This is a genomic window from Hydrogenophaga sp. (genome assembly GCF_018780385.1).
GTDB lineage: Bacteria > Pseudomonadota > Gammaproteobacteria > Burkholderiales > Burkholderiaceae_C > Hydrogenophaga.
In genome coordinates, this window is record NZ_JADMJO010000001.1 from 56,473 (window position 1) to 103,385 (window position 46,913).

Sequence of the window (46,913 nt, forward strand, 5' to 3'; positions counted from 1 at the left end):
GCGTGGTCGCCCACGGCGCGCACGACCGATTGACCTTTCGCGTCCGGCCCCACGACCAGCAGGCCATCGGCCTCGAACACGGGGGACTGGTCATCGGCAAAACGCAAGACGGCGGATCGGTAGGCTTTCATGGGAATGAGCTTAGTGCCTGAAACAGAATTCGGCATACCGAAACGCGCATGGGATTCATCGCTCCATCTTCGCCAACACACCCTCGGCCAGCCATTTCATGCCCAGGATCTCGGAATCGGTGAGCGACTGCCCGGCGGCAATTGCCACGCGGCCTTCGTTGTCGCGCACGCCGGCCTTGCTGGCAAACACCTGCAGCCGGCCAGCAGCCATGTCGGCCTGTTGCGCCAGCACCTCGTCGCGCACGGCGGTCGGCACCTTGCTGCCGAAACCGTCGACGCGGATCATGCCGTCCTTCACGCCACCCCACACGCTGCCGCTCTCCCACTTGCCGTCGAGCAGCGCCTGCACGCGTCGGGTGTAGTAGTCGCCCCACAGGTGGGTGACGGCGACGATCTGCGCATCCGGCCCGAACTGGCGCATGTCGGAGTGGTAGGCCACAGCCAGCTTGCCGCGCTCCTGCGCGGCGGTCATTACGGCGGTGGAGCCGGTGTGGAAAGCCAACACCTCGGCGCCCTGGTTCATGAGTGACATGGCCGCGTCGCGCTCGCGCGGCGGGTTGAACCACTCACCCAGGAACACCACGCGCACCGTGGCCTTGGGGTTGACCGAACGCATGCCCAGCGTGAACGCATTGATGCCCTGGATCACCTCGGGGATGGGAAAGCCGGCCACATAACCGGCCTGGGTGGCCATGCGCCCCGCGGCCACACCAGCCAGGTAACGGCCTTCGTAGTAGCGCGCATTCGCCGTGGCCACGTTGAGCGCGGTCTTGTAGCCGGTGATGGACTCGAACTTCACATCGGGAAACTCGCGCGCCACCTTCAGCGTGGGCTCCATGTAACCAAAGCTCGGCGTGAAGATGATGCGATGGCCCTGCTGCGCCAGGTCGCGAATCACGCGCTCGGCGTCCGCCCCTTCGGGCACGTTCTCGACAAAGCGGGTCTCCACGCGGTTGCCCAGCGCGGCCTGCACCGCCAGACGCCCCTGCTCGTGCTGGCGCACCCAGCCTGCGGGAGTGAGGGGTGCGACATAGACGAACGCGGCCTTCAGCGGCGTGGGTGCCGGGGCCTGTGCATGGGTGGAAAAGGGAATGGAAAAACTGGCAGCCGCCAGTGCGCAGGCGCACCGGGCCACGAGGTTTTTGTACATGGTGGTCCTCTACATGGCTTCCGTGAATGAAAACGCGAGCCGGGGAAGCACCGGGCTCGCGAGGGAAGAATTTTAGCCCGCCCTCAATGAACCAGCTCGTAGGCGGTGCTGCGACCACCCGCTGCCGTCTTGCGCAACACCCCCGTTGCCAGCAGTTGCTGCAAATCACGCAGCGCTGTGTCGGGCGAACACTTTGCCAGCTTCGCCCACTTTCCACTGGTGAGTTGACCTTCGAACCCGTCCAGCACGCGGTTGAGCATGGCCACTTGCCGCTCGTTCATCGGGGTCTGCGCCCAGCACTGCCAGAAACGTGCCTTGAACAACACCGAGTCAAGCGTGTGGTGGGCGCTCTCCACCGCGCGCAGCAAGGTCGATAGAAACCAGGTCAGCCACTCGGTGGCGTCCAGGTCGCCGCGCTGCGTGCGCTCCAGCACCTCGTAGTAGCGCTTGCGCTCGCGCTGGATCTGGGCCGACAGGCTGTAGAAGCGCTGCGGGCTGCCGTCACCCCGCGCCAGGAAAAGATCACCGACCGCTCGCGCGATGCGGCCGTTGCCATCGTCGAACGGGTGTACCGTCACCAGCCACAGGTGGGCCAGCCCGGCCTTGATCACCGCCGGTTCTCCCGTGGCGGCATTGGCCCACGCAAGAAAGTCGTCCATCTCCGCACACAGGCTTTCGGTTGGCGGAGCCTCGAAGTGCACACGTTGCCGCTGCACGGGTCCGGAGACCACCTGCATCGGACCCGACGCATCGTTGCGCCAGGCGCCCACACGGATGCGGGTGAGGCTGCCGAAGCCGGTGGGAAACAGTGCGGCATGCCAGCCGAAAAGCCGCTCGGCCGTCAACGGTTCCTGGTTGCGCTGCGTGGCATCCAGCACCATGTCGACCACACCATCCACATGGCGGTTCGCCGGCAACAGCGCGCCGATGTCCACACCCAGGCGGCGGGCCACCGACGAGCGCACGGACAACACGTCTAGCTGCTCTCCTTCGATGGCGCTGGTCTTGACGACGTCGTCGGTCAGAGCGACCAGGCTGGCACGCTCCTGCAGGGCCATGCCCACGTCGGACAGGCGGCCCAGCAAAACGCCCTGAGCACGGCTGACCTCTGCCAGCGGCGCAGCCAGCGCCGACAGGTCGTAGTGCAGGGCCGGCCACTCGGGGGCCTGCCAGATGTAGCGCGGGGCGCGCCGGTATTCACCGCTGTTCATGCGGCGATTTTGCCTGCCTTGCGGCAAATGCTCAAGTCATTCAACGCATAAAATGCGGCGAATATCGGCCGTATTCGCCGCATGCCTCTTCAGGCGGCGATGGCAGCGTCCAGCAAGGCCATCAGCTCAGCACGGCGAGCATCGCTCACAAAGCTGGCCTCGAAACTGTTGCGTGCGAGCGTGATCACGTCGTCCCGCGACAGATCGAGTGCCTGCACCGTCTGCACGAAGTTCGCGTTCATGTAGCCGCCGAAGTAGGCCGGGTCGTCGCTGTTGACGGTGGCGCACAGGCCGGCGTCGAGCAGGCGTTTCATCGGGTGGTCCTTCAGGTCGTTGACCACGCAGAGCTTGAGGTTGGACAACGGGCACACCGTGAGCGGCGTGCGGCGCTTCGCCAGTTCGGCCACCAGCGCCGGGTCCTCGAGCGAGCGCACGCCGTGGTCGATGCGTTCGGTCTTCAGATCGTTGAGCGCTTCCCAGATGTAGGCCGGCGGACCTTCTTCGCCCGCGTGGGCGACGATGCGCAGCCCCAGTTCCCGACAGCGCGCGAACACGCGCGAGAACTTCGCTGGCGGGTGGCCGACCTCGCTCGAATCCAGCCCCACACCAATGAAGTGCTTGCGGTAAGGCAGCGCGGCTTCGAGCGTGGCAAACGCCTCTTCTTCACTGAGGTGGCGCAGGAAACACAGGATCAACGAAGCACTGATGCCCAGCTCCGCCTGCGCGCGATCGCAGGCGCTGGACAGGCCCTGGATCACGGTGGCCATGGGCACGCCGCGCGCGGTGTGGGTCTGGGGGTCGAAGAAGAGTTCGGCGTGCACCACGTTGTCTGCCTTGGCATGCAGGAAGTAAGCCCAGGCCATGTCGTGGAAATCGGCCTCGTGCAGCAGCACGCTGGCACCCGCGTAGTAGATGTCCAGAAAACTCTGCAGGTTGGTGAAGGCATAGGCCTCGCGCAGCGCTTCCACGCTCGAGTACGGCAGGCTCAGGCCGTTGCGCTGCGCCAGCGCGAAGATCAGCTCGGGCTCCAGCGAGCCCTCGATGTGGATGTGCAGCTCAGCCTTGGGGATGGCGGCGGCGAGTTCGGCGGCGGTCGTGGTCATGTCAATGCTTTCAACAAGTCCCCAAGGAGATCTCAAGGCGTTTCAGATAGCGGCGGTAGGCGCTCGACACCCGGTCGGCGGGCCCGTGCACCTCGGTGACTGGCGCGGTGCGGCCGATGGGCAGGGTGCGCGGCGTCTGCGATTCCACCACGGGGCGGTCCTGCGCAAACACCGTGTCCTGGAAATCGACCAATTCCTTGTCGCTCGACGTGTCGCCCTGGGTGGCCATCACGAACCAGGCGGTGCACGCCGTGTCGCTGTTCGGGCGGATGAAGAGCGCGATCGCATTGCTCACCGGGTCGCCTGCGCTGGCGTCCTTGCGCAGGATGGCGCCGAAAGGATGTGGCACGTCGTAGCGGTAGTCGATCCACGCGCCCTCGTCGGCGCCGGCGTAGGCGCGGGGTTGCCAGGCGCGCGCACCCGCCACCAGCAGCCCGTCAGCACCCTCCTCCACGCGGCCGATCTCCACCTGCGCGTGGCTGCGTTCGCCCAACCAGCCTTCGTGCACGAAGCCGAAATGGCTGAGGTCCAGGAAGTTTTCCACCAGGCGTGGCGCGCTGGTGTTGAGTTCGTAGGGGCCGCAGACGACGCGTCGCCATGCGGGGTCTTCCCCAACGGCGAACACGGGTGGTTCATCGAGCGCGCCGCGCGAGGGTTGCGGCACCTCAAGCCGCACCCACACGAGCCCGAAACGCTCACGCGCCTCGAACACCGTCGCCACATGGCCGGCGGGCGGCGTGAAATCGGGCGCTGAGGGGATGTGCAGGCACCGGCCGTTGTGACCGAACTGCCAGCCGTGGTACGGGCACTCCAGGCGGGCGCCGTGCAGACCGATCAACACGCGGCCCATCGAGAGCCGTGCGCCGCGGTGCGGGCATTGGTCAACCCAGGCGTGCACCCGGTCTGCGTCATGCGTGTGTTCACGCCACAGCACCAACGGCTGCCCGAGCAGCCCGCAGGCCACGGGCGCTTCACGCACCTGATTTGAGGCGATCACGGGATGCCAGAGTTGCTGTTCGATCATGAGGGTCTCATTCAAACAAGAAAGCCGCCCGGAGGCGGCTTTCTTTTCCAGAGCGCGGCGGAGCCGACCTCAGTTGGGGACTTTGCCTTCAACGCCTTTGACATAGAACTTCACGCCACCGAGAAACTTGTCGTCGGCGACCACGTCCTTGGCCAGCACTTCCTTGCCGTCCTGACCCACGATCGGGCCCTTCCAGATGGAGAAGCTGCCGTCCTTCAAGCCGGCGCGGATGGTGTCGACCTTGGCCTTGACTTCAGCAGGCACGTCTGCGGCCACAGAGACCATGTCGATCGCACCCTCCTTCACGCCCCACCACACGCCACCGGTGGACCAGGTGCCTTCCAGCGCGTCCTTGGTGGCCTTGATGTAGTACGGCGCCCAGTTGATGACGGCCGAACCCAGGTGGGCCTTGGGGCCGTAGGCGGTCATGTCGGAATCCCAGCCGAAGGCGCGCTTGCCCAGCTTCTCGGCGGTCTGCAGCACGGCCGACGAATCGGTGTTCTGGAACAGAACATCGGCGCCGCCGTTGATCAGCGAGGTCGCGGCTTCGGTTTCCTTCGGTGGATCGAACCAGCCGTTGACCCAGACCACGCTGGTCGTGACCTTGGGGTTCACCGACTGCGCGCCCATGGTGAAGCTGTTGATGTTGCGGATCACTTCAGGAATTGGGATCGATGCCACGATGCCGAGCTTGTTGCTCTTGGTCATGCTGCCTGCAATCACGCCGGCCATGTACGCGCCTTCGTAGGTGCGGCTGTCGTAGGTGCGCAAGTTCTCGGCGGTCTTGTAGCCGGTGGCGTGCTCGAACTTCACGTCCTTGAAGTCGGGCGCCACCTTGAGCATGGGCTCCATGTAGCCGAAGGTGGTGCCAAAGATCAGCTTGTTGCCTTGGCCGGCCAGATCGCGGATCACGCGCTCGGCGTCGGCGCTCTCGGGCACGTTCTCCACGAAGCTGGTGACGACCTTGTCACCAAACTCTTTTTCAACCGCCTTGCGGCCGTTGTCGTGGGCAAACGTCCAGCCGCCATCACCCACGGGTCCGACGTAGGCAAACGCAATCTTCAGCGGCGCTGCCTTGGGCGCTTCGGCCACAGCAGGGGCTGGTGCCGGTGCGGGCGCGACTTCTTCCTTCTTGCCGCAGCCGATCAGCGCGGCGCTGGCCAGGGCGGTCAGTGCGGCGACCTTCATCAGGGAACGTTTGCTCAAATCTGTCATGGATGAACCTCAGGGTTGGGAGGGTGGTGGAACGGAAACGGAAGCGGAAAGAGACTGCCAGTTCAGCCGAACCCCGTAGGGTATCTGCACAGGCGGATTTTTCAAGAAAGTTCGTAGCAAATTATGCGCCCGGGTAAAACGGTTTCCCGATGGAAGTCGGCATGTTGATGCGGATCCAGGTCGGGTTGCGGGAGATCAGCACGAGCACCACGATGGTGGCCAGGTACGGCATCATGGTCAGGAACTGGCTCGGCACGTTCACACCGATGCCCTGCAGGTGAAACTGCAGCATGGTCACGCCGCCAAACAAGTAAGCCCCGAGCAACACACGCGCCGGGCGCCAGGTGGCAAACGTGGTGAGCGCCAGCGCGATCCAGCCTTTGCCGGCGATCATGCCCTCCACCCACAGCGGCGTGTACACGGTGGACACATACGCACCCGCCAGACCACACAGCGCGCCACCCGCCATCACCGCCATCAGGCGGATGCGGCGCACCGGGTAGCCCAGCGCATGGGCTGACTCGGGACTCTCGCCCACGCTGCGGAGCACCAAGCCAGAGCGTGTGCGATAGAGGAACCAGACAAGGCCGAACACCAGCGCCACGCAGGCATAGACCATGGGGTGGTGGCGAAACAGCGCCGAGCCCAGCAGCGGGATGTCGGACAGATAAGGAATGGCGAACTGGCTTTGTTCGGGCAGCTTTTCCTGCACGTAGCGCGAGCCGGCAAAGGCCGAGAAGCCGGCACCGAACAGGCTGAGCGCCAGACCCGTGGCGTACTGGTTGGTGTTGAGCCAGATCACGAGGCCGCCGAAGATCGCTGCCAGCAGCGCACCCGCGGCCATGCCGGCGGCAAAGCCCAGCGCCGTGCTGCCGGTGTGCACCACGGTGGCAAAGCCGGCCAGGGCGGCGCACAGCATCATGCCTTCGGCGCCCAGGTTGACGATGCCGGCCTTCTCGTTGATCAAGAGGCCCAGCGACGCGATGGCCAGCACGGTGCCGGCATTGAGCGAGGCGGCGAAGAGTAGAGCAAGGGGTTCCATGGTCATTTCTTCCAAACGAGTCTGTAGGCAATCAACGTGTCGCACGCCAGCAGCGCAAACAGCAGCAGCCCCTGGAACACCCCGGTGATCGATTTCGGCAGCCCCAGGCGCGACTGCGCGAGCTCACCGCCGATGTAGAACATGCTCATGAGGATGGCCGAGAACACGATGCCCACCGGGTGCAGGCGGCCCACGAAGGCCACGATGATGGCCGCGAACCCGTAGCCTGCCGGCACGTACGGTGTGAGCTGCCCGATCGGCCCCGCCACCTCCAGCCCGCCGGCCAGACCGGCCGCGCCGCCCGAGACCAGCAAGGCCGTCCACAGCGCCTTGCGCGACGAGAAGCCCGCGTAGCGCGCCGCCGCTGGCGCAAGACCACCGACCAGCTGTGCGTAGCCCGCGTAGGTGCGGAACAGAAACACCCACACCGCGGCCACACCGGCGAGCGCGAGCAGCAGACCGATGTTCACGCGCGATCCGTCCATCAGGCGCGGGATCTGCGTCACCGCCTCGAAGGTCTTGGTTTGCGGAAAGTTGTAGCCCTGCGGGTCTTTCCACGGTCCGTAGACCAGGAAATTGAGCACCTGCACGGCCACGTAGACCAGCATCAGGCTCACCAGGATCTCGTTGGCGTTGAAGCGGTCACGCAGCAGCGCCACGATGCCGGCCCACACCATGCCGCCGATCACGCCGGCAGCCAGCACCGCCGGCACGATCCACGGCCCGGTCGACTTGTCGGCGGTGAGGGCCACCCCCGCCGCGAAGATCGCGCCCAGGATGTACTGCCCTTCGGCGCCGATGTTCCACACGTTGGAGCGGAAACACACGGCCAGACCGAGCGCGATGATCAGCAGCGGCGTGGCCTTGACCATCAGCTCCGAGAGCGCGTAGGTGCTCTTGATCGGTTCCCAGAAAAACACCTGCAGGCCGCGCACCGGGTCTTTGCCCAGCACCGCGAACAGGATCACGCCGATGACCACCGTGATGGCCAGCGCCAGCAGCGGCGACGCATAGCCCCACCCTTTGGACGGCTGTGGACGGACTTCAAGCCGCAGCATGGGCGGTCTCCTTCTTGTCGTAACTCTGCGGGTCCCACAGGCCCGACATCCACTCGCCGATGCGCTCGATCGTCGCGTCCGCCCGGTTCAGGCTGGGCGAGAGCCGCCCCTTGGCAATCACGTGCAGCCGGTCGCTGATCTCAAAGAGTTCGTCGAGCTCTTCGCTCACCACCAGCACCGCACAACCCGCGTCGCGCAGCGCCAGGATCTCGCCCCGGATCTGCGCCGCAGCGCCCACGTCCACACCCCAGGTCGGCTGGCTCACGATGAGCAATGTCGGCTTGGCTTCGATCTCACGCCCGACGATGAACTTCTGCAGGTTGCCGCCCGAGAGCGACTTGGCCGCCGCGTCCGGCCCGTTGGCCTTGACGTTGTAGCGCGCGATCACCTCCGCCGCCTGCTTTCGCAACGCGCCCACCTTGATCCAGCCGCCCGCGCCCAGCGCATCGTCGCGCGAGAGCAGCAGGTTGTGCGCGAGCGACAGCGTGGGCACGGCGCCGCGGCCCAGGCGTTCTTCGGGCACGAAATGCAGGCCGAGCGCACGGCGCCTGCCCGGGCTCAGGCGCGACACATCGTGGCTGCCCATGCGGATGCACTGCGCCGGCGCGCGGGTGTCTTCGCCCGAGAGGCAATACAACAGCTCGCTCTGGCCGTTGCCCGACACCCCCGCGATGCCCACCACCTCGCCCGCGCGCACCGTGAGCGCGATGTCGTTCAGGTGGGTGCCGAAGGGGTCGTCGCTGGCCAGCGTGAGGCCGCTCACGTCCAGCGCCGACGCACCGGCGTGCAGTTCACGCACCTTGAGCGCCGGCGGCTCGGCGCCGATCATCAGGCGCGAGAGCGAGGCGTTGCTCTCCTGGCGCGGGTCGCACACGCCCGTGACCTTGCCGCCGCGCAAGACAGTGCAGGCGTCGCACAGCTCGCGGATTTCGTGCAGCTTGTGGCTGATGTAGAGGATGCTGCAGCCCTGCGCCGCCAGCAGCCGCAGCACCACAAACAGCTTTTCAACCGCCTGCGGCGTGAGCACCGAGGTCGGTTCGTCAAGGATCAGCAACTGCGGGCGCGTGAGCAGCGCGCGGATGATCTCCACCCGCTGCATCTCGCCCACGCTGAGCGTGTGCACCGGGCGCGATGGGTCGATGTCCAGCCCGTATTCGGCCGCCTTGGCGGTGATGCTCGCGCTCACCTCGGGCAGGCTGAGGCTCTTGTCCAGCCCCAGCCACACGTTCTCGGCCACGGTCAGCGTGTCGAACAGGCTGAAGTGCTGGAACACCATGCTGATGCCCAGCGCGCGCGCCTCCTGCGGGTTGCGGATGTGCACCGGCTGGCCGTTGAAGGTGACGGTGCCCTCGTCTGGCTTGACCGAGCCGTAGATGATCTTCATCAGCGTGGACTTGCCGGCGCCGTTCTCGCCCAGCACCGCGTGCACCGAGCCGGGCTGCACGGTGAGCGAAACGCCGCTGTTGGCCACCACGCCGGGATAACGTTTGGTGATGCCGCTGAGTTGCAATCGGGGGGTTGTCATGCGTCTCCTTCTTGTTTTGTGAGGCTGTTCTCGGCGTCGGGCCGCTTGAGCGAGGCGGCCACGCTCTTGATCTGCTCGCGCAGCCAGCGCCCTGCCTTGGAGGCGTGGGTGCGCTCGTGCCAGAGCTGGTAGTACATCATTCGCGGGAACTCCACCGGGCTGGGCAGCACCTTCACCGGCAGCACGCCGGTGAAGCGGTCGCAGTACTGGCGCCCGGTGGTGAGCACCAACAGGCTGCCGGCCACCATGGCCGGGATCAGACTGAAGTGCGGGCAGCGCGCGGTGATGTTGCGCACCAGGCCCAGCGTGGCCAGGTGGTCGTCGATGAAACCGCGCGCGCCCGGATGCGTGGGCGTGGGCGCGATGTGTTCGGCGCCCAGCCATGCCTCCACGTCCCAGCCGCGGCGCACCGCCGGGTGCTGGTTCGAGACGAGGCACACCACCTCGTCGCCAAACAGGCGGCCCAGATGCAGGTCGTCGGGCGGTTTGGCCCAGTTGCCGATCACCACGTCCACATCGCCCTGGGCCAGGTGGTTGCGGTAGTCGGAGTCGCGCGAGAGCGGGTGGATGTCGATCGGGCAGTTGGGCGCCTGGGCCTTGATCAGGGTGACCAGCTGCGGCAGAAACAGCGGGTCCATGTAGTCGCTGGCGGCCAGGCTGAAGGTGTGGCGGGCGGTGGCCGGGTCAAAACTGCGCGCGTCGGAAAACAGCACCTCGGCGCTGCGCAGGATGTCGGCCGCCGGCTCGATCATGCGCAAACCAGCCACGGTGGGCACCATGCCCGAGCCTGAACGCACCAACAAGGGGTCCCCGGCCAGTTCGCGCAGGCGCTTGAGTGCGGCACTCACCGCCGGCTGGTACATGCCCATGCGAATGGCCGCGCGCGAGACGCTGCGCTCGGTGAGCACGGTGTGGAGCACGCGGATCAGGTGCAGGTCAATCTTGTCGAACATCGACATGTATTTCATACCCTGGGTGTATGCAGCTGGATGGTGGTTTGGGCATGCTGGACATATGGTCGAGCATATGTTGTGCCATGGGGGCAGCGCTATGCTGGGGCGCATGAGCACCGAAATATCCGCACAAACCCTGAGCTTCCTGCGGCGCGGCCAGCCGGTCACGCTGCACAACGTGGCACCCGACCGCACCCTGCTGGAGGTGCTGCGCGAAGACCTGGGCTGCACCGGCACCAAGGAGGGCTGCGGCGAAGGCGACTGCGGCGCCTGCACCGTGGTGCTGGGCGAAGCGATCGGCGGCCAGCTGCAATACAAAGCCATCAACAGTTGCATCCGGTTGGCGCATTCGGTGCAGGGCATGGCGGTGTGGACCACGGAAGACCTGGTATCGCCCCAAGGCGAACTGCATCCCGCACAAGAGGCCATGGTGCAGTGCCATGGCAGCCAGTGCGGGTTTTGCACCCCCGGTTTTGTCATGAGCCTCTTCGGGATGTACCAGAACAGTGGTGGGGGCCAAGGCATCGACCGCGCCCAGGCGTCGGCAGACCTCTCGGGCAACCTGTGCCGTTGCACCGGCTACCGTCCCATTCTTGATGCGGCGCAGCAGATGGGCAGCCTGCCCTTGCCCCCCGGCTGTGGCGTGAACGAAGCCGCCACCGTGGCAGCGCTCAAGAAACTTGCACCGCCACACACTGAGAATTACCTGCGACCCACCACCCTGGCCAGCTTGCTGCAGGCGCGCGCCGCACACCCCAAAGCCCAAGTGGTGGCCGGCACCACCGACGTCGGCCTGTGGGTGACGAAGATGCACAAGCGCTTCACCCAGGTGCTTGATGTGACCGCCGCCGAGGAACTGCGCCGCGTGGAGACTTACCCGCACCACATCGCCATCGGCGCGGCGGTGTCGCTGCACGAGGCCTACGCCGCGCTGGTGAGCGAGCGCCCACAGCTCAAGACCTTTGCCCAGCGCTTTGCCGGCCTGCCAGTGCGCAACTCGGGCACGCTGGGCGGCAACGTGGCCAACGGTTCGCCCATCGGCGACAGCATGCCGCTGCTCATTGCGCTGGGCGCCAGCGTGGTGCTGATGCGTTGGGATGCGAAGCACCAGGCTGTGGCTCATCGGGAGCTGCTGCTGGAGGATCTGTACACGGGCTACCGCGCGAATGTGATAAAGGCGGACGAGTTGCTTTGTTGGGTCAAGGTGCCGAGGCCGGGGGCGCCCTCACCCCAGCCCTCTCCCGCAAGCGGGAGAGGGGGCAAGACACGCGACTTCGCCAACGAGGTGCCTTCACTCCCTCTCCCGCTTGCGGGAGAGGGTTGGGGTGAGGGCTCCCCCGAATTCCTCCGCGTCTACAAAATCAGCAAACGCTTCGACGACGACATCTCCGCCGTCTGCCTGGCCATGCGCATGACGCTGGAACGCGGCAAAGTCAAAACCATCTCCATCGGCGCTGGCGGCGTGGCCGCCACACCCGTGCGCGCCCGCCAGACCGAAGCCGCCCTGCTCGGCCACGCCTGGAACGCCGACACCGTGGTGACCGCCATCGCCGCACTGCGCGGCGAGTTCAAACCGATCACGGACATGCGCGCCAGCGCCGCCTACCGCCACACGGTGCTGGGCAACCTGCTGCAACGCTTCTGGCTGGAGAGCCAGGGCCTGCAGGCGATCAACCTCGAATCGTTTTCGATGGAGGCCCTGACATGAACGCACGCGACCAAGCCCCCGCCACCCCGGTGGTGATCTCGTCCCGGGCAGACGCAGTGGCGGAACCCGAGCCCACCTCCGCTCGCGCTGAGCCCAACCCCGCCCGCGCTGAGCCCAACTCCGTTCGCCCTGAGCCTGTCGAAGGGCTCACCAACACCTTGGCGGAGGCTTCCACAAGCTCAGCCCGAACGGAAGTGCGCGCCGCTGGCGTCTCACGCCACCACGAAAGCGCGCGCGCCCAGGTGGCCGGCGGCGCCACCTACATCGACGACATCCCCGAAGTGCGCGGCACGCTGCACGCCGCCCCGGTGTGCTCGCCCGTGGCACACGGCAAGCTGCGCGGCATGGACGCCACGGCCGCGCTCGCCATGCCGGGTGTGCGCGGCGTCTTCAGTGCTGTGCACATCCCCGGTGACCCGATGCTGGCCGCCTTCGCGCACGACGAACCCGTGTTCGCCACCGACACCGTGCAGTTCCTCGGCCAGGTGGTGGCACTCGTGGTGGCCGACGACGTGATGACCGCGCGCCGCGCCGCTCGGCTGGTGTTGCTCGACATCGAACCCCTGCCCGCCGTCATCAACGTGCACGAGGCGCACGCGCAGCAAAGCTACGTGTTGCCGCCGGTGCATGTGAAACGCGGCGACGCCGCCGCAGCCCTGAAGCGCGCGCCACACACGCTGCAAGGCCAGTTCGAAGTCGGCGGCCAGGAACACTTTTATCTGGAAGGTCAGGTCGCCTACGTGTTGCCGCTGGAGCAAAACCAGTGGTGGGTCTACACCAGCACGCAGCACCCCGGCGAGGTGCAGCACTGGGTGTCGCACGCGCTGGGCATTGCCAACCACGCCGTGACGGTGGAATGCCGGCGCATGGGCGGCGGTTTCGGCGGCAAGGAAACGCAGGCCGGGCACCTGGCCGTGTGGGCCGCCATCGCCGCCAACCAGCTCAAGTGCCCCGTGAAGCTGCGGTTGGACCGCGACGACGACTTCATGATCACCGGCAAACGCCACCCCTTCGCCTACCACTACCGCGCCGGGTTCGACGACAGCGGCCTGCTCTGCGGACTGGAACTGGAGATGCTGGCCAACTGCGGTTTCAGCGCCGACCTCTCCGGCCCCGTGGCCGACCGCGCCATCTTCCACGCTGACAACGCCTACTTTCTGGAAGACGTGGCCATTGCCAGCTACCGCTGCAAGACCAACACCCAAAGCCACACCGCGTTTCGCGGCTTCGGCGGCCCGCAGGGTGTGATCGTGATCGAGCGGATCTTGAGCGACATTGCGCGCACGCTCGTCCTTGATCCGTTCGATGTGCGACTGCGCAATCTGTACAGCGATGAACCCACCTCGGGGGCCCTTCGACAAGCTCAGGGCGAACGGGAAAAGTCCGTTCGGACCGAGCTCACCTCCGTTCGGGCTGAGCTCACCTCCGTTCGGGCTGAGCCTGTCGAAGCCCTCGCGCGACGCAACGTCACCCACTACCAGATGCCGGTGGAAGACAACATCCTTGAACCGCTCATGACCACGCTGGCGAAAACCAGCAACTACCGTCAACGCCGCGATCAGATAGCAGCGTGGAATGCGAAGAGCTCCGTCATCAAAAAAGGCATGGCGCTCACCCCCGTGAAGTTCGGCATCAGCTTCACCGCCACGCTGTTCAACCAGGCCGGCGCGCTGGTGCACGTGTACACCGACGGCAGCGTGCAGGTGAACCACGGCGGCACCGAAATGGGCCAGGGCCTGCACACCAAGGTGGCGCAGATCGTGGCCGACGAGCTGGGTGTGCCGCTGCACCGCGTGCTGGTCACGGCCAGCGACACCAGCAAGGTGCCCAACGCCAGCGCCACCGCCGCCAGCAGCGGCACCGACCTCAACGGCCGCGCCGCGCAGTTCGCCGCGCGCCACGTGCGCGACAACCTCGCCGCCTTCGTGGCGGGCCTGGACGGCTGCGGCGCCGGCGCGGTGCGGTTCGAAGCCGGCCAGGTGATCACACCCCAGACCACGCGAGCGTTCAACGACGTGGTGCATGCCGCCTACGCCAACCGCATCCAGCTCTGGAGCGACGGCTTCTACCGCACGCCCAAGATCCACTACGACAAGACCACCATGCAGGGCCGGCCGTTTTACTACTTCGCCTACGGCGCAGCAGTGACCGAAGTCGCCATCGACATCCTCACCGGCGAGAGCCGCGTGCTCAAGGTCGACATCCTTCACGACGTGGGCCGCAGCATCAACCCCGCCATCGACATCGGCCAGATCGAAGGCGGCTTTGTGCAAGGCATGGGCTGGTTGACGACGGAGCAACTCGTCTGGAACGACAAGGGCTACCTGCAAACCCACGCCCCCAGCACCTACAAGATCCCCGCCACCGGCGATGTGCCCGAACACTTCAAGATCGACCTCTGGCCCGAGCCCAACCGGGAAGACAACGTGCACGGCAGCAAGGCCGTGGGCGAGCCCCCGTTCATGCTGGCGATCAGCGTGTTTGAAGCGCTGCGGGATGCGGTGGCACAGGCGGGGGGGAAGCCGGAGGGGATGAATGCGCCGGGGACGGCGGAAGAGGTTTTGAGGGCGGTGACGGGGTAGAGGATGGAACAGACTGCAAAAGGCTGATCTCGTCCCACAGCGGAAATTTGCATGGTCGGTCCGATAGACGGCAGGCCGCGTCTCCGGCCATCGGTGGCAGCGACCGGACAAACGAACCTTAAGGAGAATCGATGTTCACTCAACGCTTGGCCAACGCAGTGGCGCTCTCCGTCATCGCGCTGTCGATGGCATCGCCGGCCTCGGCCGCGCTGCTGTTCTCGAACGGTCCCGCCACTGCCAACTCAAACCGCTGCGCCGAAGACAGCGGCATATGCATCGGCACCTGGACCATCTTTGAAGATTTCACGCTCAGCGCCAACTCGACAATCACGTCGATCGGTTGGACGGCTTACCTCTATGGTGGCCTTGCCGACTTCAATGGCGCTCGTGCCTGGATTTACAGCGCCGACCCGGTATTCGGGGGCGGCGCGCTGTTGGAAACGGTGGCCACGCAAGACGCCAGCCCCACGCCCAACGGCCTGGGCGACGAAGTCTTCGATCTGACGCTGAACACCAGCATCGATCTGACGGTAGGTACCTACTGGATCGGCTTTCAGCACGATACGCACATCAACTACGCCATCATGGCCAGCTCGGCAACGGGCTTCGGTTCCTTGGCGACCCAGTGGCAGAACGATGGCACCGGCGCGCGCCTCGACACCCCATCGAACATGGCATTCCGCATCGATGGAAGTGAACGCGGCTCGGAAGTGCCTGAGCCCTCTTCCCTCGCGTTGGCAGGCCTCGCGCTCTGGGCACTGATGTGGAGCCGCAAGCGGCGGCCTGTCCCGCTGTCCTCACCGAGATAAGTGAGCCGGATCGAATTTGGGTGCGTTGGTCAGGCTCGCTTGGGCGGTGCACTGCACCGGGAGCTGGTTTCTTTTTTTCAGCCCGCTGCATCCAGGCGCCCATCTCCTCCGTTCTAAAGGCAGGCACGCAATGGTGCGGGCCCGAAACCCAACCTTTTTGAGGACGAATACATCATGAAAAAAAGCACACTCCTGACCGCCTGCGCCCTGTCCCTGTTCGCCGCCGCTGCCGTCCAGGCACAGCCGGTCATGCGTGACGGCGTGCTGGCAGACGCAGCCGGTCGCACGGTCTACACCTTTGACAAGGACGAGTCGGGCAAGAGCAACTGCAGCGGCGGTTGCCTGGTGGCGTGGCCAGCCTTCACCGCCAAGCTCGAGGCGGCGGCCAAGGGCGAATTCGGTCTCATCAGCGGCACGCGCCAATGGACGATGAACGGCAAGCCGCTCTACTACTTTGCCGGCGACGCCAAGCCTGGTGATCGCAACGGTGACGGCCAGGGCGGCGTGTGGCATGTGATCTCTTCCAAGCCGGTTGCCAAGGCCGCCACCGTCTCGGCGTACTGAGCCGCCGGAATTTTCCAAGGCCGGGCATGCCTCAGCGGTATGCTCGGCCTCGTTGCATTCGGGGGTTCCTCTTGATGGATGACCGTGATGAAGTTGCCGGGCTACTGGCTCGTGTTGCGTTGCGCGATGCCCAGGCGTTTGAGTCCCTCTACCGCCTGGGCGCCAACCGTCTGATGGCGGTGGCCATGCGTGTGACGCAAAACCACGCGATGGCCGAGGATGTGCTGCAGGAGGTCTTCACTTCGATCTGGAACCGCGCTGCCAACGCTGCACCGGGGCAGCACCGCACACTGGCCTGGCTCTGCGTGGTCACCCGGCACCGAGCCATCGATCTGCTGCGCAAACGCAGACCCGAAGAGCCGCTGCACTGGCGCGGCGAGCACGGCGAAGAGCGCATGCACGATGCGCAGGCCGAAGATGCTTCTCCCATGAACCAGTTGCTGGCCCATGAAGGCGATGCACAACTGGCGCATTGCATGGGCACGCTGGAGTCCGAACCCCGGCAGGCCCTGATGCTGGCCTTTCACGACGGACTGACCCACGCCGAAATCGCCCAGCGCATGGCGCGCCCTCTCGGCACCGTCAAGGCCTGGACGCGGCGCAGCTTGATGCGGCTCAAAGGCTGCATGGAGGCCCTGGCATGAACTGGCACCACCATCCTTCGGCCATCGACCAGCTGGCCGCGGCCTATGTGGCTGGCACCTTGCGCGGCGGAGCGCGGCGCCGGTTTGAATCGACCATGCAAAGCCGACCCGAACTGGTGGCCGCCGTGAACGACTGGACACAACGCCTGGCGCCCTTGCATCAGGCCTTGCCCGAGCGGGCGCCCAGCGCCGCGTTGTGGACCCGGATCGCGAAGGCGACCACCCATACCGCCGCGGCAGAGGCCGCGCCCTCCTGGTGGCGACGCCTGCTGGCTCCGGCACCTGCGGGGGCCCTGGCCGTGGGCTTGTTCATGGGCGCCCTGGTGCCGGTCGTGTGGCAAGCCCAGACCGAGCAGCAACGCGGCATGGAATTGCCCGACAGCTATGTGGGTGTGCTGGCCACGGCCCAGGGGAAGCCGGGCCTGATCGTCTCCAGCCTGCGCAATGGCAAGCGGGTCGACATCAAGCAGGTGACGCCCGTCGAGGTGCCCGCAGGACAGACCCTCTACCTCTGGCGCATCGACAAGGCGGGGGTGGTCGCCGCCGTGGGGTCGCTGCCCAATGGCAAGTTCACCCACATCGATCTGAACGAGCCCGCCGAGCAGGTGTTCTTCCCGGCGGTGGAACTGGCGGTTTCCCTGGAGCCTTCAGGCACCCGCCCCGACGCGCCCACATTGCCCTATGTCTACCGGGGGCTGTGCGGCAAGCTCTGGCGTTGAGCGGGACTGCAGGGCGCAGACACCAACTGATCACGCAGCCAATCAGCCGGGTCTGGCCCGAAGGGCGGTCGGCGGGTGCCGCGTCCCACGCGTTGTTGGAGGCAGCGGGTGTGACGGCGCTTCTGCCGTCGGGCCAGCCGGACCCGGGAACGGCCGTCGGCCACGACATCACTGCTTTCATCCAGGCCATCGTGCGCCACCACCATCCCGAGCGCAACACCATGGCCCCCCAACGCTGAGCGGTTTGCTCGGCGCAGCGGCCGAGGGCCCGCAGGTTCAGGCAGGGACAGCCTTGTTCAGGCGTTCGATCAAGGCCATCGCCGCGGCGGGCGCCCGTTCCTTGGCGCCGCTGATGAAGTACATGAATACGTCACGCGGCCCGACCTTCTTTCCGGGGCCTTCCAGCCGTGGCACATCGGCGGGCTCACCGCCCGCCGCCCAGGTCTTCGCTGCCTCGGCCCACCGGTCCAGCGCCTTGGGCGCATAACCCGTCTTCACCTTCGGATCGGTGCGCATCAAACGCGCGTAGACAACGTCCGCGGTCAGGTCGGCAAACGACGGGTAGTCGTCCGAATCGGTGAACACCGTCGCGCACCGGTACTTGCGCGCCAGTGCCAGGTAAGCAGGGTCCATGAAACTGTTGTGCCGCACATCCAGCGCGTGGCGCAGGGGCAAGCCGTCCACCGTGCCCGGCAGCAGCTTCAGGAAGGCCTCGAAGTCCACCGGATCGAACAGCTTGGTTGGCGCGAACTGCCACACGAGTGGACCGAGCTTGGGGCCCAGCTCGCTCAGGCCGCTGCCGATGAACCGTTCGATGGACTCGCCCGCGTCCGCCAGCACCTTGCGGTTGGTCGCGAAGCGGTTGGCCTTCAGGGAGAACATGAAACCGACGGGTGTCTCGTCACGCCACTTGGCGAAGGTCGGTGGTTTGAAGGTGCTGTAGTAGGTGCCATTGACCTCGATCGCCGTGAGCTGAGCACTGGCGAAAGCGAGTTCTTTGCTGTGCGCGAGGCCCTTGGGGTAGAAATTGTCGCGCCAGGGTTCGTACGTCCAGCCGCCAATGCCCGCTCTGACGGTGCCCGACGCTGCTTGTCTTGTGGCCATGTTCGTCTCCCCGGAAAAGTGATTCGCCACCACTCTAACGGGATTGCTCTCACGCGAGGTGGTCAGAGAAGATGGCCGCCTCGATGAACCGGCGACGGGCCGCTCCGTGTCGATTTCCTGCGGCCCTCTTCGTCGTTCCAATACCTGGCCGCTTCGGCCGGACCCACCAAGGAGATGGCCATGCGCGTGATGGTGCTCGTGAAGGCGACTGAAGACAGCGAAAAGGGTTTGCTGTCCACCCCCTGGGCGACCGAGATGTTCGCCGCGATGGACAGGTTCAATGACGATCTGCGCGATGCCGGCGTCTTGCTGACCGCTGATGGCCTCAAGCCTTCGGTGCACGGCAAGCGCGTCGCGTTTGACGGTGCCGGCCGCAGGGTGATTGACGGGCCTTTTGCCGAAACCAAGGAACTGGTCGCCGGCTTCTGGCTGTGGGAAGTGAAGGACATGGAGGAAGCGGTCGCCTGGGTGCGGCGCTGTCCCAATCCCATGCCGGGACCGAGCGAGATCGAGATCCGGCCGCTGTACGAGGCCGCTGATCTGGCTTGATACCCGCCGTCGTGTTTACCGGGCTTCGATGCCCAGCAAACCAGCGTCGGGATAACGGGCGCCGGCAACCGCCAGCGGATCGAACAGCCGATCCAGTTGCTCGATCTCGCTGGGCGTGAGCACGATGTCGACCGCGCTCACGTTGCTCTCCAGGTAGGTGATGCGGCGTGTGCCTGGAATCGGCACGACGTGGGGATGTTTGTTGAGCATCCAGGCGAGTGCGACCTGCGAATTGCTCAGCCCCCGCTCGGCCGCGAATGCCGTCAGCGATGCCACCAGGCGCTGGTTCGCAGCCTGCGCCTCGCCGACGAAGCGCGGGTTGTTCTTGCGGAAATCGTTGTCGGCCAGTTGGCCCACGTCCACCGTGCCGGTGAGGAAGGCACGGCCCAGCGGACTGTAGGCCACGAAGGCCACGCCCAGCTCGGCGCAGGCCGCCAGCATGCCCGTCTCGGGCTCTCGGCTCCACAAGGAATACTCGCTTTGCACGGCGGCGATGGGAAACACCGCCTGGGCACGGCGCAGGGTGTCGACTGAAACTTCCGACAGGCCGATGGCCTTGACCTTGCCCACCTGCACCAGCTCACCCATCGCGCCCACCACCTCTTCAATGGGAACCGCAGGGTTGCGGCGATGGCAGTAGTACAGATCGATGTGGTCCACCCCCAGACGCCGCAGCGAGGCTTCGCAAGCTTCTCGTATGTAGGCGGGGGAATTGTCGATGTGCCGCTCGTACCGACCGGCCACACGCACGATGCCGAACTTGGTGGCCAGAATCACTTGCTCGCGGCGCGCGGCACCGCCCTGCGCGACGAAGCGGCCCAGCAGCGTTTCGTTGTGACCGTGCCCGTAGGTGTCGGCCGAGTCGACATGCGTGACACCCAGTTCCAGCGCCCTCTCCAGCGTGCGCAGCGCATCTGCATCGTCGGTGTGGCCATAGAACTCGCTCATGCCCATGCAGCCCAGACCCAGGGCGGATGTCGTGAGGCCGGAGGTGCCCAGTTTGCGGTGTTTCATGGATGTCATGGGAGTCAGTGGAAAGATGGCGTGTCGAGCAGGCCTGGACAGCACGTTGCAGCGGTTGCCGCCCACACATCATGAGGCAGGCATGTGACATCCCATCCCGCTGGTTCGACTCTAGTTCTTCTCGTTCATGAGGATGGTGGTCAGCAGCTTGTCTGCCTCATAGCAGGTGCAGGCCTTGCGCATGAGCCCGGCCCGGTCCAGTACCTTGACCTGGCCGCGGGTGTACTCAATGAGCCCGTCTTTCTTGAGGTCACCCGCAGCCTTGCTCACGCTCACACGCCGCACGCCCAGCACCAGCGAGATGAACTCCTGCGTGACATAGAAGTGGTTGGCATCGGCGCGGTCCTGGCTCATGAGCAGCCAGCGCGCCAGCCGCTGTTCAATCGGGTGGAAACGCTCGCAGGCAGAGGACAAGGTTTGTTGGTGCAAGCGGACCATCAAGGTGCGCTTCATCACGTCCTGCAACACGGGCATGTCCTCCATGGCCTTCTGAAGCGCCCGAGCTTCAATGCGCCAGCAACTGCCGGCCCCCTGCACCAACGCGCGCCAGGGTGTCTTGGCCAGCCCCAGCACCAGCTCTGAGCCCAGCATGGCCTCCTGCCCGACCATGCCCACCTCCAGCGGTGGGTGGCTGTCGATGTCGATCACCAGCGAGATGAATCCAGTGCGGGGAAAGTAGGCGTGGGTGAGTTCCTTGCCGCGCACGCCGAGTTCGGCCGAGAGCACGAGTTCAAACGGCTCGCACAAGGCGAGAAAGCGTTTGCGCACCGCCTTGGGCAGGCGTTCAATGAGGTCGTTTTCGGGGGTTTTCATGGGGACATTCATGCTCGCCAACAAGTCTTCCCACGCAGCATCTGTCGTGAAACTCGCAACTCACTCTACCGGCCCAGTGCTTGGACGAAAACCACCTTCCATCTGTTCCTGCGCGGCACCGCGCCACGGCCTCAAGGCTTGATCGCCACCTTCAACACCCCGTCGCGCTGGTTCGCAAACAGCTCGTAGGCCGCCACGATGTCGTCGAGCTTGAACTGGTGCGTGACCATCAAGCCCAGATCGATACGGCCCGAGGCCACCACGTTCATGAGCCGGCGCATGCGCTCCTTGCCGCCGGGGCACAGCGCGGTATTGATGCGGTGATCGCCCAGGCCGGCGGCGAAGGCCGACAGGGGAATGGTGAGGTCGCTCGAATACACGCCCAGGCTGGACAAGGTGCCGCCGGGTTTGAGCACGCGCAGGGCCGCTTCAAAGGTGGACTGCGTACCCAGCGCTTCGATGGACGAGTCCACGCCGCGCCCGCCGGTGATCTTCATGATCTCGTCGACCACGTCGCAGTTCTTGAAGTTGAGCGTGAGGTCGGCGCCCATCTTCTTTGCGATGTCCAGGCGGTGGTCGTTGCCGTCCACCGCGATGATGGTGGACGCCCCCAGCAAGCGCGCGCCTGCCGTGGCACACAGGCCGATGGGGCCCTGCGCAAACACCACCACGGTGTCGCCAATGCGGATGTTGGCGTTCTCCGCGCCCTTGAAGCCGGTGGACATGATGTCGGGGCACATCAGCACCTGCTCGTCGCTCAAGCCGTCGGGAATGGGCGCCAGGTTGGCCTGTGCATCAGGCACCAGCACGTACTCGGCCTGGGTACCGTCGATCAGGTTGCCGAATCGCCATCCCGCGGTGGCCTTGAAGCCGTGGCAACCGCACAGGCCCTGGGGAATCAGGTAGCTGCCGTCCTGCGAAGGCGCGCCGTCCTGCGCGGCGTACGAGTTGAAGTTGGGGCAGATGGCACCGGCGATCACGCGCTGACCTTCGGTGTAGCCCTGCACGGCGTTGCCCAGTTTTTCGATCACGCCCACCGGTTCGTGGCCAATGGTCAGGCCCTTGGCCACCGGGTACTCGCCTTTGAGGATGTGCACGTCGGTGCCGCAGATGGTGGTGGTCGTGATGCGGATCAGCGCGTCGTTGGGGCCCACGTCGGGAATGGGCTTGTCCACCACTTCAATGCGGTTCTTCTCGACGAAGACAGCGGCTTTCATCATGGTGGCCATGTCGTTCCTGGAGGTCTGGAAACCGGTGGGGGTGTCAGGCAGCGCTTGCCTTTTTGAGGACGGCGTACACCTCGTCCTTGAGTTGCAGCTTTTCGCGTTTGAGCGTCTCAATCTCGACATGGGTCGCCATCTCGATGCCTTCCTCCATGTTCTTGATCTTCTGATCGAGCTCGTTGTGTTTGTCGAACAAGCGGGTGAAGTGGTGGTCGTTGGTCTTGAGGCTGGTGATGAGGTCTCGGTACTCTGGAAACATCGGACTGCCTTTCGTTGAATGCGGGCAGGAGGCCTGCCGCAGGGGATTTCAGTGTGGTGCACGATCTGGCCTGGCCTGTTGACTCAGGTCAATCCGTGCGCGATCAACCAGCTTGGACGTGATGCGCCATCGCATCTGTGCGCCAGCGCCCAGACCACCGCGGACGCATCCGTCAGGATGTTTTTTGGCCCCACCCGACGGAGTTCCATGATTGACGACGCCCAGTTGCAGCACCCACCCCGCACCGCCAGCGACCACTTCGCGCGCGGCGTGACGAAGCTGCTGCGATTTCTTGCGGATGCGTTCTTTGCCAAACGTTACGGCCACCGCGCCATCGTGCTGGAGACGGTGGCGGCCGTGCCCGGCATGGTGGGCGCCACACTCACCCATCTGCATTCCCTGCGCCGCATGGTCAACGACGAAGGCTGGATCCGCACGCTGATGGAAGAGGCAGAAAACGAGCGCATGCACCTGATGACCTTCATCGAGGTGGCCAAGCCCACCGCGCTGGAACGCTGGCTCATCCTCTTTGCGCAGTGGGTCTTCTACCTCGGGTTCTTTTTTCTGTACCTCGTCTCGCGCCGCACGGCCCACCGCCTGGTGGGCTACTTTGAAGAAGAAGCGGTGATCAGCTACACGCAGTACCTGGCCGAGATCGACGCGGGTCGCTCGCCCAACGGGCCTGCACCCGAGATCGCCAAGCGCTACTGGAAACTCAAGGACGACGCCACCTTGCGCGACGTGGTGCTGGTGGTGCGCGCCGACGAAGCCCACCACCGGGACGTCAACCACGGCCTGGCCAGCCACCTGGCCGGCGAGCCGGTCCGCACCGAGCCACCAGCCCCCTACCCGGACCACGCCGACCTGCGAGAACAGCTTCCCGGGCAACTTTGACCCGTTTTGGGTCGATATTCGATCTTGCCGGGTCGAATTCGACCGCATAGCATCCGTCTCCAGTGCCGCACCACGACGGCACACCACAGACGGAGACAAGCCCTTGGACTGGAGAGACCTCAAAAGCGGTGAGCGCACGGTGCTGGACCACGTGTTCTGGTCCAGCGGCATGTCGCGCGACGCGCTGGCCGCCGCATCGTCCTTCTCCAAGACCCGCGCCAACGCGGCGGTGGCCGACCTGCTGGAACAGGGTCTCCTGGAACAGACGGGCGACCAGGTGCCCACCGGCGGGCGCCGCGCGGAAACATTGCGCCTGAGCCGCAGCCTGGGTGTGCTCATCGGTGTGGCCGTGGGCGCGACCGGGCTGGAGGTCGGCATCCTGAGTCCCGACCTCGCCGTGATGGCGCACCACAGCGAACCGGCCGATGTGCGCGACGGGCCTGGCCCGGTGCTCTCGCGCATCCGCATCCTCATGCATGAGCTGCTGGCGCGCTGTGCCGTGGCGCCGCGCCAGGTCATCGGCATCGGCATCGGCCTGCCCGGCCCGGTGGACTTCGACAGCGGACAGCTCGTGAGCCCACCTCTTATGCCGTTGTGGGACGGCTATTCCATCCGCGACGACCTTGCCGCCGAGTTCTCCGCGCCGGTGTTCGTGGACAACGACGTGAACGTGATGGCGCTGGGCGAGCTCTGGCGCATGCAGCGCAGCCTGCAGAACTTTCTGGTGGTGAAGGTGGGCACCGGCGTGGGCTGCGGCATCGTCTGCCAGGGCCAGGTGTACCGGGGCGCCAACGGCTCGGCGGGCGACGTGGGCCACATCAGCGTGGTGCCCGACGGACCGCGATGCCACTGCGGCAACCTGGGCTGCGTGGAGACCATGGCGGCGGGCCCGGCCATTGCCCGCATGGCCACCGAGGCTGCTGAAGCGGGCCAGAGCCCGCTGCTCGCGCGCATGCTCGCCGAGCGCGGCCCGCTGCGCCTGCAGGACGTGGCCGAGGCCTGCCGCGCCGGCGACATGGCGGCCAACCAGGTGGTGCAGCGCTCGGGCGCATTGGTGGGCCAGATGGTGGCCTCGGTGGTGAACTTCTTCAACCCGTCGCACGTGTTCATCGGCGGCGGCATCACGCGCGTGGGGCCGCTGTTTCTGGCCGCCGTGCGCCAGAGCGTTTACCACCGCTCGCTCGCACTCTCCACGCGCCACCTCGAGATTCAGTACACGCCGCTGGGCGAACGCGCCGGGCTCATCGGCGCGGGCGTGCTCGCCATGCAGGAAAGCCTGCGCCAGATGGAGACCGCGTGATGGCCCCCACCGGTGTGCGCGTCGAACTGCGCGGCATCGTCAAGCGCTTCGGGCCGGTGCAGGTGCTGCACGGGGTTGACCTGGCGTTCGAGCCCGGGCGCGTGGTGGGCCTGCTGGGCGAAAACGGCGCGGGCAAATCCACACTCATGAAGATCCTCGCGGGCTACGAACAAGCCAGCGAGGGTTCGCTGTCGGTGAATGGCCGTAGCGTGCAGTTTGACGGACCCCGCGCCGCCGAGGCCGAGGGGATCGTGCTGATCCACCAGGAGTTCAACCTGGCCGAAGACCTCACGGTGGCGCAGAACATCTTTCTGGGCCACGAGCAGCGGCGCGGCTGGTGGCTCGACGACACCGGCATGCGCAAAATTGCCCGCGGCGTGCTTGACGCAGTGGGCCTGCAGAAGGTGGACCCGGACACGCGCGTGCGTGAACTCATCGTGGCCGAGCGCCAGCTGGTGGAGATTGCCAAAGCGCTGTCGCGCCACGCGCGCGTGCTCATCATGGACGAGCCCACCGCCACGCTCACACCCGGCGAGACCGGGCGCCTGTTCGAGCTGGTGGCGCGCATGAAGGCCGAAGGCGTGACCATCGTCTTCATCTCGCACAAGCTCGACGAAGTGGAGCAGATCACCGACGAGGTGGTGGTGATGCGTGACGGCCGCCTGATCGCGCAGCAGCCCACCGCTTCGCTCACACGCGCGCAGATGGCGCACCTGATGGTGGGCCGCGAACTCGCCGACCTTTACCCGCCGCGCGGCGAGGTGCTGGCCGATGCGCCGGTGCTGCTCTCGGTGCAGGGCATGACCGTGCCCGGCTGGGCGCACGACGTGAGCTTCGAGGTGCGCGCGGGCGAGGTGTTCGGCTTCGCGGGTCTGGTGGGCGCGGGCCGCACCGAGCTGTTTGAAGGCCTGCTCGGCCTGCGCGAGCGCAGCGCAACGCGGGTGGACGTGGCCGGCTCTCAAGTGCTGCCGCGCTCGCCGCGCGAAGCGGCGAACGTGGGCCTGACCTATCTCAGCGAAGACCGCAAGGGACGCGGTCTGCACGTGCGCTTTGGTCTGCGCGAAAACCTCACGTTGATGGCCCTGGAGCGCCACGCCCAACCCTGGCTCAAGCCCGCGAGCGAAACCGCCGCGCTGGAGGAGGCTGTGCGCGAGTTCGGCATCCGATGCGGCTCGCTCGAGGTGCTGGCCGGCTCGCTCTCGGGAGGCAACCAGCAGAAGCTCGCGCTGGCCAAGGTGCTGCACCCAGCGCCGCGCGTGGTGGTGCTCGACGAGCCCACGCGTGGTGTGGACATCGGCGCCAAGCGCGAAATCTACGCCCTCATCCACCGCCTGGCCGACGAGGGGCGCGCGGTGGTGGTGATCTCGTCCGAACTCATGGAACTCATCGGCCTGTGCCACCGCGTCGCGGTGATGCGCGCGGGGCGCCTGCAGGCCACGCTCGACGCCGCGCACCTCAACGAACAGGAACTCATCGCCCATGCAACCGGAACGCACTGACCCCCCTGCCGCGCCGGCCGCGCCCACCACGCGCCGCGGCCTGCGCCTGCCCATCGCCGGACCCATGCTGGGCCTGGTGCTGCTGTGCGTCGTGGGCACGCTGCTCAACAGCGAATTCGCCACGCCCGACAACGCCATGAACGTGCTGACGCGCACGGCCTTCATCGGCATCATTGCCGTGGGCATGTGCTTCGTGATCATCTCGGGCGGCATCGACCTCTCGGTCGGCTCCATGGCCGCGCTGATCGCGGGTGTGACCATCCTGCTCATGAACAAACTGGCTCCACTGGGCTGGCCGCCGGTGGCGGTGGTGATGGTGGGCATGAGCGCAGCCGTGCTGCTGGGCGCGCTGTTTGGCCTGGCGCACGGCCTGCTCATCACGCGCGGGCGCATCGAGCCCTTCATCGTCACCCTCGGCACCTTGGGCATCTTCCGCGCCTACCTGACCTACTTCGCCGATGGTGGCGCGCTCGCGCTCGACAACAACCTCGCCGACACCTACGGCCCGGTCTACTACGGCAGCCTGCTGGGCATTCCCATTCCGGTGTGGGTGTTTGTGCTGGTGGCCATTGCCGGCGCGGTGCTGCTCAACCGCACCGCCTTTGGCCGCTATGTGCAGGCCATCGGCTCCAACGAACAGGTGGCGCGCTACGCCGCGGTGGACGTGGACCGCATCAAGGTGCTCACCTACACCTTGCTCGGCGTGTGCGTGGGCGTGGCCACGCTGCTCTATGTACCGCGCCTGGGCTCGGCATCGCCCACCACCGGCCTGCTGTGGGAGCTCGAAGCCATCGCCGCGGTGATCGTGGGCGGCACCGCGCTGCGCGGCGGCGCCGGCAGCATCGGCGGCACCGTGATCGGCGCCATCCTGCTCTCGGTCATCAGCAACATCCTCAACCTCACCAGCATCATCAGCGTCTACCTCAACGCGGCGGTGCAGGGTTTCGTGATCATCGCCGTCGCATTCATGCAGCGGCGGCGTCCCTGAAGGCGTACCCAGGCCTTCTGTTTTCTGTCAGCACAAACCTCTAGGAGACAAGCACCATGAAGAACCGTTACCGTCTGCTCGCGCTGGTCGCCGTCGCGGCCCTCGGTTTCGCCAGCCCCCTGCTGGCGCAGGCCCAGAACAAGGTGAACCTGGGCGTGGCCATCCCGGCCGCCACCCACAGCTTTGCCGCCGGTCTGGTGTACTGGGCCGGCGAGGCCAAAAAAGAGCTGGAGAAGGACCCCAACATCAAGGTGACGATCAAGACCGCCGGTGGTGCACCTGAGCAGGCCAACCAGCTGCAAGACCTGGTCACCGCCACCAAGATCGACTCGCTGGTGATCCTGCCCTTCGAATCCGCCGCACTCACGCGCCCGGTGCAACAGGTCAAGGCCAAAGGCGTGTACGTGACCGTGGTCGACCGCGGCCTCACCGACACCAGCGCGCAGGACGCGTATGTGTCGGGCGACAACACGGCCTTTGGCAAGGTGCCGGCCGAGTACCTGGCCAAGTTTCTGAACGGCAAGGGCAACGTCGTGGCGCTGCGCGGCATTCCCACCACCATCGACAACGAACGCATGGACGCCTTCAACGCGGTGATGAAGAACCACCCCGGCATCAAGGTGCTGGACGCCAAACACGGCAACTGGAACCGAGACGACGCCTTCAAGGTGATGCAGGACTTCCTCACGCGCTTCAAGGAAATCGACGCCGTGTGGGCGGCCGACGACGACATGGCCTTCGGTGTGCTCAAGGCCATCGAGCAGGCCAAGCGCAAGGACATCAAAATCGTGTTTGGTGGCGCCGGTGCCAAGACCATGGTGAAGACGCTCATGGACGGCAGCAACCCGCTGATCCAGGCCAATGTGTCGTATTCGCCCAAGTTCATCTACGAGGCCATCAAGATGACCGCGCTGGCGCGCCAGAAAGGCGAGAAGCTGCCCGCCTCGACCATCGTGCCCTCGGTGCTGATTACCAAACAAAACGCGAAAGACTTCTACTTTCCCAACTCGCCGTTCTGAACGCGCGCCTGGAGGACCCCGCATGAAAACCATTCAAGGCCCCGGGATCTTCCTGGCCCAGTTCATTGGGCCGGCCGCGCCTTTCAACACGCTTGAAGGTCTGGCGGGCTGGGCCGCCTCGCTGGGCTACAAGGGAGTGCAGATTCCCACCAGTGACGCAGCCATCTTCGACCTCGAGCGCGCCGCGACCAGCGACGCCTATTGCGACGAAGTGAAAGGCAAACTCGCCGCGCACGGGCTGCAGATCACCGAGTTGTCGACCCACCTGCAAGGCCAGTTGCTCTGTGTGCATCCGGCCTACGACCTGCAGTTCGACGCCTTCGCGGCGCCCCATGTGCGCGGCGACCCCGCCGCGCGCACCGCGTGGGCACACGACCAGTTGCTGATGGCAGCGAAAGCTTCGAAGCGCTTGGGCTTGAACGCACACGCTTCGTTCTCGGGCGCGTTGGCCTGGCCTTACCTCTACCCCTGGCCGCAACGCCCACCCGGTCTCGTGGAAGCCGCGTTCGAAGAACTCGCCAGGCGCTGGCGCCCGGTGCTCGATGCCTTTGACGACGCGGGTGTGGACGTCTGCTACGAGCTGCACCCCGGTGAAGACCTGCACGACGGCGTGAGCTTCGAGCGCTTTCTGGACGCGGTGGACCAGCACCCGCGCGCCAACATCCTTTACGACCCGAGCCACTTCGTGCTGCAGCAGCTGGACTACCTCGCCTTCATCGATCACTACCACGAGCGCATCCGCGCCTTCCATGTCAAAGACGCCGAGTTCCGCCCCAACGGCAAGCAGGGTGTGTACGGCGGCTTCTCCAACTGGATCGACCGCGCGGGCCGCTTCCGTTCGCTGGGCGACGGGCAGGTGGACTTCAAGGCCATCTTCTCGAAGATGGCGCAGCACGGCTACCCGGGCTGGGCCGTGCTCGAATGGGAGTGCTGCATCAAACACCCGGAAGACGGCGCGCGCGAAGGCGCGGCCTTCATCCGCGACCACATCATCCGCGTGGCCGACCGCGCCTTTGACGACTTCGCCGCCAGCGACAGCGACCCCGCCACCCTGGCCGCGCTGCTGGGCCTGAACCGGGGCGATGCATGAGCAAACGCAAAGACAGCCACCGCGCCACGCGCCGCATCCGCCTGGGCATGGTGGGCGGTGGCGACGGCAGCTTCATCGGCGCGGCGCACCGCATTGCCGCGCGCCTGGACGATCAGTTCGAACTCGTGGCCGGTGCGCTGTCGTCCACCCCCGAGCGAGCCCGCGCCAGCGCGGCCAAACTGCACATCGCGCCCGATCGCAGCTACGCTGACTTTGCAGCGATGGCAACAGCCGAAGCGCAGCGCGAGGACGGCATCGACGCCGTGGTGATCGCCACGCCCAACCACCTGCATGTGCCGGTGGCGCGCACCTTTGTGGAACACGGCATCCACGTGATCTGCGACAAGCCCCTGGCCACCTCGCTGGCCGAGGCGCAGGCGCTCGCGCAGGCGGTGCGCGAGCGCGGCCTGCTGTTTCTGCTGACGCACACCTACGCCGGCTACCCCATGGTGCGCCAGGCGCGCGACCTGGTGGCCGCGGGCGAGCTGGGTGAGCTGCGCATCGTGCAGGTGGAATACGCGCAGGACTGGCTGGGCGAGCCGGTGGAACTGCAGGGCAACAAGCAGGCCGAGTGGCGCGCCGACCCGAAACGCGCCGGCCCGGCCGGTGCGCTGGGCGACATCGGCACGCACGCCTACCAACTGGCGCGCTACGTGAGCGGTCTGAGCGTGCAGGAACTCTCGGCCGAGCTCAGCACCTTTGTGCCTGGCCGTGTGCTCGACGACCACGTGCAGGCCATGCTGCGTTTTCATGGAGGCGCGCGCGGCATGCTCTGGGCCAGCCAGGTCGCCAGCGGCGCCTGCAACGCGCTGCGCCTGCGGGTGTACGGCACACGCGCTTCGCTGCATTTCGACCAGGAACAACCCGAACAACTCTGGTTCGCCCCGCTGGGCGAGCCTGCTCGCCTGCTGCGCAGGGGCATGGCGCCACAGTCAACCGCTCAGGCTGCGGCCAGCCGCATTCCCGCTGGCCACCCCGAGGGCTACTTCGAGGCCTTCGCCGAGCTCTACCGCGATTTCGCGCGGGCCTGGCGCGGTGGCGAGAGCCCCGCCATGCCGGGTCTGCAGGACGGCTTGGACGGCATGGCTTTCATCGAGGCGGTGCTCAGCAGCCACCAGCAAAACGCGCGCTGGGTGCGGCTGTAGCGAGTCGGCGAAGGCCTTGTGAAGTTCACAGGTGGATGCCACCCGAGACTTCCAGTCGCTGGCCGTTGACCCAGCCCATGTCCTCGGAGAGCAGCGCGCGCATCACGTTGCCGATGTCGTCGGCCTCGCCCACCCGGCCCAGGGCGGTCTGTGAGGCGATGAAACCGTTGACCTGGGCGTTGTCGCGCACGGTGCCGCCGCCGAAGTCGGTGGCGATGGCGCCCGGTGCGATGGTGTTCACCGCGATGCGGCGCGGCCCCAGCTCCAGCGCCAGATAGCGCGTGAGCACTTCAATACCGCCCTTCATGGCCGCGTAGGCCGCATAGCCCGGCATCGAGAAGCGGGCCAGGCCCGACGACACGTTGAGAATGCGGCCGCCGTCCTGCATCAGCGGCAGCAGCGCCTGCGTCAGCAGAAACGGCCCTTTGAGGTGCACACGCACCATCTGGTCGAACTGCGCCTCGGTGGTGTCGACAAAGCTCGCGTGCACGCCCACGCCCGCGTTGTTCAGCAAGTAGTCGAAGCGTTCGCGCTGCCAGTGTGTGTGCAGGGCCTCGCGCACCGCCGTGGCAAAGGCCGCAAAGCCGGCGCTGTCGCCCACGTCGAGCCGCAAGGCGACGGCGCGCGCACCGAGCGCCTGCGCTGCTTGCACCACGGCGTCGGCTTCGGTGGACTGGCTGTGCCAGGTGACGATGAGGTCGGTGCCCTGGGCGGCGAGTTTCAGGGCAGCGTTGCGGCCCAGGCCACGGCTGGCGCCGGTGATGAGGGCGATCTTTCGGTTCATGAGGAGCTCCTGATGGGTGGGTTTGAAGGACAGAACGCAGTCTATTGATCGACACAGGATCAATAAACATCCAAAATCTGATCAAACTATCCAAGAAAATAGAACAATCTCATGAGCATGAACCTGCCCGACGCGATGAAGGTGTTTGTGCGTGTGGCCGAGCTGAGCAGCTTCACCCTGGCCGCCGAACAGCTGGGCTGGCCACGCGCCAGCGTGTCGGCAGCGGTGCGGCAGCTGGAGGCAGAACTGGGCGTGCGCCTGCTGCACCGGACCACACGCCGGGTTCAGATGACGCAGGACGGACAGGTTGTGTTTGAACGCGCGCAGGACCTGCTGGCCGACCTGGACGACCTGCGCGGGCTGTTCCGCGCCAACCCGGCGCAGCTGCGCGGACGCCTTCGCGTGGACATGCCCCAGGCCATCGCGCGCGACGTGGTGCTGCCCGCCTTGCCCGCCTTTCTGGCCGAACACCCGGCGCTGGACATCGAGCTGTCCTGCGTCGACCGCCGGGTCGATCTGGTGGCCGAGGGTTTCGATTGCGTGCTGCGCGTCGGCAAGCTCACCGATTCCAGCCTGATCGCGCGTCCACTCGGCGAATACCGCATGGCCAATTGCGCCAGCCCGGGGTATCTGGCGGCACACGGCACGCCCCGCTCACTGGACGACCTGGCCCACCACCGGCTGGTGCACTACGTGCCGAGTCTGGGCGCGCGCTCCACCGGGTTCGAGCACGGTGATGTCCAGGGCACGCTGCACACAGTGGCCATGCCGGGCGCCCTCACGGTCAACAGCACCATCGCTTACGAAGGCGCGGCCCTGGCGGGGCTGGGCATCATCCAGGTGCCCGAGGTGGGTGTGCGCGAGCACCTCGCGGCGGGCCGCCTCGTCGAAGTGCTCGCCGCCTGGTGCACGCCGGCCATGCCGGTGTCGCTGGTGTATGCCCACCGCCGCCACCTGCCCCTGCGAGCGCAGGTGTTCATGAACTGGCTCGCGGCCTTGATGGCTCAGCGGCTGAACTGACATGGATGGACAAACATGACGCGACTCTTGCTCCTGAAATTCCGGTTGACCCCGCTGGTCGCGATGGCGCTCCTTGCGGGTTGCGCCACACCACCGGCCGCCATCGATTCGCTGGGCATTTCGTTCGTGCGGGTTCCGATGGGCGAGTTTTCGATGGGCAGCGACGAACCGGTGGAGGCGCTTGCAGCGGCTTACCCAGGTCTTGAGCGTTCCCGCTTCGAAGGACTTTCAGACGAAGCACCGGTGCATCGGGTTCGCATCACGAAGCCTTTCGAAATGAGCCGGCACGAGATCACGGCAGGCCAGTTCCGGGCTTTCCTCAAGCGCTCGGGCCACGTCCCGGAGTCGATTGCGGACAGCACCGGTGGTTATGCCGCGCGGGTGGCAAGGATCGCTACCAACATGGCAATGACCCCGCAGGACTGCTCCGGGGGGGAACACATTTGACGAAGATTCCGCGGCGAACTGGCCCGCCTGGCGCGATCGTGCGGTGCCCGGTCGTGATGGTCATGCGTTCACAGCCCCGGTAGGTTCATACGCCCCAAACGCACTGGGTCTGTTCGATTTGCACGGCAATGTGTGGAATGGGTGTCGGATTGGTATGGAGAGGACTACTACGCGCGATCTCCCCAAACCGACCCTGTGGGCCCGATGGATGGTGCAGTGAAAGTGCGCCGGGGTGGCTCCTGGCACTCGTGGCCGTTGTACACGCGTTGCTCTTTCCGAAACTGGAACACGGTTCAGACGCGCTACACGCTGGTGGGCATCCGACTGGTCCGGGAATCTCCGCCGTGACCGATGTTCGCTGCCCTGCCACGGGACGAGGTCGAAACATCTGCGAACATCCTTTCAGCAGCCGTGCGGGCAGACTGCGCACTGATCAAAGTTGACCCAACCCGATGACCTCATGAAACTCCTCTCCCTTGTTTTCTCTCTGAGCGCCGTGGCGCTCGCGTCCATCCCCGCGATGGCCCAGACCCCTGCGCCCAAGCCCGCCGCCAAACCCACCCCGGCCGCAAAAGCACCGACCAAACGCGCACCGCTGGCCCGCTCCGCGGCCAAGGCTGTGGAAGAAGTGACGCCGATCGAAGAAGACTCCGCTGTGGTCCTCACTGAAGCCGACCTCGCGGTGGCCCAACGGGTGTACATCGGGCTCATTCCTTGCGAACTGGGTTCGTCCGTGCAGATCACGCCCGCCAGACGGCAAGGATTCTTCATCGTGCAGGTCAAGAACGTCCGCAACACGCGCTACCTCATGCACCCGGTGGAAAGCCGCACCGGCGCCATCCGCCTGGAAGACCCGAAGCGGGGCGCCATGTGGCTGCAGCTGGGCAACAAGTCCATGCTCATGAGCCAGAAACTGGGCTTGAGAGTGGCCGATGAATGCATGAGTCCCGAACAGCTGACCATGGCCGATGAAATGAAGAGAAATCCACCCAAGAGCCTGCTGGAACCCCTTGACCCACCGAGCGTCGCGCCGCCCACCCTGCCAGCCAGCACCGACGGCCAGCTTCGCGATCCTGGAGGTTCAACACAAGGACAAGGTTCGCAACCCTCAACACAATAAACAAGTTACAAGAGTCTCACCCCATGCCCAATGCCCGAACCGCGAATGCCGTCCGTCTGGAGTTCGCGTCAGGTTCCCTGGTTCAATCCAACCTCTCGGGCGCGGCCTTCACAGGAGACTGGCTCTGGGTGGCAGGCGACGAAGCCTGCGGCCTGGACCGTTTGCGCCGGCTCGATCCTGTGGGGGGCGAAGCCTTGCGCTTTGGCGACGTGCGCGACTTCCCGCTGGCCGATCTGCTCGACCTGCCCGGCACGGCCGAAGACGAGGCGGATCTGGAAGGCATGGCCGTTGCAGAGGGCTTTCTCTGGGTGGTGGGCTCGCATGGTCTGAAACGCAAGAACGTCAAGCCGGACCGGGGCCACGCTGAAAACGCCAAGCGGCTCGCGAAGGTGGCGCTCGACGGCAATCGTCGTTTGCTGGCTTGCCTGCCGATCGAGCCCGACGCCAAAGGCGAGCCTTGCCTGGTGCGGCAAGCCCAGGACGGCCGGCGAGCGCTGCGCCTGAAGGGCGATTCCCAGACGAACCTGCTCACCCGCGCGCTCATCGATGACCCCCACTTCGGACCCTACATGGCGATCCCGGGCAAGGACAACGGCTTGGACATCGAAGGCCTCGCCGTGGACGGCAACCGGCTGCTGCTCGGCCTGCGCGGCCCGGTGCTGCGCGGTTGGTCGGCGTTGATCGAGATCGCAGTCGAGGCCCGCGGCGATCAACTGCGCCTGGTGCCCCTGGACGACAGCGGCACGCTGCTGCGCAAGTACTTCCTGCAGCTCGACGGCCTGGGCGTCCGCGACCTGCATTTCTCCGGCGATGACCTCTACATCCTGGCCGGTCCGACGATGGTGCTCAACGGCGATATTCGCGTCTTCAAGTGGTCGGCGGCCAAGCCCTTGCTGGCGGCCAACCGTGAGCCGGTTCATTTCGAGGCCGGGCTGACCACGTCGGTGTCGCTGCCTCACGGCCGCGGCACCAACCGCGCCGAAGCGATTTGCGACCTGCCAGCGGCGTTGTCGGGGGGCAAGGCGAGCTGGCTCGTCCTGTACGACGCGCCGGGCGCGGATCGCAAAGAGGGGGAGCACACCGTCTTTGGAGACCTGTTGCGCCACGATTGAGATTGTTCGCGTCGCTGCGGGCGCTTCGGGCCACCGACGGCCGACGTCCTGGCCTTGAGGAGATATCTGGCACCCTGCGTCAGTCGAGCGGCCAAGGCAGCTCGCGCTGGATGGTCGGCGCTTCCGCGGGACACGGGGACTGCGCGCCCTCGTCCAATCCTCGCCACCATGGCACCACAGCGCCGAGGTGAGCCGGCTCCACCGCCTCGCCCAGGCGCGGCATGAGCAGCGGCGTGCCTTGTGACGGCGCCAGTTGCAGCAGGGTCTCCACCGGTTCGTCCCAGGCGTGCATGGCCAGGCTGAAGGTGCCCCAATGCACCGGCAGGAACGCGCCACCGCCCAGGAGCGCGTGGGCTTTCAGGGCGTTCACCGGGCCCAGGTGGATGTCACCCCAGGCCGGGTGGAAGGCACCCACCTCCAGCATCACCAGATCAAACGGGCCCAGCCGCTCGCGGATGGTGGCGTACTCGGTGGTGAGGCCCGTGTCGCCGCTGAAGAACACACGGTGCTGCTCCGACTGCACCACCATCGACGACCACAGCGTGGCGTTGCGGTCCTTGAAGCCACGCCCTGAAAAATGCTGCGACGGCGCGGCGGTGATGGTGAGGCCGGTGTTGGGCACGCGGTGGCTCTCCCACCAGTCCAGCTCGGTGATGCGCTCGGCCGCCACGCCCCAGGCCTGCAGGTGGGCGCCCACGCCCAGCGACGTGACGAAGGGCACGGCGCTGTGTTTTGCCAGCGCGCGGATGGTGGGGTAGTCCAGGTGGTCGTAGTGATCGTGCGAGATCACCACGACGTCCACCTCGGGCATCTGCCGCAGGCGCAGCGGCACCGGCTGGAAGCGCTTGGGACCGAGCAGCCGAAAGGGCGACGCGCGCGTGCCCCACACCGGGTCGGTCAGCACGCGATGGCCGTCGATCTCGATCAACACCGTGGAATGCCCGAGCCACGTGGCGCGCAAGCCGCTTTGCACCGGGCGACTCCAGGCCTCGCGCGGGTCCAGCGAAGGCAGCGGCCCGGCCGGCGCGCGGCGGCCGCCCGAGCTCAGAAATTCCTTCAGCGTGGGCCGGGGCACGGTCGCATCGCGCAGCCCGGGCAACGCCGGATGCACGTTGCGAAAACCCTGGCCGTCCCACATGGTTGAGGCGCGCATGCGCTCCAGGCGCGCACCCAGGGCGCGTTTGCCAAACGAGTTCATGAAGCCATCCCTGGACGACCGGGCAAGCTCAGGCGCGCGATGGCCGGCGCCATTTCCGACAGCAGCCGCCCTTTGCGCCACACCTTCAGCCGCGTGGCACGCAGGCGGATGGCTTCGATCGGGTCGCGCGCCTGCAGCAGCACGAAGCTGGCGTCACAGCCCGCGGCAATGCCGTAACCCTGCAGCCCCATCACCTTCGCCGCGTTCGAGGTCACGGCCTCGAAGCATTGGCGCATGCCGGCCTGGCTCGTCATCTGCGCCACGTGCAGGCCCATGTGCGCCACCTCCAGCATGTCGCCGCTGCCCAGTGAGTACCAGGGGTCCATCACGCAGTCGTGGCCGAATGCCACGGTCACGCCGGCGGCCATGAGCTCGGGCACGCGGGTCATGCCGCGGCGTTTGGGGTAGGTGTCGTGCCGGCCCTGCAGCGTGATGTTGATCAGCGGATTGGCCACCGCGCTCACACCGGCTTCGGCAATCAGCGGAATCAGCTTGCTCACGTAGTAGTTGTCCATGCTGTGCATGGAGGTGAGGTGCGAGCCGTTCACACGGCCCTGCAAGCCCAGGCGCTGCGTCTCGAAAGCCAGGGTCTCGATGTGGCGCGAGAGCGGGTCGTCGCTTTCGTCGCAGTGCATGTCCACCGGCAGGCCGAGCTCGGCGGCCAGCTCACACAGCAGCTTCACGCTGGCCGCGCCATCGCTCATGGTTCGCTCGAAATGCGGGATGCCGCCGACCACGTCCACGCCCAGCTCCAGCGCACGGATCAGGTTGTTCAGCCCGCCGTGTGAGCGCAGCACGCCGTCCTGCGGAAAGGCGACCAGTTGCACGTCGAGGTAGGGCGCCATGCGCTTTTTGGCCTCCAGCATGGCGCGCACCGGCAGCAGGCTCGGGTCGCTGGTGTCCACGTGGCTGCGGATCGCGAGCAGCCCCTTGGCCACGGCCCAGTCGCCGTAGGCCAGCGCACGCTCCACCAGCGCCTCTTCGGTCAGCAGCGGCTTGAGTTCGCCCCACAGCGCAATGCCTTCGAGCAGCGTGCCGCTCTGGTTCACGCGCGGCAGGCCGTAGCTCAGCGTGGCGTCCATGTGGAAGTGCGGGTCGCAGAACGGCGGCGTGAGCAACTGGCCCTGTGCGTCCAGCGTCTCATGCGCGGGTGCGCTCAGTCCGGCGCTCACCTCGGTGATGCGGCCGTCTTGCACGGCCACGCTCATGTCGGTGCGGCCGTCGGGCAGGGTGGCGTGGGTGATCAGCAGGTCAAGCATTCGTGGTCACCTTCAGCCTTTGCCCAGCGGCGGCCTGCCGAAGAGGTTCGAGACGTTGCTGATGGGCCCCAGCTCCGACGCCGCGGCCAACAAGGCGGGCATGAGGTTCTGCATCGCGTCCATCGTCAGGCGCTGGCGCGGCCCGGCGATGCTGATGACGCCGATGGCCTCGTGGCGCCGAAACACCGGCGCGGCCATCGCGCTCATGCCCGGTGCAAACACCTCGTCGATCATGGCGCAGCCGCGCACCCGCGCCGCGTGCAGAAACCCCAGCAAGGACTTGATGGTGGTCGGTGCCTTGGGGCCGAAATCCTTCGGTGCGCCGAAGCCTTGGTGCGCCACCAGTTCGAGCGCGCGTTCGTCGCTCAGGGTTTGAAGCCAGGCGTGGCCGGAGGCCGTGCAGGACAAGCGCGCCTCCATGCCCATGTCGGGGTCGTAGCGGATGCCCTGCTGGCGCGTGCCCTGCGCCTTGGCCACCCAGATCAGGCGGTCGTCGTCCACGATCGACAAGCGCACGAGCTCGCCCGACTGCAGCGCCAGCCGCTCCAGCAGCGGCTCGGCGATGTCGACGATGCCCGCGTGGCTGAGGTAACCCAGACCGAGCGACACCACCTTGGTGGTGAGCTGGTAGTCGCCCTGCTTGCGCTTCTGGCGCACATAGCCACAGTGCTGCAGATCGCCCAGCAGGCGGTGGCAGGCGCTCAGCGGAATGTCCAGGTCCTGCGCCATGTGGGCCAATGGCAATCCGTCGGGGTTGCGGGAGAGGTGTTCGAGCAAAGCCAGACCACGGTCGAGAGCAAGGTTCATGCGAGATTTCTTTATGTGGAATCACTTTCCAGTTTGGAAAGAGTTTCCTGAACCGGGACAAGAATCGCTGCAAGACAAGCGTGATCACCCACACCGGTTGATCGCAGCACAGAAAAACCTGGAGACAAATATAGGGCCAAGCCCGCGCCACGCCTAGCCCGCTGCACGGCACGGGCACACCCAGGCCGCGCTGACCTCATCACCACCATGACCACCACCGTCTACATCCTCAACGGCCCCAACCTCAACCTGTTGGGCATCCGCGAACCCCACCTCTACGGCCACACCACGCTGGCCCAGATCGAGCAGCGTTGCCGAGCGGTGTGCGCCGAACTCGGGCTCCCGTGCGAGTTCCGCCAGTCCAACCACGAAGGCGTGCTGGTCGACTGGGTGCAGGAAGCCCGGGCACTGGGCGCCGCCGTGCTCATCAACCCGGCCGGCCTGTCGTTCCGCTCGATCCCGCTGCTCGATGCGCTCAAGACGCTGGACCAGCCGGTGATGGAAGTGCACCTCACCAACATCCACCGGCGCGAGGCGCTCTACCAGCAGTCGATCATTTCGCTGGGCGCCACCGGCGTCATCTGTGGCCTCGGACCCTACGGCTACGAGCTGGCATTGCGCGCCGTGGCCGAGCACCTCAAACCTGCCGCAGCAGCCTGAACACGCAGCCCCGTTTCATCCGCTTTCTTCGCCACCGACAACCTCACAGGAGACAACACCATGAAAGCTGCCCTCACCCGCCGTTCCGCCCTTGGCACGGGCGCCACCCTGGCCGCCGCCGCGCTGTGGCCCGGCCTGGCCCAGGCCCAGGCACAGAGCACGCTGCGATTTGCCGCCGTGTTCTCCGACACCGACATCCGCGCCGAGATGATGAAGCGCCTGGCCGCCGACGTGGCCGCGGACCACAAGATCGACCTGTTCCTCAACTCCACACTGTTCCGCCAGGGCACCGAGCTGGTGGCGCTGCAGCGCGACAACCTGGAGATGGGCAACATCTCACCACAGGACATCTCCAAACAGGTGCCGTCCTGGTCGCTGCTGACATCGGCCTACCTGTTTCGCGACGCCAACCACCTCAACGCCTTCTTTGCCGGCGACATGGGGGCACAGATGAAGAAGCAGGTGGAAGACCAGCTCAAGGTGAAGATCCTGGGCCCGGTGTTCTTCGGCACGCGCCATGTGGGGCTGCGCGGCAAGAAGAAGATCAACACCCCGGCCGATCTGGCAGGTGTGAAACTGCGCATGCCCCCCGGCGACGCCTGGCAACTGCTGGGCCGCTCGCTGGGCGCCAACCCGACGCCGCTGGCCTACGCCGAGACCTACACCGGCCTGCAGACCGGCACCGTGGACGGCCAGGACAACCCGCTGCCCAACGTGCAGAACATGAAGTTCAACGAGGTGATGGGCCAGATCGTGCTGACCTCGCACCTGGTGGGTTTTGACCTGCTCACGCTCAATCTCAAGACCTGGCAGGCCATGTCGCCCGAGAAGCAGCGCAGCTTTCAGGCCGCGGCCGACAAGGCCATTGCCTGGAGCACGGCTGAGCACCAGAAGCGCGAGGCCGACCTGGCCGAAGGTTTCCGCCGGGGTGGCCTGGACGTGTACGCGCCCAACCTCAATGCGTTCCGCGAGAACGCGCAGAAGATCTACTTGGCGTCCGATGAGGCCAAGGCATGGCCAGCCGGCATGCTGGAAAAAATCAACGCGATGAAATGAGAGGCACCCCCGCCGCGCTTCGCACGACCCCCTCAAGGGGGCGGCACCTGCGGCCCGGCAAAGCCGGTTCCGCGGTACCCCCCGGCAAGACACGCACATGAGACACCTCCAACGCTTCGCCGACGGGGTGGCCGCAGCTCTGCTCGCGGTCATCTTCATCGCATTCATCCTGCAGATCGCGCTGCGCTACGTGTTCGACTGGCCGGTGGGCTGGACGGCGGAGATCTCGCTCGTGGCCTGGCTCTGGCTGGTGCTGTGGGGCGCGGCCTTCGTGCTCAGGGACGAGGACGAGATCCGCATCGACGTGCTGGACATCGCCTTCGGCCCGCGCCTGCGCCGCATCGCACGTGCCATCGGGTCCATCGCCATCGCGGTGCTCTTCGGCATGGCGCTGCCTGCCACCTGGGACTATGTGAGCTTCATGAAAGTGGAGAGCACCTCCTACCTCAAGATCCGGTTCGACTGGTTGTTCTCGATCTACCTGGCGTTTGCCGTGGCCGTGATCGCGCGCCACCTGTGGCAACTCGTGGGGCTGCTGCGCGGAACCCGCATCGAACCGACCGACCCTCCCCTCACTTGATCACACCGTGAACTTCACCAGTCCGTTTTCGCTCGCGCTGGCCACCATCGTCGCGCTCAGTTTGCTGGGCGTGCCCGTGGGCCAGGCCATGATCGGTGGCTCCATCCTGTACCTCTGGCTCAAGGGCATGGACATGGGCAGCGCCGCCGAGCAGCTGCTCAACAGCACCTACTCCAGCTACCTGCTGCTGGCCATTCCGCTGTTCATCCTGGCGGCGAGTTTCATGAGCACGGGTAGCGTGCTCGACCGCCTGCTGCGCTTCTGCAATGCCATCGTGGGGCGCTTCCCCGGTGGCCTGGCGCAAGTCAACGTGCTGCAGAGCATCGTGTTCGCCAGCATGTCGGGCTCGGCCCTGGCCGACGCGGCGGGCTCGGGCAAGCTGATGCAGGCCATGATGACCCGCGAAGGCAAGTACACGCCGGCGTTTGCGGGCGCGCTCACCGCCGTGTCGGCGGTCCTCGGCCCCATCCTGCCGCCCTCGATTCCACTGGTGCTCTATGCGCTGATCTCGGGCACGTCCATCGGCTTCCTCTTCCTCGCCGGTGTGTTGCCGGGCCTGCTGCTGGCGGCGGTGCAGATGGCGTTGATCTATGTGCAGGCCAGGCGGCACAACTTTCCGGTGGAGCCTGCTGTGCCGCTGCGCGAGTTGCCCCGCATCACGCGCGAGGCACTGCCTGCGCTGATGCTGCCCATCATCCTGCTGGGTTGCCTCTACAGCGGCATCACCACGCCCACCGAAGCGGCGGGCCTGGCCGCGGCCTACGCGCTGCTGGTGTCCTCGGTGCTCTACCGCAGCCTGGGCTGGCGCGACATGGCCGACTCGCTGTTGTCGAGCGCGCGCACCAGCATTTCCATCGGCATGTTGATCGCCGGTGCGCTGGTGTTCAACTACGTGATCACGTCCGAGAACATTCCCGCGTCACTGAGCGCGGTGCTGCGCACGCTGGACATGTCGCCACTCACGTTCCTGCTGGTGGTCAACCTGCTGCTGCTGGTGCTGGGCGCGTTCCTGGAGGGCTCCACCATCATCCTGGTGATCCTGCCGGTGCTGCTGCCGACGGCTGCCGCGCTGGGCATCGACCCGGTGCATTTTGGTGTGGTCGCCGTGCTCAACATCATGATCGGACTGATCACGCCCCCCTACGGCCTGCTGCTGTTCATGATGACCAAGATCGCCGATGTCTCGATGCTCGCACTGGTGCGCGAGGTCATGCCTTTCCTGGTCGTGATGATCGGTGCGCTGGCCGTGATCACGCTGTGGCCCGACTTCGTGCTGTTCGTGCCACGGATGGCAGGCTACACCGGCTGATCGTCGCGCCGCGCGTTCACTGCGTGCCGAAAATGCGGTCGCCCGCGTCGCCCAGGCCGGGCAGTATGTAGCCGTGGTCGTTGAGCTCGCGGTCGATGGCCGCGGTGTAGATCGGCACGTCGGGGTGGGCCTTGTGGAAGGCCGCAATGCCTTCAGGGCAGGTCAGCAGACACACGAACTTGATCGACTTCGGCCCGATCTCCTTGAGCCGGTCCACCGCGGCAATCGCCGAGTTGCCGGTGGCCAGCATGGGGTCGACCACGATCACGTCGCGCTCGGGCATGTGGGTCGGCATCTTGAAGTAGTACTCCACCGCGGTGAGCGTCTTGGGGTCGCGGTACAGACCGATGTGGCCCACGCGCGCACCGGGCACCACGCTGAGCATGCCCTCCAGAATGCCGTTGCCCGCGCGCAGGATGGACACAAACACCAGCTTCTTGCCATCGATCACCCTGCCCGTCATGGCCTCCATCGGCGTCTCGATCTCGATGTCCTGCATCGGCATGTCGCGCGTGACCTCGTAGGCCATGAGCAGGGCCAGCTCGTTGAGCAGGCGTCGAAAGCTGTTGGTGCTGGCGTCCTTGCGGCGCATGAGCGTGAGCTTGTGCTGCACCAGCGGGTGGTCGATGAGGTGGACGTTGCTCATGGTGGGGTGGCCTTCATGGTTCGGGAACGGAGTCATGGAAACGGATTCAGAACACGGTGCCGTCGCTGGCGATGTTGAGCGGGGGCAGGCCACCGCGCAGGCGCAGCGCCAGCAGGCGGCCGGCCGCCCAGGTCCCGCCTTCGAGCACGCAGGCCAGTGGCATCTGCGCCGCGCTCAGGCCCAGCTCGGCACGCACCAGAGGCGCGAGTTCGTCGAGCAGGGCCACGGTGAGCGCGCGCCATTCAACGATGAAGGTGTCGCCGGCCTGCCAGGTGCGCGTGGCGTGGTCGGCGGGCAGCGGGCGCAGCACGCCGGCGTCGATCAGCAGGCCACCGTTGCGGTACTCGGGCAGGCCGGTGAGTGCGTCCAGCCCCTGCACGCGCACACCCGCCCATTCGAAAGGCTCCAGCAGCGAATAGGTGAGCCACTGCGAGAGCTTGTGAAACGGCATCCAGCCGGCGGTGAGACCCTCGCCCGGCACGGCCGGGTGGGACCAGCAGTCGCCCAGCGCGGTGCCACCGATGGCGTTCTGCGCGGGCCAGATGCCGGACAGCGTGTCGAGCAAGGCCATGAGGATGGCGTGCGCCTCGACGGTGGGGCCACTGCGCAGCGCATCGAAGAGCGCGCCGGGGCGGCCGAGCGGACCGTAGGTGTCGGCGTGTTCGCGCATGGCCGAGCCCAGGCGGCGCAGCACGGCGCTGCGGCCCTCCAGGCCCACCAGCGGGTTGCGCGCGCTCACCTGAAAGGCCTCGCCCAGTCGCTCGGCCGTCAACGCGGCCAGGCCGGCTGCGTCCACCCGAAGGGGTTGCGCCGGATCGCTGGAGAACAGGCCGGCGGTGAACGCATGGAAGCTCGCCACGCCCAGACCTTCGGAGCGCGAAAACGTCTGCTTGCTGGCGGCCTCGCGGTAGCCCCACCCGGCGCCCGCGCCGGCGTCGAGCAGCACGCTCACCAGCGCCAGGTCGATCTGCGTGCGGGCGCGCTCGGCCGCGTCCACCGGGCCCAGCAAGACGTCGAGCCGGGCCGCGCGGTTCACTTGGCCCGCTTCGAAATGGCGCCAGCGGCTGTGGTACGGGATGCGCAGGTCGGGGAAGCGCTGGCGCGTGAGTTCGGCCACCGTGCGCGCGGCTGGCGCCAGGGCCGCGTCGTCCACCGCGAAGTGGGTGGATTCGCCGGCCCGGGCACGGTCCAGCAGCTGCCCTGCCCGCTGGCGGATCGCTGCGGTGGAGCGCAGCATGCTCACCGCTGCGGCGGCATCCACGGTGTGCGCGGTCAAGGCGTCAACCCCCGGCCCTTGGCTATTCTGAGCTCGTCGGCATCGGGCACCAGGCCCGGCGTGAAATAGCCCGCGGCCATCTTGGCGTCCATCTCCACGCGCGCGTCGGCCGGGATCAACTCGTCGGGGATGTTGACGCGCTCGCCCACCTCGATGCCGCCGCCGGTGATGGCGTCGTATTTCATGTTGCTCATGGACACAAGGCGGTGGATCTTGCGAATGCCCAGCCAGTGCAGCACGTCGGGCATGAGCTCCTGGAAGCGCATGTCCTGCACGCCGGCCACACACTCGGTGCGCGCAAAGTACTGGTCGGCCGTGTCGCCACCCACCTGGCGCTTGCGCGCGTTGTAGACCAGGAACTTGGTCACCTCGCCCAGCGCCCTGCCCTCCTTGCGCGAGTAGGCCACCAGGCCCACGCCGCCTCGCTGCGCGCCCTGGATGCATTCCTCGATCGCGTGCGTGAGGTAGGGGCGGCAGGTGCAGATGTCGGAGCCGAACACATCGGAGCCGTTGCACTCGTCGTGCACGCGGGCCGTGAGCTCCACGGTCGGGTCGGCCAGGTCGCGCGGGTGGCCGAAGATGTAGACCGTCTGCCCGCCAATCGGGGGCAGAAAGACTTCCAGGTCGGAGCGCGTGACCAGCTCGGGGTACATGCCGCCGGTTTCTTCAAACAGCACGCGGCGCAGGTCGGCCTCGGTGCAGCCGAAGCGTTTCGCCACACCCGGCAGGTACCACACCGGCTCCACCGCCACCTTGGTCACCACGGCCGCGCCGCCCGCGGTGAGGAAGCGGCCGTCGGGCTTGAGCCGGCCCTTCTGCAGCGCGTCGATCACCTCGGGCAGGATCACGTGCGCCTTGGTCACCGCGATGGTGGGGCGGATGTCGTAGCCGGCGGCCAGCTCGGTCGAATACGCGTCGGCAATCACGGCGCCCCAGGGGTCCATGCTCACCATCTTCTGCGGGTCGGCCCACTGCGGGTAGGGGCCGATGATGTCGGTGGGCGCGGTGTTGGTGAGGTCGGCGCGGTGCTCGCGCTTGAGCGCACCCGCCGCCACGGCCAGTGCGCGGTACACGCTGTAGCTGCCGCTGTGCGTGCCGATGACGTTGCGGTGCGCCAGGTTGAGCGTGGTTCCCACCACCGGCCCGCGCTCGCGCGCGGTGGCCGCGCCCCACTGGATGGGCAAGGCCCCGAAGCCGCCCGAGTGCGAGGTCAGGCGGATGTGGCGCGGGTGCGGCGTGTTGGGCGAGGCCGGCACTTCGGCGTTGGCCATCGGTGATGGCAGGTCTGCGGACATGGTTGAACACCTTGGTATGCGCCAGGGTCTGGCGAGACTGGCGGACCGGCTGAAAACCGCGCCCGCCGCCTGCATGGCACCAAGCAAGCTCAATGCCAGGCACTCCACACGGCCCTCCATAATCGACCGCAACACCGGTCTCAAGGACCGGAGGAAACCCCACCCACCGCTCCACCCGCAGAAAGGCCCCACCGATGCCCCACGACGTCAGCCTGATCGCCACGATTGCGGCGGCCTTCGGCCTGGCGATGGTCTTCGGGTACATCGCCGTGCGGCTGCGCATGCCGCCCCTGGTGGGCTACCTGCTCGCGGGCATCGTCATCAGCCCGGCCACGCCCGGCTTCGTGGCCGACGTGGGACTGGCCAGCCAGCTGGCCGAGATCGGCGTCATGCTGCTGATGTTCGGCGTGGGTCTGCACTTTTCGATCAACGACCTCATGGCCGTGCGCCGGATCGCCGTGCCGGGCGCCATCGTGCAGATCGGCGTGGCCACCTTGCTGGGCATCGGTCTGTCGCACTTCTGGGGCTGGAGCCTGGCCGCCTCGCTGGTCTTCGGTCTGTGTCTGTCGGTGGCGAGCACGGTGGTGCTGTTGCGCGCGTTGGAGGCCAAAGGCCTCCTCAAATCCATCAACGGTCAGATCGCGGTGGGCTGGCTGGTCGTTGAAGACCTGGTGATGGTGCTGGTGCTGGTGCTGCTGCCGGCCCTGGCCGGCGTCATCGCCCCCAGCGAAGGTGTGGCGCCTCCCACCGGCACCGAGATCTGGCAGACCGTCGGCATCACGCTGGCCAAGGTCACCGCGTTCATCGTGCTCATGCTGGTGGTGGGGCGCCGGTTGTTGCCCAAGGCGCTGTGGTGGGTGGCGCGCACCGGGTCCCAGGAGCTGTTCACGCTGAGCGTGGTGGCCGTGGCGGTGGGTGTGGCCTTTGGCGCGGGCAAGCTGTTCGACGTGTCCTTCGCGCTGGGCGCCTTCTTCGCCGGCATGATGATGCGCGAGTCCGAGTTCAGCCACCGCGCGGCCGACGAGTCGCTGCCGCTGCGCGATGCCTTTGCCGTGCTGTTCTTCGTGTCGGTGGGCATGCTGTTCGATCCCGCGGTGATCCTGAACCAGCCGTTCAAACTGCTCGCGGTGGTGGCCATCATCATGCTGGGCAAGACGGTGGCGGCGGTCGTGCTGGTCCTGCTGTTCAGGTACCCGCTCAACACCGCCCTGACGGTGGGCGTGAGCCTGGCACAGATCGGCGAGTTCTCCTTCATCCTCGCCGGCCTGGGCGTTGCGCTCAAGCTGATGCCGGCGGAGGGCCAGAGCCTGGTGTTGGCCGGCGCCCTCATCTCCATTGCGGCCAACTCGGCGCTGTTCTCGGCGGTGGAGCCCATGCAGGCCTGGGTTCGCAAGCGCTCGGCCTACGCCCGGCAGCTGGAAGCGCGCGACGACCCGCTGGCCGAGCTGCCCGCGTCCACCGACGAGTCGCTGCTGGCCCGGCAGGTGGTGCTGGTGGGCTTTGGCCGCGTGGGCCAGCGCATCGCGCAGACCTTGCGCGAGAAGGGCATTCCTTTCGTGGTGGCCGAGGAGAACCGGGAGATCGTCGACGCATTGCGCAAGGAGGGCATCGCCGCCGTCAGTGGCGACGCGTCCACGCCCGAGGTCCTCATCCAGGCGCACATCGCTCGCGCGGCCATGCTGGTCATCACCATTCCAGACACGATGAGCGTGCGCAAGGTGGTGGAGATCGCACGCATGCTCAACCCCGAGATCGACGTGATCGTGCGCACGCACAACGACGAGGAAGCCGAGATGCTGCGCCAGGAGAGCGTGGGCACCGTCTTCCTGGGCGATACCGAACTGGCGCGTGGCATGGCGGCACACGTGCTGCAGCGGTTCAAGCGCTGAACCACCCGCGCACACCATGACCGACAACGACCTGCCCCCGCTGAACCCCACCCCGCCCGGCCTGTACCGCCACTACAAGGGCGGCTGGTACGAGGTGCTGGACACCGTGCG

The 46,913-nt window shown here is 66.5% G+C and carries 44 protein-coding genes and 3 pseudogenes (1 of these 47 running past the window's edge); 25 read left to right on the forward strand and 22 right to left on the reverse strand.

Annotated features, from left to right (window positions below; genetic code table 11):
- The 10 genes from guaD to IV113_RS00305 all read right to left on the reverse strand — a co-directional run.
- A protein-coding gene (guaD, locus tag IV113_RS00260; protein ID WP_291079662.1) for a guanine deaminase crosses the window boundary here: on the reverse strand, positions 1–131 show its start. The gene continues 1,150 nt to the left of window position 1, outside the view; only the first 131 of its 1,281 coding nucleotides appear in the window; the start codon lies at positions 129–131; the stop codon falls past the left edge of the window.
- 55 nt (positions 132–186) lie between these two features.
- Positions 187–1,281, reverse strand: coding sequence for a BMP family ABC transporter substrate-binding protein (locus IV113_RS00265; protein ID WP_291079664.1), 1,095 nt, complete (start codon positions 1,279–1,281; stop codon positions 187–189).
- An 83-nt stretch (positions 1,282–1,364) separates the two neighbouring features.
- A complete protein-coding gene (locus IV113_RS00270) occupies positions 1,365–2,492 on the reverse strand; it encodes a Fic family protein (RefSeq protein ID WP_291079666.1) in 1,128 nt (375 codons plus the stop codon).
- 89 nt (positions 2,493–2,581) lie between these two features.
- On the reverse strand, positions 2,582–3,595 hold the full coding sequence (locus IV113_RS00275) for an adenosine deaminase (protein ID WP_291079668.1): 1,014 nt from the start codon (positions 3,593–3,595) through the stop codon (positions 2,582–2,584).
- Between the two features lie 10 nt (positions 3,596–3,605).
- On the reverse strand, positions 3,606–4,619 hold the full coding sequence (locus IV113_RS00280; RefSeq protein ID WP_291079670.1) for an aromatic ring-hydroxylating dioxygenase subunit alpha: 1,014 nt from the start codon (positions 4,617–4,619) through the stop codon (positions 3,606–3,608).
- 69 nt (positions 4,620–4,688) lie between these two features.
- Complete coding sequence (locus IV113_RS00285) at positions 4,689–5,834, reverse strand: BMP family ABC transporter substrate-binding protein (RefSeq protein ID WP_291079672.1); 1,146 nt, start codon at positions 5,832–5,834, stop codon at positions 4,689–4,691.
- Between the two features lie 121 nt (positions 5,835–5,955).
- Entirely contained in the window at positions 5,956–6,876 is a 921-nt protein-coding gene (locus IV113_RS00290) for an ABC transporter permease (RefSeq protein WP_291079674.1), read from the reverse strand.
- A gap of 2 nt (positions 6,877–6,878) precedes the next feature.
- Positions 6,879–7,934 carry an ABC transporter permease gene (locus IV113_RS00295; RefSeq protein WP_291079676.1) on the reverse strand — a complete coding sequence of 352 codons (1,056 nt, stop codon included), beginning with the start codon at positions 7,932–7,934 and terminating at the stop codon, positions 6,879–6,881.
- Positions 7,921–9,459, reverse strand: coding sequence for an ABC transporter ATP-binding protein (locus IV113_RS00300; protein WP_291079677.1), 1,539 nt, complete (start codon positions 9,457–9,459; stop codon positions 7,921–7,923). Before IV113_RS00300 ends, IV113_RS00295 begins: the two co-directional genes overlap by 14 nt.
- Positions 9,456–10,427, reverse strand: coding sequence for a LysR family transcriptional regulator (locus IV113_RS00305; RefSeq protein WP_291079678.1), 972 nt, complete (start codon positions 10,425–10,427; stop codon positions 9,456–9,458). Before IV113_RS00305 ends, IV113_RS00300 begins: the two co-directional genes overlap by 4 nt.
- Before the next feature lie 94 nt (positions 10,428–10,521).
- On the opposite strand from IV113_RS00305, the gene IV113_RS00310 reads away from it, so the two are divergent.
- The 7 genes from IV113_RS00310 to IV113_RS00340 all read left to right on the forward strand — a co-directional run bounded on the left by IV113_RS00310 (position 10,522) and on the right by IV113_RS00340 (position 17,677).
- Positions 10,522–12,120: an FAD binding domain-containing protein gene (locus tag IV113_RS00310; RefSeq protein WP_291079680.1), complete on the forward strand. Its 1,599-nt coding sequence runs from the start codon at positions 10,522–10,524 to the stop codon at positions 12,118–12,120.
- Entirely contained in the window at positions 12,117–14,702 is a 2,586-nt protein-coding gene (gene xdhB, locus IV113_RS00315; protein WP_291079681.1) for a xanthine dehydrogenase molybdopterin binding subunit, read from the forward strand. The genes IV113_RS00310 and xdhB overlap by 4 nt, the downstream gene beginning before the upstream one ends.
- Before the next feature lie 131 nt (positions 14,703–14,833).
- Positions 14,834–15,511 carry a PEP-CTERM sorting domain-containing protein gene (locus IV113_RS00320; RefSeq protein ID WP_291079682.1) on the forward strand — a complete coding sequence of 226 codons (678 nt, stop codon included), beginning with the start codon at positions 14,834–14,836 and terminating at the stop codon, positions 15,509–15,511.
- A 174-nt stretch (positions 15,512–15,685) separates the two neighbouring features.
- Positions 15,686–16,075, forward strand: coding sequence for a hypothetical protein (locus IV113_RS00325; RefSeq protein WP_291079683.1), 390 nt, complete (start codon positions 15,686–15,688; stop codon positions 16,073–16,075).
- Between the two features lie 74 nt (positions 16,076–16,149).
- Positions 16,150–16,719 (forward strand): sigma-70 family RNA polymerase sigma factor, encoded by a 570-nt coding sequence (locus tag IV113_RS00330; protein ID WP_291079684.1) that lies wholly within the window; start codon positions 16,150–16,152, stop codon positions 16,717–16,719.
- Complete coding sequence (locus IV113_RS00335; RefSeq protein WP_291079686.1) at positions 16,716–17,438, forward strand: anti-sigma factor; 723 nt, start codon at positions 16,716–16,718, stop codon at positions 17,436–17,438. The genes IV113_RS00330 and IV113_RS00335 overlap by 4 nt, the downstream gene beginning before the upstream one ends.
- A gap of 110 nt (positions 17,439–17,548) precedes the next feature.
- Positions 17,549–17,677 (forward strand): hypothetical protein, encoded by a 129-nt coding sequence (locus IV113_RS00340; RefSeq protein ID WP_291079687.1) that lies wholly within the window; start codon positions 17,549–17,551, stop codon positions 17,675–17,677.
- A 37-nt stretch (positions 17,678–17,714) separates the two neighbouring features.
- Here the strand turns inward: IV113_RS00340 and IV113_RS00345 are convergent, their stop codons facing one another.
- The gene (locus IV113_RS00345) at positions 17,715–18,542 is read right to left on the reverse strand and encodes a DUF72 domain-containing protein (RefSeq protein ID WP_291079689.1); all 828 of its coding nucleotides are present in this window, start codon (positions 18,540–18,542) and stop codon (positions 17,715–17,717) included.
- A 180-nt stretch (positions 18,543–18,722) separates the two neighbouring features.
- Between IV113_RS00345 and IV113_RS00350 the strand changes: the two are divergent.
- Positions 18,723–19,076 (forward strand): annotated as a pseudogene (locus tag IV113_RS00350) (YciI family protein); the annotation flags it as partial.
- 30 nt (positions 19,077–19,106) lie between these two features.
- Here the strand turns inward: IV113_RS00350 and IV113_RS00355 are convergent.
- From IV113_RS00355 to IV113_RS00370, 4 genes are all read right to left on the reverse strand, one after another.
- The gene (locus IV113_RS00355; RefSeq protein ID WP_291079733.1) at positions 19,107–20,105 is read right to left on the reverse strand and encodes an aldo/keto reductase; all 999 of its coding nucleotides are present in this window, start codon (positions 20,103–20,105) and stop codon (positions 19,107–19,109) included.
- A gap of 120 nt (positions 20,106–20,225) precedes the next feature.
- Entirely contained in the window at positions 20,226–20,927 is a 702-nt protein-coding gene (locus IV113_RS00360; protein ID WP_291079690.1) for a Crp/Fnr family transcriptional regulator, read from the reverse strand.
- Between the two features lie 131 nt (positions 20,928–21,058).
- The gene (locus tag IV113_RS00365; protein ID WP_291079691.1) at positions 21,059–22,156 is read right to left on the reverse strand and encodes an NAD(P)-dependent alcohol dehydrogenase; all 1,098 of its coding nucleotides are present in this window, start codon (positions 22,154–22,156) and stop codon (positions 21,059–21,061) included.
- A 34-nt stretch (positions 22,157–22,190) separates the two neighbouring features.
- Positions 22,191–22,409, reverse strand: a complete 219-nt coding sequence (locus IV113_RS00370; protein ID WP_291079692.1) for a YdcH family protein — start codon at positions 22,407–22,409, stop codon at positions 22,191–22,193.
- Positions 22,410–22,616: 207 nt separating this feature from the next.
- Here IV113_RS00370 and IV113_RS00375 point away from each other — a divergent pair, with 207 nt between their 5' ends.
- From IV113_RS00375 to IV113_RS00405, 7 genes are all read left to right on the forward strand, one after another.
- Positions 22,617–23,303 (forward strand): alternative oxidase, encoded by a 687-nt coding sequence (locus IV113_RS00375; protein ID WP_291079693.1) that lies wholly within the window; start codon positions 22,617–22,619, stop codon positions 23,301–23,303.
- A gap of 169 nt (positions 23,304–23,472) precedes the next feature.
- The gene (locus tag IV113_RS00380) at positions 23,473–24,603 is read left to right on the forward strand and encodes an ROK family protein (protein ID WP_291079734.1); all 1,131 of its coding nucleotides are present in this window, start codon (positions 23,473–23,475) and stop codon (positions 24,601–24,603) included.
- Entirely contained in the window at positions 24,603–26,102 is a 1,500-nt protein-coding gene (locus IV113_RS00385) for a sugar ABC transporter ATP-binding protein (RefSeq protein ID WP_291079736.1), read from the forward strand. Before IV113_RS00380 ends, IV113_RS00385 begins: the two co-directional genes overlap by 1 nt.
- Positions 26,083–27,090 (forward strand): ABC transporter permease, encoded by a 1,008-nt coding sequence (locus tag IV113_RS00390; RefSeq protein WP_291079694.1) that lies wholly within the window; start codon positions 26,083–26,085, stop codon positions 27,088–27,090. The genes IV113_RS00385 and IV113_RS00390 overlap by 20 nt, the downstream gene beginning before the upstream one ends.
- A gap of 56 nt (positions 27,091–27,146) precedes the next feature.
- Positions 27,147–28,109, forward strand: a complete 963-nt coding sequence (locus tag IV113_RS00395) for a substrate-binding domain-containing protein (RefSeq protein ID WP_291079696.1) — start codon at positions 27,147–27,149, stop codon at positions 28,107–28,109.
- A 22-nt stretch (positions 28,110–28,131) separates the two neighbouring features.
- Entirely contained in the window at positions 28,132–29,199 is a 1,068-nt protein-coding gene (locus tag IV113_RS00400) for a sugar phosphate isomerase/epimerase family protein (protein ID WP_291079698.1), read from the forward strand.
- On the forward strand, positions 29,196–30,344 hold the full coding sequence (locus IV113_RS00405; RefSeq protein ID WP_291079700.1) for a Gfo/Idh/MocA family oxidoreductase: 1,149 nt from the start codon (positions 29,196–29,198) through the stop codon (positions 30,342–30,344). The genes IV113_RS00400 and IV113_RS00405 overlap by 4 nt, the downstream gene beginning before the upstream one ends.
- Positions 30,345–30,369: 25 nt before the next feature.
- Here IV113_RS00405 and IV113_RS00410 read toward each other — a convergent pair whose 3' ends face one another.
- Complete coding sequence (locus tag IV113_RS00410) at positions 30,370–31,128, reverse strand: SDR family oxidoreductase (RefSeq protein WP_291079702.1); 759 nt, start codon at positions 31,126–31,128, stop codon at positions 30,370–30,372.
- Between the two features lie 117 nt (positions 31,129–31,245).
- On the opposite strand from IV113_RS00410, the gene IV113_RS00415 reads away from it, so the two are divergent.
- The 4 genes and pseudogenes from IV113_RS00415 to IV113_RS00430 all read left to right on the forward strand — a co-directional run bounded on the left by IV113_RS00415 (position 31,246) and on the right by IV113_RS00430 (position 34,827).
- On the forward strand, positions 31,246–32,148 hold the full coding sequence (locus IV113_RS00415) for a LysR family transcriptional regulator (protein WP_291079738.1): 903 nt from the start codon (positions 31,246–31,248) through the stop codon (positions 32,146–32,148).
- Positions 32,149–32,211: 63 nt separating this feature from the next.
- Positions 32,212–32,943, forward strand: a pseudogene (locus IV113_RS00420) (SUMF1/EgtB/PvdO family nonheme iron enzyme).
- 112 nt (positions 32,944–33,055) lie between these two features.
- On the forward strand, positions 33,056–33,715 hold the full coding sequence (locus IV113_RS00425) for a hypothetical protein (protein WP_291079704.1): 660 nt from the start codon (positions 33,056–33,058) through the stop codon (positions 33,713–33,715).
- Positions 33,716–33,738: 23 nt separating this feature from the next.
- Positions 33,739–34,827, forward strand: a complete 1,089-nt coding sequence (locus IV113_RS00430; RefSeq protein ID WP_291079706.1) for a DUF3616 domain-containing protein — start codon at positions 33,739–33,741, stop codon at positions 34,825–34,827.
- 79 nt (positions 34,828–34,906) lie between these two features.
- Here the strand turns inward: IV113_RS00430 and IV113_RS00435 are convergent, their stop codons facing one another.
- Genes IV113_RS00435 through IV113_RS00445 form a run of 3 tightly spaced genes read right to left on the reverse strand, consistent with a single transcriptional unit; the run spans position 34,907 to position 38,091 of the window.
- Positions 34,907–36,025 (reverse strand): MBL fold metallo-hydrolase, encoded by a 1,119-nt coding sequence (locus IV113_RS00435; RefSeq protein WP_291079708.1) that lies wholly within the window; start codon positions 36,023–36,025, stop codon positions 34,907–34,909.
- Positions 36,022–37,284 carry an amidohydrolase family protein gene (locus IV113_RS00440; RefSeq protein WP_291079710.1) on the reverse strand — a complete coding sequence of 421 codons (1,263 nt, stop codon included), beginning with the start codon at positions 37,282–37,284 and terminating at the stop codon, positions 36,022–36,024. The genes IV113_RS00435 and IV113_RS00440 overlap by 4 nt, the downstream gene beginning before the upstream one ends.
- Before the next feature lie 12 nt (positions 37,285–37,296).
- A complete protein-coding gene (locus IV113_RS00445) occupies positions 37,297–38,091 on the reverse strand; it encodes an IclR family transcriptional regulator (protein ID WP_291079712.1) in 795 nt (264 codons plus the stop codon).
- A gap of 207 nt (positions 38,092–38,298) precedes the next feature.
- On the opposite strand from IV113_RS00445, the gene IV113_RS00450 reads away from it, so the two are divergent.
- From IV113_RS00450 to IV113_RS00465, 4 genes are all read left to right on the forward strand, one after another.
- Positions 38,299–38,751 carry a type II 3-dehydroquinate dehydratase gene (locus IV113_RS00450; RefSeq protein WP_291079714.1) on the forward strand — a complete coding sequence of 151 codons (453 nt, stop codon included), beginning with the start codon at positions 38,299–38,301 and terminating at the stop codon, positions 38,749–38,751.
- A gap of 60 nt (positions 38,752–38,811) precedes the next feature.
- The gene (gene dctP / locus IV113_RS00455) at positions 38,812–39,807 is read left to right on the forward strand and encodes a TRAP transporter substrate-binding protein DctP (protein WP_291079716.1); all 996 of its coding nucleotides are present in this window, start codon (positions 38,812–38,814) and stop codon (positions 39,805–39,807) included.
- Between the two features lie 97 nt (positions 39,808–39,904).
- Entirely contained in the window at positions 39,905–40,387 is a 483-nt protein-coding gene (locus IV113_RS00460) for a TRAP transporter small permease subunit (RefSeq protein WP_291079718.1), read from the forward strand.
- A 7-nt stretch (positions 40,388–40,394) separates the two neighbouring features.
- Complete coding sequence (locus IV113_RS00465; protein ID WP_291079720.1) at positions 40,395–41,696, forward strand: TRAP transporter large permease; 1,302 nt, start codon at positions 40,395–40,397, stop codon at positions 41,694–41,696.
- 16 nt (positions 41,697–41,712) lie between these two features.
- On the opposite strand, the gene upp is transcribed toward IV113_RS00465, so the two are convergent.
- Genes upp through IV113_RS00480 form a run of 3 tightly spaced genes read right to left on the reverse strand, consistent with a single transcriptional unit; the run spans position 41,713 to position 44,889 of the window.
- Positions 41,713–42,342, reverse strand: coding sequence for a uracil phosphoribosyltransferase (gene upp / locus IV113_RS00470; RefSeq protein WP_291079722.1), 630 nt, complete (start codon positions 42,340–42,342; stop codon positions 41,713–41,715).
- A 46-nt stretch (positions 42,343–42,388) separates the two neighbouring features.
- A complete protein-coding gene (locus IV113_RS00475; protein WP_291079740.1) occupies positions 42,389–43,579 on the reverse strand; it encodes a URC4/urg3 family protein in 1,191 nt (396 codons plus the stop codon).
- Positions 43,580–43,614: 35 nt separating this feature from the next.
- Complete coding sequence (locus IV113_RS00480) at positions 43,615–44,889, reverse strand: GTP cyclohydrolase II (protein ID WP_291079742.1); 1,275 nt, start codon at positions 44,887–44,889, stop codon at positions 43,615–43,617.
- 218 nt (positions 44,890–45,107) lie between these two features.
- Here IV113_RS00480 and ybaL point away from each other — a divergent pair, with 218 nt between their 5' ends.
- Both ybaL and IV113_RS00490 read left to right on the forward strand, forming a co-directional pair.
- Entirely contained in the window at positions 45,108–46,802 is a 1,695-nt protein-coding gene (ybaL, locus tag IV113_RS00485; protein ID WP_291079724.1) for a YbaL family putative K(+) efflux transporter, read from the forward strand.
- A 16-nt stretch (positions 46,803–46,818) separates the two neighbouring features.
- Positions 46,819–46,913: pseudogene (locus IV113_RS00490) on the forward strand (DUF1653 domain-containing protein); the annotation flags it as partial.

Coding starts and splice junctions, on each gene's coding strand:
- IV113_RS00265 (WP_291079664.1), bottom strand. CDS start 1,281: ATGTACAAAAACCTCGTGGCCCGGTGCGCCTGCGCACTGGCGGCTGCC.
- IV113_RS00270 (WP_291079666.1), bottom strand. CDS start 2,492: ATGAACAGCGGTGAATACCGGCGCGCCCCGCGCTACATCTGGCAGGCC.
- IV113_RS00275 (WP_291079668.1), bottom strand. CDS start 3,595: ATGACCACGACCGCCGCCGAACTCGCCGCCGCCATCCCCAAGGCTGAG.
- IV113_RS00280 (WP_291079670.1), bottom strand. CDS start 4,619: ATGATCGAACAGCAACTCTGGCATCCCGTGATCGCCTCAAATCAGGTG.
- IV113_RS00285 (WP_291079672.1), bottom strand. CDS start 5,834: ATGACAGATTTGAGCAAACGTTCCCTGATGAAGGTCGCCGCACTGACC.
- IV113_RS00290 (WP_291079674.1), bottom strand. CDS start 6,876: ATGGAACCCCTTGCTCTACTCTTCGCCGCCTCGCTCAATGCCGGCACC.
- IV113_RS00295 (WP_291079676.1), bottom strand. CDS start 7,934: ATGCTGCGGCTTGAAGTCCGTCCACAGCCGTCCAAAGGGTGGGGCTAT.
- IV113_RS00300 (WP_291079677.1), bottom strand. CDS start 9,459: ATGACAACCCCCCGATTGCAACTCAGCGGCATCACCAAACGTTATCCC.
- IV113_RS00305 (WP_291079678.1), bottom strand. CDS start 10,427: ATGAAATACATGTCGATGTTCGACAAGATTGACCTGCACCTGATCCGC.
- IV113_RS00310 (WP_291079680.1), top strand. CDS start 10,522: ATGAGCACCGAAATATCCGCACAAACCCTGAGCTTCCTGCGGCGCGGC.
- xdhB (WP_291079681.1), top strand. CDS start 12,117: ATGAACGCACGCGACCAAGCCCCCGCCACCCCGGTGGTGATCTCGTCC.
- IV113_RS00320 (WP_291079682.1), top strand. CDS start 14,834: ATGTTCACTCAACGCTTGGCCAACGCAGTGGCGCTCTCCGTCATCGCG.
- IV113_RS00325 (WP_291079683.1), top strand. CDS start 15,686: ATGAAAAAAAGCACACTCCTGACCGCCTGCGCCCTGTCCCTGTTCGCC.
- IV113_RS00330 (WP_291079684.1), top strand. CDS start 16,150: ATGGATGACCGTGATGAAGTTGCCGGGCTACTGGCTCGTGTTGCGTTG.
- IV113_RS00335 (WP_291079686.1), top strand. CDS start 16,716: ATGAACTGGCACCACCATCCTTCGGCCATCGACCAGCTGGCCGCGGCC.
- IV113_RS00345 (WP_291079689.1), bottom strand. CDS start 18,542: ATGGCCACAAGACAAGCAGCGTCGGGCACCGTCAGAGCGGGCATTGGC.
- IV113_RS00355 (WP_291079733.1), bottom strand. CDS start 20,105: ATGAAACACCGCAAACTGGGCACCTCCGGCCTCACGACATCCGCCCTG.
- IV113_RS00360 (WP_291079690.1), bottom strand. CDS start 20,927: ATGAAAACCCCCGAAAACGACCTCATTGAACGCCTGCCCAAGGCGGTG.
- IV113_RS00365 (WP_291079691.1), bottom strand. CDS start 22,156: ATGGCCACCATGATGAAAGCCGCTGTCTTCGTCGAGAAGAACCGCATT.
- IV113_RS00370 (WP_291079692.1), bottom strand. CDS start 22,409: ATGTTTCCAGAGTACCGAGACCTCATCACCAGCCTCAAGACCAACGAC.
- IV113_RS00375 (WP_291079693.1), top strand. CDS start 22,617: ATGATTGACGACGCCCAGTTGCAGCACCCACCCCGCACCGCCAGCGAC.
- IV113_RS00380 (WP_291079734.1), top strand. CDS start 23,473: ATGTCGCGCGACGCGCTGGCCGCCGCATCGTCCTTCTCCAAGACCCGC.
- IV113_RS00385 (WP_291079736.1), top strand. CDS start 24,603: ATGGCCCCCACCGGTGTGCGCGTCGAACTGCGCGGCATCGTCAAGCGC.
- IV113_RS00390 (WP_291079694.1), top strand. CDS start 26,083: ATGCAACCGGAACGCACTGACCCCCCTGCCGCGCCGGCCGCGCCCACC.
- IV113_RS00395 (WP_291079696.1), top strand. CDS start 27,147: ATGAAGAACCGTTACCGTCTGCTCGCGCTGGTCGCCGTCGCGGCCCTC.
- IV113_RS00400 (WP_291079698.1), top strand. CDS start 28,132: ATGAAAACCATTCAAGGCCCCGGGATCTTCCTGGCCCAGTTCATTGGG.
- IV113_RS00405 (WP_291079700.1), top strand. CDS start 29,196: ATGAGCAAACGCAAAGACAGCCACCGCGCCACGCGCCGCATCCGCCTG.
- IV113_RS00410 (WP_291079702.1), bottom strand. CDS start 31,128: ATGAACCGAAAGATCGCCCTCATCACCGGCGCCAGCCGTGGCCTGGGC.
- IV113_RS00415 (WP_291079738.1), top strand. CDS start 31,246: ATGAACCTGCCCGACGCGATGAAGGTGTTTGTGCGTGTGGCCGAGCTG.
- IV113_RS00425 (WP_291079704.1), top strand. CDS start 33,056: ATGAAACTCCTCTCCCTTGTTTTCTCTCTGAGCGCCGTGGCGCTCGCG.
- IV113_RS00430 (WP_291079706.1), top strand. CDS start 33,739: ATGCCCAATGCCCGAACCGCGAATGCCGTCCGTCTGGAGTTCGCGTCA.
- IV113_RS00435 (WP_291079708.1), bottom strand. CDS start 36,025: ATGAACTCGTTTGGCAAACGCGCCCTGGGTGCGCGCCTGGAGCGCATG.
- IV113_RS00440 (WP_291079710.1), bottom strand. CDS start 37,284: ATGCTTGACCTGCTGATCACCCACGCCACCCTGCCCGACGGCCGCACC.
- IV113_RS00445 (WP_291079712.1), bottom strand. CDS start 38,091: ATGAACCTTGCTCTCGACCGTGGTCTGGCTTTGCTCGAACACCTCTCC.
- IV113_RS00450 (WP_291079714.1), top strand. CDS start 38,299: ATGACCACCACCGTCTACATCCTCAACGGCCCCAACCTCAACCTGTTG.
- dctP (WP_291079716.1), top strand. CDS start 38,812: ATGAAAGCTGCCCTCACCCGCCGTTCCGCCCTTGGCACGGGCGCCACC.
- IV113_RS00460 (WP_291079718.1), top strand. CDS start 39,905: ATGAGACACCTCCAACGCTTCGCCGACGGGGTGGCCGCAGCTCTGCTC.
- upp (WP_291079722.1), bottom strand. CDS start 42,342: ATGAGCAACGTCCACCTCATCGACCACCCGCTGGTGCAGCACAAGCTC.
- IV113_RS00475 (WP_291079740.1), bottom strand. CDS start 43,579: ATGCTGCGCTCCACCGCAGCGATCCGCCAGCGGGCAGGGCAGCTGCTG.
- IV113_RS00480 (WP_291079742.1), bottom strand. CDS start 44,889: ATGGCCAACGCCGAAGTGCCGGCCTCGCCCAACACGCCGCACCCGCGC.
- ybaL (WP_291079724.1), top strand. CDS start 45,108: ATGCCCCACGACGTCAGCCTGATCGCCACGATTGCGGCGGCCTTCGGC.